Source organism: Plantactinospora sp. CA-290183 (genome assembly GCF_050936375.1).
Lineage (GTDB): Bacteria > Actinomycetota > Actinomycetes > Mycobacteriales > Micromonosporaceae > Plantactinospora.
The window spans coordinates 1-42148 of sequence record NZ_JBNJMX010000028.1 but is presented as its reverse complement, the minus strand read 5'-3'; the positions used below and the strand labels follow the sequence as shown (position 1 = coordinate 42148).

33 protein-coding genes, 3 pseudogenes and 1 riboswitch are annotated in these 42148 nt (G+C 72.4%); of the genes and pseudogenes, 14 read left to right on the top strand and 22 right to left on the bottom strand.

Annotated features, from left to right (window positions below; genetic code table 11):
- Both ACQEUR_RS23150 and ACQEUR_RS23145 read left to right on the top strand, forming a co-directional pair.
- On the top strand, positions 1–683 hold a 683-nt coding region (locus ACQEUR_RS23150; protein ID WP_433034743.1), incomplete at its 5' end, for a GntR family transcriptional regulator.
- Between the two features lie 188 nt (positions 684–871).
- Positions 872–1444 carry an acyltransferase gene (locus tag ACQEUR_RS23145; protein WP_433034741.1) on the top strand — a complete coding sequence of 191 codons (573 nt, stop codon included), beginning with the start codon at positions 872–874 and terminating at the stop codon, positions 1442–1444.
- Positions 1445–1515: 71 nt separating this feature from the next.
- On the opposite strand, the gene ACQEUR_RS23140 is transcribed toward ACQEUR_RS23145, so the two are convergent.
- The 9 genes and pseudogenes from ACQEUR_RS23140 to ACQEUR_RS23100 form a co-directional block, all read right to left on the bottom strand.
- A complete protein-coding gene (locus tag ACQEUR_RS23140) occupies positions 1516–2790 on the bottom strand; it encodes a nucleotide sugar dehydrogenase (protein WP_433034757.1) in 1275 nt (424 codons plus the stop codon).
- 39 nt (positions 2791–2829) lie between these two features.
- A pseudogene (locus tag ACQEUR_RS23135) lies at positions 2830–4380 on the bottom strand (glycosyltransferase family 2 protein); the annotation flags it as partial.
- Positions 4377–5936, bottom strand: a complete 1560-nt coding sequence (locus ACQEUR_RS23130) for a glycosyltransferase family 4 protein (protein WP_433034754.1) — start codon at positions 5934–5936, stop codon at positions 4377–4379. The gene ACQEUR_RS23130 and the pseudogene ACQEUR_RS23135, both read right to left, overlap by 4 nt.
- A gap of 175 nt (positions 5937–6111) precedes the next feature.
- A complete protein-coding gene (locus ACQEUR_RS23125) occupies positions 6112–7644 on the bottom strand; it encodes a glycosyltransferase family 4 protein (RefSeq protein ID WP_433034739.1) in 1533 nt (510 codons plus the stop codon).
- A 129-nt stretch (positions 7645–7773) separates the two neighbouring features.
- Positions 7774–8259: a hypothetical protein gene (locus tag ACQEUR_RS23120; protein WP_433034737.1), complete on the bottom strand. Its 486-nt coding sequence runs from the start codon at positions 8257–8259 to the stop codon at positions 7774–7776.
- Positions 8256–9629, bottom strand: coding sequence for a glycosyltransferase (locus ACQEUR_RS23115; protein WP_433034751.1), 1374 nt, complete (start codon positions 9627–9629; stop codon positions 8256–8258). Before ACQEUR_RS23115 ends, ACQEUR_RS23120 begins: the two co-directional genes overlap by 4 nt.
- A 41-nt stretch (positions 9630–9670) precedes the next feature.
- Positions 9671–10255, bottom strand: a complete 585-nt coding sequence (locus tag ACQEUR_RS23110; RefSeq protein ID WP_433034736.1) for a hypothetical protein — start codon at positions 10253–10255, stop codon at positions 9671–9673.
- 2 nt (positions 10256–10257) lie between these two features.
- On the bottom strand, positions 10258–11517 hold the full coding sequence (locus tag ACQEUR_RS23105; RefSeq protein WP_433034734.1) for a glycosyltransferase family 4 protein: 1260 nt from the start codon (positions 11515–11517) through the stop codon (positions 10258–10260).
- A 77-nt stretch (positions 11518–11594) separates the two neighbouring features.
- Positions 11595–13247 (bottom strand): glycosyltransferase family 4 protein, encoded by a 1653-nt coding sequence (locus ACQEUR_RS23100; RefSeq protein WP_433034732.1) that lies wholly within the window; start codon positions 13245–13247, stop codon positions 11595–11597.
- Between the two features lie 382 nt (positions 13248–13629).
- Between ACQEUR_RS23100 and wecB the strand changes: the two genes are divergently transcribed.
- From wecB to ACQEUR_RS23080, 4 genes are all read left to right on the top strand, one after another.
- Complete coding sequence (gene wecB / locus ACQEUR_RS23095; protein WP_433034730.1) at positions 13630–14733, top strand: non-hydrolyzing UDP-N-acetylglucosamine 2-epimerase; 1104 nt, start codon at positions 13630–13632, stop codon at positions 14731–14733.
- A 141-nt stretch (positions 14734–14874) separates the two neighbouring features.
- Positions 14875–16227, top strand: coding sequence for a glycosyltransferase (locus ACQEUR_RS23090; protein ID WP_433034728.1), 1353 nt, complete (start codon positions 14875–14877; stop codon positions 16225–16227).
- A 56-nt stretch (positions 16228–16283) separates the two neighbouring features.
- Positions 16284–16685: a hypothetical protein gene (locus ACQEUR_RS23085; RefSeq protein ID WP_433034726.1), complete on the top strand. Its 402-nt coding sequence runs from the start codon at positions 16284–16286 to the stop codon at positions 16683–16685.
- Positions 16682–16888, top strand: a complete 207-nt coding sequence (locus ACQEUR_RS23080) for a hypothetical protein (protein ID WP_433034724.1) — start codon at positions 16682–16684, stop codon at positions 16886–16888. The genes ACQEUR_RS23085 and ACQEUR_RS23080 overlap by 4 nt, the downstream gene beginning before the upstream one ends.
- A gap of 45 nt (positions 16889–16933) precedes the next feature.
- Here the strand turns inward: ACQEUR_RS23080 and ACQEUR_RS23075 are convergent, their stop codons facing one another.
- The 7 genes and pseudogenes from ACQEUR_RS23075 to ACQEUR_RS23045 form a co-directional block, all read right to left on the bottom strand.
- Positions 16934–17728, bottom strand: a complete 795-nt coding sequence (locus ACQEUR_RS23075; RefSeq protein ID WP_433034722.1) for a MerR family transcriptional regulator — start codon at positions 17726–17728, stop codon at positions 16934–16936.
- 43 nt (positions 17729–17771) lie between these two features.
- Positions 17772–18547, bottom strand: a pseudogene (locus tag ACQEUR_RS23070) (ABC transporter permease).
- A gap of 9 nt (positions 18548–18556) precedes the next feature.
- Positions 18557–19423 carry an ABC transporter ATP-binding protein gene (locus ACQEUR_RS23065; protein ID WP_433034720.1) on the bottom strand — a complete coding sequence of 289 codons (867 nt, stop codon included), beginning with the start codon at positions 19421–19423 and terminating at the stop codon, positions 18557–18559.
- A 74-nt stretch (positions 19424–19497) separates the two neighbouring features.
- Complete coding sequence (locus ACQEUR_RS23060; RefSeq protein ID WP_433034718.1) at positions 19498–20577, bottom strand: hypothetical protein; 1080 nt, start codon at positions 20575–20577, stop codon at positions 19498–19500.
- 76 nt (positions 20578–20653) lie between these two features.
- Positions 20654–21688: a Gfo/Idh/MocA family protein gene (locus tag ACQEUR_RS23055; protein ID WP_433034716.1), complete on the bottom strand. Its 1035-nt coding sequence runs from the start codon at positions 21686–21688 to the stop codon at positions 20654–20656.
- Complete coding sequence (locus tag ACQEUR_RS23050) at positions 21685–22794, bottom strand: DegT/DnrJ/EryC1/StrS family aminotransferase (RefSeq protein ID WP_433034714.1); 1110 nt, start codon at positions 22792–22794, stop codon at positions 21685–21687. The genes ACQEUR_RS23055 and ACQEUR_RS23050 overlap by 4 nt, the downstream gene beginning before the upstream one ends.
- A gap of 85 nt (positions 22795–22879) precedes the next feature.
- Positions 22880–23623 carry a TetR/AcrR family transcriptional regulator gene (locus ACQEUR_RS23045; protein WP_433034712.1) on the bottom strand — a complete coding sequence of 248 codons (744 nt, stop codon included), beginning with the start codon at positions 23621–23623 and terminating at the stop codon, positions 22880–22882.
- 155 nt (positions 23624–23778) lie between these two features.
- Between ACQEUR_RS23045 and ACQEUR_RS23040 the strand changes: the two genes are divergently transcribed.
- The 5 genes and pseudogenes from ACQEUR_RS23040 to ACQEUR_RS23020 all read left to right on the top strand — a co-directional run bounded on the left by ACQEUR_RS23040 (position 23779) and on the right by ACQEUR_RS23020 (position 30068).
- Positions 23779–24675, top strand: a complete 897-nt coding sequence (locus tag ACQEUR_RS23040; RefSeq protein ID WP_433034710.1) for an ABC transporter permease — start codon at positions 23779–23781, stop codon at positions 24673–24675.
- Between the two features lie 4 nt (positions 24676–24679).
- The gene (locus ACQEUR_RS23035) at positions 24680–25507 is read left to right on the top strand and encodes an ABC transporter ATP-binding protein (RefSeq protein ID WP_433034748.1); all 828 of its coding nucleotides are present in this window, start codon (positions 24680–24682) and stop codon (positions 25505–25507) included.
- 497 nt (positions 25508–26004) lie between these two features.
- A pseudogene (locus tag ACQEUR_RS23030) lies at positions 26005–27522 on the top strand (SDR family NAD(P)-dependent oxidoreductase).
- A 73-nt stretch (positions 27523–27595) separates the two neighbouring features.
- Positions 27596–29284, top strand: coding sequence for a CDP-glycerol glycerophosphotransferase family protein (locus ACQEUR_RS23025; protein ID WP_433034708.1), 1689 nt, complete (start codon positions 27596–27598; stop codon positions 29282–29284).
- A 7-nt stretch (positions 29285–29291) separates the two neighbouring features.
- Positions 29292–30068, top strand: coding sequence for a GNAT family N-acetyltransferase (locus ACQEUR_RS23020; RefSeq protein ID WP_433034706.1), 777 nt, complete (start codon positions 29292–29294; stop codon positions 30066–30068).
- 108 nt (positions 30069–30176) lie between these two features.
- On the opposite strand, the gene ACQEUR_RS23015 is transcribed toward ACQEUR_RS23020, so the two are convergent.
- Positions 30177–31016 (bottom strand): C39 family peptidase, encoded by an 840-nt coding sequence (locus ACQEUR_RS23015; RefSeq protein WP_433034745.1) that lies wholly within the window; start codon positions 31014–31016, stop codon positions 30177–30179.
- 408 nt (positions 31017–31424) lie between these two features.
- Positions 31425–31566, bottom strand: a riboswitch (cyclic di-AMP (ydaO/yuaA leader).
- 262 nt (positions 31567–31828) lie between these two features.
- Between ACQEUR_RS23015 and mdlC the strand changes: the two genes are divergently transcribed.
- The gene (gene mdlC / locus ACQEUR_RS23010) at positions 31829–33430 is read left to right on the top strand and encodes a benzoylformate decarboxylase (protein ID WP_433034704.1); all 1602 of its coding nucleotides are present in this window, start codon (positions 31829–31831) and stop codon (positions 33428–33430) included.
- A gap of 94 nt (positions 33431–33524) precedes the next feature.
- Entirely contained in the window at positions 33525–33995 is a 471-nt protein-coding gene (locus tag ACQEUR_RS23005) for an aminoacyl-tRNA deacylase (protein ID WP_433034702.1), read from the top strand.
- A gap of 81 nt (positions 33996–34076) precedes the next feature.
- On the opposite strand, the gene ACQEUR_RS23000 is transcribed toward ACQEUR_RS23005, so the two are convergent.
- The 4 genes from ACQEUR_RS23000 to ACQEUR_RS22985 all read right to left on the bottom strand — a co-directional run bounded on the left by ACQEUR_RS23000 (position 34077) and on the right by ACQEUR_RS22985 (position 38547).
- Positions 34077–35156: a tartrate dehydrogenase gene (locus tag ACQEUR_RS23000; RefSeq protein WP_433034700.1), complete on the bottom strand. Its 1080-nt coding sequence runs from the start codon at positions 35154–35156 to the stop codon at positions 34077–34079.
- Positions 35156–36808 (bottom strand): SLC13 family permease, encoded by a 1653-nt coding sequence (locus ACQEUR_RS22995; RefSeq protein ID WP_433034698.1) that lies wholly within the window; start codon positions 36806–36808, stop codon positions 35156–35158. Before ACQEUR_RS22995 ends, ACQEUR_RS23000 begins: the two co-directional genes overlap by 1 nt.
- Before the next feature lie 148 nt (positions 36809–36956).
- Entirely contained in the window at positions 36957–37856 is a 900-nt protein-coding gene (locus ACQEUR_RS22990; RefSeq protein ID WP_433034696.1) for a LysR family transcriptional regulator, read from the bottom strand.
- Between the two features lie 103 nt (positions 37857–37959).
- Positions 37960–38547, bottom strand: coding sequence for a hypothetical protein (locus ACQEUR_RS22985; protein ID WP_433034694.1), 588 nt, complete (start codon positions 38545–38547; stop codon positions 37960–37962).
- A 15-nt stretch (positions 38548–38562) separates the two neighbouring features.
- Here ACQEUR_RS22985 and ACQEUR_RS22980 point away from each other — a divergent pair, with 15 nt between their 5' ends.
- Positions 38563–38832, top strand: coding sequence for a hypothetical protein (locus ACQEUR_RS22980; protein ID WP_433034692.1), 270 nt, complete (start codon positions 38563–38565; stop codon positions 38830–38832).
- A gap of 101 nt (positions 38833–38933) precedes the next feature.
- Here the strand turns inward: ACQEUR_RS22980 and ACQEUR_RS22975 are convergent, their stop codons facing one another.
- Positions 38934–42104, bottom strand: coding sequence for a DNA topoisomerase (ATP-hydrolyzing) (locus ACQEUR_RS22975; RefSeq protein WP_433034690.1), 3171 nt, complete (start codon positions 42102–42104; stop codon positions 38934–38936).
- Positions 42105–42148 lie beyond the last annotated feature (44 nt).

The following is a 42148-nucleotide window of genomic DNA, read 5'->3' as shown; positions in this document are numbered from 1 at the left end:
GGAGCTGCAGACCTGCCACGCCGGGGCAGCGCGTCGGCGTCCTCCGGGAGGCGCTCATCCGGCTCGCCGGGCAGGGCCTGGTCCGCGCCGAGCCACAGCTCGGGTTCACCGTCACGCCGTTGAGCCGGGCGGCCCTGATCGACCTCACCGAGGCCCGGGTGGTGCTGGAGAGCACCGTCTTCGGCTACGCCATCGAACACGGGGACACCCGCTGGGAGGCGGACGTGGTGGCCGCGCACCACCTGCTGGCCCGCACCCCGGTACGGGACGGGGACGACCCGGAGACGATCAGTCCGCAGTGGAGCGAGGCACACCTCGCCTTCCACCGGGCCCTGCTCGCCGGCTGCCCCAACCGGAGGTTGCGCGAGCTCGCCGACTCGCTCCGGGTGGCGGCCGAGCTCTACCGGCACTGGTCCCTGACCATCGGGGCCGAGCCGGAGCGCGACGTGGCGGCCGAGCACGCCGAACTGCTCACCGCCGTACTCGAACGGGACCTGGCCGGCGGTGCCGACCGGCTGGCCGCGCACATCCGGCGTACCGCGGAGAACCTGCTCGACCTCGCCGAGGAGGGCGGCGGCGAACGCGGCGGCCGGGCCGGCCCCGGCGGAGCCGCCGGCCGCACCGAACCGGGCCGGCTCGGGCGACGCCGCCCACCGCCGCTCGGCGGGCTCGGCAGCGGCTGAGGACCTGTTCGCGCCGGCGCGGCACGCCCCGCGCGAACGGCCGCCACCCGCGCGCCCGCGCCGCCACCCCCGCGCCCCGAGAGCCGGGCGCGGCCGGCCGGTTGGCTATGCTTCCGCACAGCCGCGAGCCGGCCCGTACCGCGAGGACCGGACGCGTCTCCAGCCATCCGCCGACCGGAAATTGAGCGATGAACGAGACTTCCTCCCTGCCCGCCACGGTCTTCGTGCACCCCTCGGCCGAGGTCGACGAGGGCGCCCAGATCGGCGCCGGCACCAAGATCTGGCACCTCGCCCACGTCCGCTCCACGGCCCGGATCGGCGCCGACTGCGTGATCGGCCGCAACGTCTACGTGGACGCGAACGCCGTCGTCGGCGACCTGGTGAAGGTCCAGAACAACGTCTCCGTCTACCAGGGCGTGACGATCGAGGACGAGGTCTTCGTCGGCCCGTGCGTGGTCTTCACCAACGACCTGCGGCCCCGGGCCCAGAACGCGGACTGGGAGATCACCCCGACGCTGGTCCGCAAGGGCGCCTCGATCGGCGCCAACGCCACCATCGTCTGCGGGATCGAGATCGGGTCGTACGCGATGATCGCCGCCGGTTCGGTGGTGACCAGGGACGTGGCGCCGTACCAGTTGGTGGCCGGGAACCCGGCCCGGCCGAAGGGCTGGGTCAACGCCCGCGGTGAGGTGGTCTCGCGGGACCCGGAGCGGCCGCCGGCCGGCATCGGGACCGGGGGCGGGTCGGCGGAGAGCCGCTGACCAGAGTTCCTGAACGCACCGGGCCCCGGCCGACGCGAGTCGACCGGGGCCCGGGGAGTGTTCCGGGGTCGTCAGCCGCCGATGAGCACCCGGCGGACACCGCTCCAGCGGGACGGGTCGGTCACCCGGCGACCGTCGACCAGCACCCGTACGTCGGGCAGGTCGCTGGCGCCCAGCGTCCGGTACTCGGCGTGGTCGGCCTGGACCACCGCCGCCGTCACCGCCTCACCCGCGTACGCGGGCAGGCCGTGCGCGGTCAACTCCTCGCTGGTGTACATCGGGTCCGAGACGTACGGCCGGGCGCCCCGCCGGCGCAGCGCCTCCACGGTCGGGAAGACGCCGGAGAAGGCGGTCTCCTTGACGCCACCCCGGTAGGCGGCGCCCAGCACCAGCACCTCCACGCCGGTCAGGTCACCGACCGCCGCGGCGAGCAGGTCGACGGCGTACTCCGGCATCGCCGCGTTCGCCTCCCGGGCCGACCGTACGACGGTGGCCGCCGGGTCGTTCCAGAGGTACATCCGCGGGTAGATCGGGATGCAGTGCCCGCCGACGGCGATGCCCGGGGAGTGGATGTGGCTGTACGGCTGGGTGTTGCAGGCCTCGATGACCTTGATGACGTCCACCCCGACGCTGTCGGCGAACCGGGCGAACTGGTTCGCCAGGCCGATGTTGACGTCCCGGTAGGTCGTCTCGGCGAGTTTGGCCAGCTCGGACGCCTCGGCCGAGCCGAGGTCCCACACGCCGTTGGGCCGGGACAGGTCGGGACGCTCGTCGAAGTCGAGCACCGCCTCGTAGAACTCGACGCCGCGCCGCGCCGAGGCCTCGTCCACCCCGCCGACCAGCTTGGGGTAGCGGCGCAGGTCGGCGAAGACCCGGCCGGTCAGCACCCGCTCGGGGCTGAAGACCAGGGTGAAGTCGCGGCCGACGGTCAGCCCGGAGCCCTCCTGGAGCATCGGCGCCCACCGGCTGCGGGTGGTGCCCACCGGCAGGGTGGTCTCGTAGCTGACCAGGGTGCCCGGGCGGAGCCCGGCGGCGATGGACCGGGTCGCGTCGTCCATCCAGCCGAAGTCCGGCACGCCCTCGGCGTCGACGAAGAGCGGCACCACCACGACGACGGCCTCGGACTCGGCGACCGCGGCGGTGGTGTCGGTGGTGGCGGAGAGCCGGCCGGCCGCCACCGCCTCCTTGAGCTTGACGTCCAGGTCGGCCTCGCCCGGGAACGGCACGGCGCCGTCGTTGACGAGCTTCACGACCCGCTCGGACACGTCGGCGCCGATCACCGAGTGCCCCTTGTCGGCGAACTGCACGGCGAGCGGCAGGCCGATCTTCCCAGAGCCGGCTTGCATAAGGATTTTCTGCGTGCCTACTACTTCTCCTCGAAGCCGCCTGCGCCGCAACCGGGCGATGACCCGGCGAGGCGTGACAGGCGCGATGGCGATCACGAGTTGGCCTCGGTGACTCGTGGTGGGGGTCACGACGTAGAACCGGACTCCCCTGCGGAAGATCATGCGTGCCGCGGTCGGCCGGGTCGGTGCCCGCAGCGCAGCCGAGCCGGTGCCGCCGAACGCGGTCAGTTGCGACCGTACCGCGTACAGCACGGCGCCGGCACCGGCGCCGTCGAGCAGCTGGTCCACCCGGAACCGGGCCTGGACCGTGCTGCCCGTGCTGTCCCGGGTCGTTCCCAGCGTGGCCCCGACGATCTCGCCGGCGGTCAGGCCGATCGGGCCGGAGGTGAGGCTGGCCAGGTCCCGGCGCGGGGTCCAGGCGGTGACGGTCAACACCCGGCTGCCGTCCTCGGCGGTCTCCCAGACCAGGTCGGTGGCCTCCAGCCGGGCCAGCCAGTCGGCCGCGACGTCGGAGACGTCGAACCAGTGGTCCGGCATCTCCAGCCGGGGGTCGCGGAATCCCGGGTAGCCGGCGTACCACCGGTCGCCGTCCACGATCGTCGGCGGTACGCCCTCCTCGGCGTCCTGCCGGATCACCGCGAGGACGTCGTCGACGGTGCCCCGCTGGGCGGTGGAGATCCGCAACCGGGCCTCGATGGCGAGCTGCTCGCGGATCTCCTCGGTGAGGTAGCGGTCGGCCAGCTCCCGGATCCCGGCCACCACCTCCTCCTGGACCGCCCGGTCGAGCGTGCGGAAGTCGTCCTCGACGAGCCGGGCGACCTCCCAGGTGAAGTGCCGGACGAGTACGGCGTCGCGCTGCTTGCCCGGCTCGATCAGCTCGGCGACGAAGGACATGATCGCCTCGGCGCAGCGGAGCCGTTCGGAGTGCCGGGAGCGGTAGGTGATGTTGTGCGCGTTGAGCCGGCGCACCGCGTGGTAGAACTCGTAGTCCGCCAGCACCGAGATCCGCTTCGCCCGGAAGCAGGCCTCCAGGGTGAACGGCTGGTCGCTGCCGACCGGCATGTCCTCCGGGTAGCGCAGCCCGTGCCGCTCGACCAGCTCCCGGCGGAACAGCTTGGTGTTCGACAGCGACCAGGGCAGCGCCGAGTCGAAGAGGGTTATCTCGACCTCGTTGCGCGCGAAGACCGCCTGGTGGATGTTGCGGGTGTTCACCCCGACGGTCCTGCCGAGCACCACGTCCGAGCCGTACTCGTCGGCCGCCCGGACCAACCGCTCCAGCGCCTCGGGACCCAGGTAGTCGTCCGCGCCGACGAAGAAGACGTACCGGCCGGTGGCCTGGTCCAGGGCGCGGTTGCTGGGCGCGGCCGGGCCCCCCGAGTTGGCCTGGTGGATCACCTTGACGGTGTCCGGGTAGAGCCGGGCGAACCGGTCCAGCTCCCGGCCGCTGCCGTCGGTGGACCCGTCGTCGACGGCGATCACCTCGAGCCGGTCCCGGCCGATGCTCTGCCGCACCAGCGAGCTGAGGCACCGGGTGAGGTACGGCATGGTGTTGTAGACCGCCACCACCACGGTGACGTCGGGAGCGTTCACGCGCCGGTCCCCGCCGAACCGACCGGTGCCGGTGCGGCCACCGTCGACCCGGCGGGGTCGACGCGGTCCGGCAGGAGCCGGCGGTAGACCGCGTCCAGCACCTCAGCCTGCGCCGCCCAGGTCCACGAGTCCAACAGCCCCGGCTTGTCGTAGGCCGCCCGGTAACTCTCCGGATCGGCGAGTACGGCCCGGACCGCCCGCACGTAGTCCGCGACGTTTTCGGCCCGGAACACCTCGCCCTGGCCGGTCGCCCGCACCGTCTCCGCCATCGTGCGCACGTCGCTGACCACCAGCGGCAGCCGCGCGTGCGAATACTCGAAGAACTTCGTGATCAACGCGATCTCGTGGTTCGGGAAGTGCTGGATCGGGATCACCCCGACATCCGCCCCCGACAGGAACGGCACCACCTGCCAGTGCGGCACGTACGGCAGCACGTGCAACCGGTCCGCCACCCGCAACTGCCGGGCCCGGGACACCAGCCCCCGCACGTACGGGCCGTCCGGCTTGTTCACCACCAGGGCGACGTGCGCCTCGGACAGCTCGGGCATCGCCTCGACCACCAGGTCGAGACCCCGCTTCGCCGCCGCCACGCCGCTGTAGACCAGCAGCGGCGTCCCCGGGGCGACCCCGCAGCGCGCGCGCAGCTCCGGCACCGGAGCAGCGCCCGGGTCCGGTCCGGGCCGGATGTCGGGCGCGTTGAGCACCACCGCCGGCGCCTCGGCCAGGCCGTGCTCCCGGGTCAGCAGCTCGGCCAGGGCGGCGGAGACCGTGATGGCGGCATCCGCGAAGGGCACGTACTCCCGCTCGTGCAGGCGGTGTGCCGGCAGCCACCGGGCGTTGTCCTGCCACGGCTGGACGCCGGGCAGGAACTCGTGGGCGTCCCAGACCAGCTTGACCGACCGGCCGGCGGCCTCGGCCCGGAGCTTGGCCCGGGCGCCGACGCCGACCATCCGGAAGTCGTGCGCGTGGATCAGGTCGGGGGCCAGCTCGTCCAGCACCGGCCCGAAGGCCAGCTCGTAGTCCCACAGCCCCGGCTCCAGGCGACGCCAGGCCCGGTCGCCCTGTACCGTCCGCCAGAACACCGTGTAGAGACGGTCCCAGGGACCACCCAGCTTGCGGCCCGTGCGGGCCCGGGTGAGCTGCCAGTACCGGAACGACACCCAGCGCCGCAGCCACTGCGCGGCGATCCGCTCGACCCGCAGCCGACGCCGCAGGCCGGGGTCCGACCGGCCGGACCGGGCGGCCACGGTCAGGGCCGCCTCGCGCAGCCCGATGTCCGTCTGCCAGGCCTTCACCCACTGGGCGCGGTGCGCGGCGATCCCGCTCGGCGGGTACGCCAGCGGCCAGCGCAGCCAGGCCCGGCGGAACTCGTGCCGTCGACGGGCCAGCGGATCGGGCATCGGGACCAGGCGCACCTGCGCGGCACCGAGGTGCCAGGTCTGCGGTGCGCCGACCGGCGCCCGGCCCAGCAGGGTGACGTCCCAGCCGGCCTCGGCGGCGGATCGGGCGACCTTCTGCACCCGGGAGTCGCCGTGGACGCCGTTGTCGACGAGCATGACGACCCGGCCACGCGTGGCCCGTGGCCCGGCAGCCCGGTCCGAATCCATGATCTGTGTCTCTGCCTCTCCTGCAGGCCGTGTCACGGAGAACCCCGGCGAGTGTACGGCAACCCCCCACCAGCAGTCCTGACCGCTTGTCGCGGTCGTGCCCGGTCGCCGGCGGTGAGGTCGGTTACCCGGTCTGCGGGCCGGGACGCCCCGGCAGCAGCCGGGTGTAGACCTCGTCCAGCACCTCGGCCTGGGCCTCCCAGGTCCAGCGCTCCAGCAGGCCGGGCTCGTCGTACGCCGCCCGGTAGCGCTTCGGATCCGCCAGCACCGCCCGGACGGCCCGGACGTAGTCGGTCACGTCCTCGGCCCGGAACACCTCGCCCTGACCGGTCCGGCGGACCGTCTCGGCCATGGTCCTGACGTCGCTGACCACGATCGGCAGCCGGGCGTGCGAGTACTCGAAGAACTTCGTGATCAGCGCGATCTCGTGGTTGGGCCAGTGGTGGATCGGGATGACCCCGACGTCGGCACCGGACAGGAAGGGCACCACCTGCCAGAACCGGACGTACGGCAGCAGGTGCACCCGGTCGGCGACGCCGAGTTCGGCGGCCCGGGCCAGGAGCTGCTGCACGTACGGGTCGGTGGCGCTCGGCACCACGAAGCCGACGTGGACGTCGTCGAGCTGCGGCAGGGCCTCGACCATCGTGTCGAGCCCGCGCTGGACGGCGGCGCCACCGCTGTAGACCAGCAGGGGCACGTCCGGCCCGATGCCGCAGATGGCCCGGATGTCCGGGACCGGCAGGTCGAGCTCGTCGTCGTCCGGGGTGTGCGTGCCGTGCGGCGCGTTGAGGACCACGTACGGCCGCTGCTTCAACCCGTGCTCCTGCACGAGCAGGTCGCCGAGGCTCTCCGACACCGTGATCACCGCGTCCGCGTACCGCCCGTACTCCCGCTCCGCGGCGCGGAGCCCGGGCAGCCACTGGGCGGTGTTCCCACCCGGGTTGATACCGGGCAGGAACTCGTGCACGTCCCAGACCAGCTTCACGTCGCGACCGGCGGCCCGGCCCCGGATCGCGGCCCGGGCGGCGACGCCGACCATCCGGAAGTCGTGCGCGTGGATCAGGTCCGGCTTCAGCTTGTCGATCACCGGCCCGAACGCCAGCTCGAAGTCCCAGAGCCGGGGCTCCAGCTTGCGCCAGGCCCGGTCCCCCATCACCTTCTGCCAGACGAACGCCTGCGCCCGGTCCCACGGCCCGGTCAGCCGGCGCCGCGCCTCCTGGGCGCGGTTGAGCTGCCGGTAGCGCAGCCCCACCCAGCCGGCGACCAGCTTCGCGAGCACCTGCTGCGCGCGCAGCGCGGCCCTGCGCAACGGCAGCGCCGCCGGCGGCCTGCCGGAGCGCGCGGCCAGCACGAGCAGCGACTGGCGCACCCGCAGGTCCGCCCGCCACGCCTTCACCGACTGGTGCCGGTAGGCCGCGACGCCGGTGGGCGGGTAGGCCAGCGGCCCCCGCAGCCAGCGACGGCGGAAATCGTGCGGCCGCTTGGTCAGCGGCGAGGACATCGGGATCAGCCGGACCTCGGCAGCGCCCTCCTGCCAGGTGTGCGCCTGCCGGTCCTTGGAGCGCCCCAGCAGGATCACGTCCCAGCCGGCGTCCGCCGCCGAGCGCGCCGTCTTCTGCACCCGGGAGTCGCCCTTGACGGCGTTGTGGACCAGCATGACCACGCGTCCTCGGGTCTGGCCCGACCCCGGACCGTTCGGGACGTGCATGACGCTCCTACCTCTTTCCGCCGGCCGGCCCGGCCGGATCACAGTGAGATCTATCGGTGCCGACGGCGCCGGCTCCGGTCAGGCAGCCCGATCGGCCAGGAGTTCCAGCTTCAGCGCCGAGGTGGCGAGCACGCCCGGACGTCGTCGCGCCAACCTACATCCGAGGGCGACCGAGTCTATGTCCCCGGCGACGATCGCATCAATGTGGCCCAGTTCGTCCGGCCGCAGCCGGCGTACCCCACGGCGGGCCAGCAGTGCCGCCCGGAGCTGGCCGTAGAGCAGTCCCGGGACCCGCCGGGCCAGTCGCCCGACCCGGTTGGCCGGCGCCGGCCGCACGAGCAGGTTCTCCAGCGCGCGCAGCGGGGTGCGCTCCCCCGCGCCGAGCAGCCACCGCACCCGGACCCCGGGGTCGATGCCGGGCCCGGCCGCCGCCTCGGCGGCGACGACGAGAAGCACCTCGACCCGCCGCGCCGTCAGCTCGGCCGCGAACGCCAGCACCCGGTCCGACAACCGGGGGTCCAGCGCCAGCAGCAGGACCCGCCGCGTGCCGTCCGCCCCGCTCATCGGGCCGCCTCCCGGCCCGGGTCGCCACTCGGGTCGGCGCCCCGGTCGGCCGGGTGCGGCGCGAACCGGGGACCCGCCAGGGACCGCAGCCGCTCCTGGAGCGGGGCCAGGACCAGATCCCGGGCGTACCGGTCGGCGTGCCGTCGGGCCGCCGCGCGCTGCCCGGGATCGAGGCCGCGGGCCGCCTTCGCGGCGAGGAGCATCGCCTGGGCCACGTCCGCGGGTTCGAGACTGCGCGGTTTGAACCACAGTGGATAGTCGGCCAGGATCTCCTCGGCGGCGATGCCGGGCGCGTGCACCGAGACGATCGGACGTCCCGTCGTCATGTACTCGAAGATCTTTCCGGAGGTGACGTACTTCGAGCCACCGGCGAGGAAGACCAGCACGTCGCTGTCCTCGTACACCCCGGCGACCTCGGTCTTGGAGACCGGGCCGCAGTAGCGGACACCGCCGTCCGAACCGTCCGCCCCGGCCAGCCCGAGCCGCCCCAGCAGGTCGTTCGGGCTGCTCTGGAAGAAGCCGAGATGACCGTGGATCCGCAACTGCGCGTCGGCGAGCTCGCCGTGCGCCCGGGCCAACCGGAACCCGGCGACCAGTTCCTCGATCGGCTGGACCCGGGTGACGGTGCCGAGGTACGAGAACCGGAGCGGCCTGGTCCGGTCGGTCGGCGACGGCTCCGCCGCCGGGGTCAGGTCCGGGTCCCAGCCGTTCGGCACCACCATCATCCGGTCCGCGACGCCGGGGTACCGCCCCGCGTGCCACTCGCGCAGCGCCTCGTTGACGAAGACCGCCCCGGCCGACCGCTGAAGCACCCGGCGCTCCCACCGCCAGGCCGGATGGCCCTGCGGGAACGCGGGACCGTTGGTGAACAGGTCGAGCGTCCAGGAATCCCGGTAGTCCAGGACGTACGGCACCCCGGTCAACCGGCCGAAGAGCCAGGCCGCCGCGAACGAGGCGAACGGGTTGCCGGTGGCCAGTACGGCGTCGAACCGCCGGCGCCGGTGCAACCGGAGACCGCGGCCCACGGCCGCCAGTCCCCAGGAGGCGTAGTGCTCCGGAAACCCGACCCGCTGGCCGAGGTGGTACAGCTTCTGGGCCGTCCGGGGCAGGTTCCGGCGGAACCGGCCGTACCGGCGCAGGTCCTTCTCCCAGACGAACTGGTTCAGCGCCGGACGCTCCACCCGGATCCGGGGGTCCACGGTCGCGGCCAGTCCGGTGTCGACCGAGCCGAGCACGTCGTGGAGGAAGCTCAGCGGGGCGGCGCACACCGTCACGTCCCAGCCGCGCCCGGCGAAGTGGTTCGCGGTCGCGCGGGCCCGGTAGACCCCGCTGGCCCGGGACGGCGGGAAGTAGAAGGCCAGGTAGAGCAGGCGCGGCCGCCGGGACGCTCCCTCACCGCCGATCGGCTCCGTCACCGCCCGTCGGCTCGCTTCCCGGCCGTGCCACCCTCGGCGGACGCGCCCACCTGCCCGGCGTACTCCAGTCCGAACGACAGCCTCGGCACGGCGCCGCCGCGCGCCTCGTAGTCGGCGACCAGCCCGGCGGCGTACGGCATCGAGGCCGGGTCGGTGACCACGATCAGGTCGAACGCCGCGTCGTCCAGCAGGGTGCGCCGGATCAGCGAGTGGGACCCCTCGCCCCAGCCCGACCGGTACAGCGGCACCACCAGCCGCCGGTGCACCCGGTCGGCGAAGCGGGTCTCGTAGGTGCCGGAGACCCGCTTGGCCCCGCTGCGCAGGGGACCCCGACCGACCACCCGGAACAGCTTGCGGGGCGCCCGGTAGAGCACGAGCTGCTCGATCCGCACCGGCAACCGGGAGGACTCCAGCCGGGCCAGCTCGACCACCCGCACGGCCGGATCGAACTTCACCCGGCGCCAGGGCTTCTTCTGGTCGATCAGCACCACGGCCCGACCGCCGTCCGCGACGACCTGGGCGGACTCCTCGACCGCTGCCCGGGTCCGGCTCGCCCCGAGGGCGAGGAAAAGTACCTGCACGGTCACTCCATCGGATTGGTGGCCGCGAGCGGCGCCGTGGCGGCCGGCACCGCGCCGTCGGTGTCGGTCTCGGGGAACCAGACGCGGGAATGCGCCCGCGCCACGGCCTCGTACCCGTACCGGCTGGTCAGTACGGCGCGCGCGTGCGGCAGGTCCACGCCGTCCGGGAAGCGGTCGCGCAGCCGCCGGTAGCCGGCGACGATGGTGTCCGGATCGTCGGTGACGTCGATCAGCCCGCCGGCCGCGTCCTCGATCCCGGCGAGCGTCTCCTCCGGCCCGCCGCACCGGGTCACCAGCACCGGCATGCCGGCGGCGACGGCCTCCACCACGGTCATGCCGAAGGTCTCCAGCCGGCTGGGATGGATCAGCAGGTCGTGCTCGCGCATCAGCTCCAGCGCCCGGTCGGGCAGCACCGAGCCCACGAAGGTGACCGCCTCCGCCAGACCCAGCTCCTGGGCCCGCGACGTCAGGGCGGCGCGCAGCCGCCCCTCCCCCACGAAGGTCAGGCTCAACTCCGGATCCTCCGCCCGGCACCGGGCGAAGGCCTCCAGCAGCAGGCCCACGCCCTTGCGCTCGCTGAGCGTGCCGACGTAGAGCCAGCGCCGCAGCGCGGTGACCGGACGCTGGCGGGGCTCCCCGAAGGCGATCGGGTTGGGCATGAAGGTGATCCGGTCGGCGTGGTGCGGGAACGCCTCCACGAGCACGGAACGCACCGCCTCACCCACCGCGAAGACGCCGGTCGCCCGCCGGATCACCTCGTCGTACATGGCCCGGGAGTCCGGCTCCGCCAGCACCGACGGCAGGAACGTCGCGTGCTCCGTCACGAAGACCCGGGCGTCGGGGCGGGCGTTCTCCAACGCGGTCCACCCGCCGCGCAGCCCGACGTGCGCGTGCACCACCGACGCGTCGATCGGGCGTCCGCCGAGCGCGGTCCGGAGCGCGTCGGAGTGCCGCCGCGCCGACTGGGCGAAGCTCACCCCGACCCGTACCGGCACCGGCAGGTAGCACAGGCCGGCCCCGGCGACCGTGCCGGAGTGCCGGACGCCGCGAGTCAGCAGCCCCGGCAGCGAGCGCATGATCGCCTCGTCCTGCGGTACCGGGACCCGGGCACCCCAGCCGTCGACGTGGTAGACCGTGGCGCGGTCCCAGGCCGACGCCGTCGCCTCGACCATCGCCTGCACGAAGGCGCCGCCGAACGGCACCTGCCGGGTCGGGTACCAGGGCGTGACGACGGCCACGTCCCGGCCAGCGGGGACCCCCACGGACTCTCCTTCTCTGCTCGCCGGGTCGGCCGGCGGATCACCGGTCGGCCGCGGTCGTGGTCGGTGGTGCCGGACCGTCAGGAGCGAACGGCGGACACGACGGGATCCGGTTCGGCCACCGGCTCGACGGGGCCGGCGACCGCCGCTGCGGCGGGCGCCTCGTCCGGGCCCGGGAACTCGGGCAGCAACCGGGTGTACAGCGCGTCCAGGGTCGCGGCCTGCGCCTCCCAGCTCCACTCCTGGAGCATGCCGGGCCGCTCGTAGGCGGCGCGGTACCGCTGCGGGTCGGCCAGCACCAGCTTCACCGCGCGGATGAAGTCGGCCAGGTCCTGCGCCCGGAACACCTCGCCCTGGCCGGTCGACCGCACCATCTCGGCCATCGTCTTGACGTCGCTGACCACCAGCGGCAGCCGGGCGTGCGAGTACTCGAAGAACTTGTTGCTCAACGCGATCTCGTGGTTGGGCAGGTGGTGCAGCGGGCTGACCGCCGCGTCCGCGCTCGCCAGCACCCGGGACACCTGCCAGTGCGGCACGTACGGCAGCATGTGCACCCGGTCCGCCACGCCCAATTCGACCGTGCGGGCCCGCAACTGGTCCGCCGCCCGGTTCGCGCCGCTGGGATGCAGCGACAGCATCGCCAGGTGCACGTCGGGCAGGCTGACCAGTGCCTCGACGACGAGGTCGACGCCGCGCACCGGGGTGATGCCGCCGGAGTAGGCCAGCAGCGGGGTGTCCGCCGCGAGCCCGCAGAGCGAGCGCAGGCCCGGCACCGGGGCACCGTCGCCGGCCTCCTCGGCGGCCAGCACCGGGGCGTTCATCACCACGGTCGGCCGCTCGGTCAGCTTGTGGTCGTGCCGCAGCAGGTCGGCCAGGTCCTCCGAGACCGTCACCACCGCGTCGGCGTACGGGGCGTACTCCCGCTCGTAGGCGACCTGGGCGGGCAGCCAGCCGGGGGTGCGGGGGCGCAGGCCGGGCACGTACTCGTGGGCGTCCCAGACGAACCGGACCGACCGGCCCTTGGCCCGGGCCCGCGCCGCGGCCCGGGCGCCGACGCCCACCATCTTGAAGTCGTGCGCGTGGATGAGGTCCGGCCGCAGGTCGTCGATCACCTTGGCGAAGCCCAACTCCCACTGCCAGAGCGAGGGGTCGAGCCGACGCCAGCTCCGGTCGCCCATGGTCGCCTGCCAGAACCGGATGGTCAGCCGGTTCAGGGGCGAACGGGGGTTGATCCGCGCCTCGCGGAGCTTGCGGGTCTCCCGCGCCCGGAACCGCACCCACCGGCTGGTCACCGCGAGCCCGAGGCGGGGGAAGAGCAGCCGCGGCTCGTTGAGCAGCCCGGCACCGCGCCCGCCGACCGCGCCACGGGCGGCCCGGAGCTGGGCAATCCGGGCGACGATGTCCGCGCGCCACGCCTTCATCGAGTCCAGCCGCAGGACCACGTGCCGCCCGGGCGGGTAGGCGAGGGGGCGACGCAGCGAGCGGCCCCGCCGGTGCCAGGGCTCGACCAGGTCGCTCGGGACCGGGACCAGCCGTACCTCGGCGTCGCCGATCCGCCAGGACTCGACGGTCGTCGCGTCGGCCTTCCTGCCGATCAGGGTGACGTCCCAGCCGGCCTCCGCGGCCGAGCGGGCGGCCTTCTGTACCCGGGAGTCCCCGTTGACGCCGTTGTCCACCAGCATCACGACCCGGCCCCGAGTGCGCCGCGCCGAGGCGGTCCCGTCCACGCTCATAATGCCTGTCTCTGCCTCTCCCGCAGCACCGGTCTCCCGAGAACCCCGGCGAGTGTACGGCAAACGCCGCGCGAATCGTCCCGGCCCATCTGTTTGCCGGCACCGACATACCGGTCCCCTCGCGGACAACCGCGCCGACCTGGGACGGGGCGTCGACAACCGCCCGGGACGGGTGGTACGCCCCCGGACCTGGCGCCCCGGTGGGCACTCCGCCGGGGCGTACGGAGATCCGCTCCGGCCGAGAGCCCGGGTCGATATCGGAAGACATGACGTATTGTGTTGGCGCCAGGTGCGGTGGAACGGCGTCCGAGGCGGCGCCCCGGGACCGGTCGGCCCTGGCTGATCCCCCCGTTGAGGTTCACAACTATCCGGGAGACAAGCGGTGAAGGTAGTCAGTGTCGTCGGTGCCCGTCCGCAGTTGGTCAAGCTCGCACCGATAGCGGCGGCCTTCGCCCGCACAGACCACCAGCACGTCATCGTGCACACGGGTCAGCACTACGACGCCGACCTCTCCGACGTCTTCTTCTCCGGGCTCGGCATCCCCGACCCGGACGTGCACCTCGGCGTCGGATCCGGCAGCCACGGCACGCAGACCGGTCGCATCCTGGAGGCCATGGATCCGGTGCTGGCCCGGGAGAACCCCGACTGGGTACTGGTCTACGGCGACACCAACTCGACCCTGGCCGGCACCGTCTCGGCGGTGAAGCAGCACCTCAAGGTGGCGCACCTGGAGGCCGGGCTGCGCTCGTTCAACCGCCGGATGCCGGAGGAGCACAACCGGGTCCTCACCGACCACGCCGCCGACCTGCTGCTGGCGCCGACCGGGGAGGCGCTGCGGCACCTCGCCACCGAGGGACTGGCCAGCCGCTCGGTGCTCAGCGGCGACGTGATGGTCGACGTCTGCCTCCGCATCCGGGACGCGGTGCTCGCCGGCCAGCACCCCCGCCCCGCCCTGCCCGACGGGGTCGACCCGGACGCCCCGTACCTGCTCGCCACGCTGCACCGGGCCGAGAACACCGACGACCCGGCCCGGTTGGCCGGGCTGGTCGAGGCGCTCGCCGGCCTGCCGGTCCCGGTCGCGCTCCTCGCGCACCCCCGGCTGCTCGCCCGGGCCGAGGAGCAGGGCCTCAAGCTCGCCCAGGGTGCCCTGCACATCGGACGTCCGGTCGGCTACGCCGCGATGGTCTCCGCCGTCCTCGGCTCGGTCGGCGTGGTCACCGACTCCGGCGGCCTCCAGAAGGAGGCGTACCTGCTGGAGCGGCCCTGCACCACACTGCGCTCCGAGACCGAGTGGCTGGAGACGCTCGAGGGCGACTGGAACCGGCTCGTGCCGGACCCAGCGCTGCTCGGTCCGGCCGAGTGGACCCGGACGGCCACCCGTCCGGCGCCGGAGACCCCGCTCGGCACGCCCTTCGGCGACGGGCGGGCCGCCGAGCGCGTCGTCGCGATCCTCGAGGAGCGGGCTAGTCTGGAGACCCCGGCGTAACCGCCGGTGGGTGGAACCGGCCTGCCGGCGCGTCGCGCCCGCCACCCGGGGTGCCCGTCGTGGTGCCCAGCCGAACTCAAGGATCCTGCGAGTGAACGCCGTCACGTGTCCGGGTAGACCCGCCGCCGTCGGGAGCAGCTGATGACCACCGAGCCCAGGCGCCGGCCTCGGGTCCTGTACCTGTCGTTCTACTTCCCGCCCTCGCGGGCCAGTGGTGTCTACCGGGCCCGGGCCACCGCCAACCACCTGGCCGCCCGGGACTGGGACGTGACGGTCTTCGCCGCGCCGCTGCGGTTCCTGCACGAGGTGACGGGGTCCGTCGACGAGAAGCTCGCCGAGACGGTCGACCCGCGCATCCGGGTGGAGCGTCCCGACCTGAGCCACTTCAAGTGGGAACGGGACCTGCGTCGATTCAGCCGGTTCCGGCGCACCATGCCGATCCTGGCCCGCAACCTCTACGAGGCCGGGCAGCGGATCTTCCCCGAGCACTACGCGTCGTGGGGCTACCACGCGGTCCGGAAAGCGCTCCGGTTGCACGCCCGGCACCGCTTCGACGTCGTGGTCGCCACCGGCAACCCGTTCGCCTCCTTCGCCGCCGCGTGGCTGTTCCACCGCCTCACCCGGGTCCCGTACGTGGTCGACTACCGGGACTCCTGGACGCTGGACCTCTTCGCCGACAAGCCCGGCTTCCCGGACGGCCATCCGGCGTGGGGATGGGAGCGGCGGGTGCTCTCCCGCGCCTCGGCGGCGGTCTTCGTCAACGAGGCGCTGCGCGGCTGGCACGCCGAGCGGTACCCGGCCGCGGCGGACCGGATGATGGTGGTCCCGAACGGTTGGGACCCGGACCTGCTCACCGAGGTCGGGGACGCGGAGCCGGCGGTACGCCCGGACGCGCCGGCCCCGCTGCGCTTCTCCTACGTCGGCACGCTCACCGCCGCCCAGCCGGTGGAGGAGATGGCGTCGGCGTTCGAGATCGCCCGGCGGCATCCCGACCTCGCCGACGCCGAGCTGAACATCTACGGTCACCTCGGTTTCTTCCAGAGCAGCCAGTCCGCGCTGCTGGAGCGGCTCGGCCTGGACGGCGACCGGCGGGACACCGCGAATGTGCCGGACCGGGGCATCCGCTACCGGGGCCCGGTGGCGAAGACGCAGATCTCCCGGGCGTACGCCGACAGTGACGTGCTCGTCTTTCTCGCCGGCGGCGCGCGGTACGTGACCTCCGGCAAGATCTTCGAGTACATGGCCGCCGCCCGGCCGATCGTGTCGGTACACGCGCCCGGCATCGCGGCCACCGAGGTACTCCGTGGCTATCCACTGTGGTTCAACGCGGACAGCCTCGACCCGGAGCAGATCGCGCAGTCCATGATGGCCGCCGGGAAGATGGCCCGCGACCTGACTCCGGAACTCCGGGCCGCCGCGCGCCGCCACGCGGAGGCGTACACCCGGGAGACCGTGCTCGGGCCGCTCGAGGCGAAGCTGCGCACCCTGACCTGAGCGATGACGCCCTTGACCATCCCACGCCGTACCCGAGCCATGAACGGTGATCTCCGATGACAACGCAGGTGGACCCGGTGACGGGCGAGCGCCCGGCCACCACGGACCGGGTGGCCGGGGTGCCCGTCGTGATCGTGGTGACCATGGCACAGCGCCCGCCGGACCGGGTGGTGGAGTTCGTCCGCCACCTGATCGAGCGGGGCGACGACGTGCAGCTCTTCGCACCGGAGCCGGAGGCGTGGCTCGAACTGGACGTCGAGCGGCGGCCACCGATCCACCGGCCGGACCATCCGGAGATGCGGCACCCGGTCCGCTGGATCGAACGGCTGCTGGTGTTCTGGATCCCCGGCGTCGTATCGCAGGTCGGCGACTGGCTGGCCGGGCGCTGGCCGCAGGGGGTGCTCGGCCGACTGGGTACGAAGCTGGCCCACGGGCAGCGCCGGGTCTCCGGCGGGTGATCCACCACCGGCTCTTCTACCCGGCCTACCGGCTGATCCGTCCGCTCGTGCTGGACCGGATCTTCCGCCGGCAGGTCAGGACGCTGCGCCTCGACCGGGTGGACCGAATCGTGGCGTGCGACCTCTTCGCCATCCCGCTGGCGAGCCGGCTCGCCCGGCGCTACCCGTCCGCGAAGGCCACCACCTCGCTGGAGTTCGACTAGCCCGGTGATGCCCGGCACGACGTGCGGTCCCGGTGGCGTAGCCGCTCAGGGATCGTAGGGCGGCTCCGCCAGCCGCTGCGGCCGGGTCCGGGTCCAACTGGTCCAGCCACGCTCGCGCATCAGGTCCAGCATCCGCTGCGCCCGCGGGTCGGACTCGACGGCGAGTGCGTCCAGCAGGCCAAACGGAAGATCCTCGTGCGCTGCCTCGTCGTGCGCCGCCTCGGCGGAGGTGTACGCGTCCGCGAGATGGCCGGCCATGATGTCGGCGGCTTCCGCCAGGCGCGGGTCGTCGTCGCCGGCGTCGCTGTCGAGGATCTCCGACCCGAGACGATAGAGCCGGACGAGTTGCGGGTCATCCAGCTGCGCGAGTTTCCAGGGCATCACGTCGGAGATGTGATCGGGCCAGCGAGCCGCAACCAGGATCCACGCGTCCCGCTCACCCTCCATTACCCGCTCTGACACCCCGATCTCCCGAAGCCGATCGAGATAGAAGATCACCTCCGGCGGGAGCGTCAGATGGTCCCCGGCGGCGAGCTGCGCCAGCTGCTTGCGGCTGGTCTCGAGCCGGTCGATCTCGTCGCGTAGGTCGTTGTCGATCCTCTGGATCGCTTCGGCGAAGGCCGATGCGTCGGCGTCGAGCATCGGACCGATCTGGGACAGCGGCACGCCAGCGTTGGCGAGGGTGCGGATCTTGATGAGGGACACGACCGCCCGTGCGCCGTACCGCCGGTAGCCGGAAGCATCCCGCTCCGGCTCGGGCAGGAGTCCGACCTGGTGGTAGTGCCGCACCGCCCGCACCGTGACGCCGGCGTACGCCGCCAGTTGGCTGATCGTCAGCATGCTCTGATCCTGCCCTCAACTCGCCGGACCCGGTCGACGCCGCTCAGGAGATCCTGCGACGGTAGGAGATGGTGGCGCAGAGGTAGGCGACGACGAGGATGCCGACACACCAGGCGAGGGCGGTCCAGATGTCGGTGCCGACCGGTTGCTGGGTGAACAGGTCGCGGATGGTGTTGACGATGGAGGTCACCGGCTGGTGTTCGGCGAAGGCGCGCACCGGGCCGGGCATGGTGTCGGTGGGCACGAAGGCCGAGCTGACGAACGGTAGGAAGATGAGCGGGTAGGCGAACGCGCTCGCGCCGTCCACGCTCTTCGCGGTGAGGCCGGGGATGACCGCGACCCACGTCCTCATGCGCCGCCAGGGTGCAGCGTACGAGGATGCCGGCGACCAGGCGAGCAGCGGCCAGGCCGGTGCTCCCGCGCCCGAGCGGAAGCCCATCAGGAGGGCGACGCCGACGACGAGCACCAGCGAGATCACGTTGGCGACCATCGAGGTCAGCACATGCGCCCACAGCACGCCCGATCGAGCGATCGGCATGGAGTGGAACCGCTCGAAGATCCCGCCCTGCATGTCCGTGAAGAGCCGTAATGTGGTGTAGGCGATGCCCGACGCGATCGTGATGAGCAGGATGCCGGGAAGCATGAGTTCACATACGGGACCGACCCGGTGTCGATCGCACCGCCGAACACGTAGACGAACATCACCATGATGGCGATCGGTGTGATCGCGGTCGTGATGATGGTGTCCAGGCTGCGTGTGACGTGGCGCATGCTCCGCCCGGTGAGGACGGCGGTGTCGCCCAGGAAATGCGTGGCCATTGTTGTCCCCTACTTCTGGTTCGACATGGTCTTGCGGTCTCGGCTGCCCTCGTCGGCGCCGCTGCCCTTGTCGGCGCCGCCGTCCTTGTCGTCCTGGCCGGCGTCGCCGATGACCGCGAAGAAGACGTCTTCGAGGGAGGGCTGCTTCTCGACGTACTCGACCCGGGCGGGTGGGAGGAGCTGCTTGAGCTCGTCGAGGGTGCCGTTGACGATGATCCGACCCTGGTGGAGGATCGCGATCCGGTCGGCGAGCTGCTCCGCCTCGTCGAGGTACTGAGTGGTGAGCAGCACGGTCGTGCCGCCCTGGGCGAGCTCCTTGACGGCCTGCCACACCTCGATGCGCGCCTGCGGGTCCAGCCCGGACGTCGGCTCGTCGAGGAAGACGACCGGCGGATGCCCGATGAGGCTCATCGCGATGTCCAGACGGCGGCGCATGCCACCGGAGTACGTGGCCACCCTCCGGGCGCCCGCCTCGGTCAGCGAGAAGCGCCTCAGCAGGTCATCCGCGATCGTGCCCGGGTCCCTGAGGTGCCGCAGCCTGGCGACCAGGACGAGGTTCTCCCGTCCGGTGAGGATGTCGTCCACCGCCGCGAACTGGCCGGTGAGACTGATCGACTCGCGTACGTCGGCGGCCTGTGCCACGACATCGAAGCCGTTGACCCGGGCAGTTCCGGCGTCGGCCCTGAGCAGCGTGGACAGGATCTTCACGACCGTGGTCTTGCCCGCCCCGTTGGATCCGAGCAGGGCGAAGATGCTGCCCCGCGCCACGTCGAAGTCCACGCCGCGCAGCACCGTCAGCTGCTTGAACGACTTTTCCAGGCCTTGCACCTGTATCGCGGGCCGCTCGACCCGTTGGGTTGTTGCCGGGATGCTCATGCCGGCCAGCATGGAGGGTTGACGCAGCGTCAGGGTCAAGCCCGCGGGGGCGGATTCGACCGGCACCGGCCCGGTCAGCCGCGCAGGAAGGCCTCCAGGACCCGGGCGGTACGCCGGCCGTCGTGCCACTCCCGGGTGTACTCGACGGACTCGCGGCCGATCCGGGCGGCGCGCGGCGGGTCGGCGATGAGGGCGGTCAACTCCTCCCGCAGGGTCTCCGGGGTGGCGTTGACGATCGGCGGCGGCTCGGCCATCAGTTCCCGGGTCCGCTCGTCGAGATAGCCCAGCACCGGACGGCCGGCGGCCATCGCCTCGACCGCGAACGTGCCGTAGCTGCCGAGGGCGAACTGGTCGAGCACGACGTCGGCGGTGCGCACCAGCTCGCGTAGATCGGTCCAGGCCAGCTCCTCGGCCAGCCGAAGGTCGATCGTGCCCTCGTCGTGCAGTTCGGTCAGGACCGGCAGGATGCGGTCGGTCCCCTTCAGCCAGCGGGCCGACGGCGCGTGCAGCACCACCGGTCGCGGCCGGCCCAGCACGGGATGGGCGCTGGCCCAGGCGTCCACGTCGACCACCACCGGCGCCCAGCGGGCCTCGGGCAGGTCCGCCAGCAGGTCCGGGGTGGTGACGAAGAGGGGCAGTCCGCTCCGCTGCGCCACCCGGTGGTTGCGTTCGGCCCGGCTCGCCATCCGGGCCACCGCCTCCTCCGGCGCGTCCCGGAACGGCGAGTGCTCGTTGCGCTCCCGGTGCCGTACCGGGTGCCGTACCTCGCTGCCGTGGGCCAGGAGGGCGACCTGGACGCCCGCCTGCCGCAGCGCCGGCAGGTCGCCCTCCACGCTGGTGCCGTTGAGCCGGCCGAAGATCGGCAGAAAGGCGTCCGCGACCAGGTGGGTGTAGCGGCCGATGACCCGGCGGAGCTGCTCGATCTGCACGTCGAGGTCGCCGAGCCGGGCGGTCTCCAGGTAGACGTCGGCCGGGAAGCCGAAGCCGCCCTCGCCCCGGCGCATCACCACCTCGGCGGAGACGTCGGGGTCGTACCGGCAGACCGCCGCGGCGAACGCGGCGGCCTGTCCGGCGTAGTTGGCCGGCCCGAGACCGAGCCGGATCGGCGTGTCGCCCAACGGCCGCCAACCGGTGGCCGCGTCGAGGTCCGCCATCCGCGGATGCCCTTTCCGGAGCCGGACCCGTGCGCCCGACACCGACCGGCGTCGGGCGCACGGGTCCGGGACGGCCTCAGGAGGCGGTGGCGAGGTCCTCGGCGGGAGCCCGGCCCGGGACCGCGACGGTGCTGCCGTCCGCCGCCGACTGGAGCACGGCCGCGGCGACCTGGACGGTACGCAGACCCTGGCGCAGGGTCACGATGTCGCTCTCCTTGCCCTCGACCGCGTCCCGGAACCGCTCGTGCTCCACCAGCAGCGGCTCCCGCTTCGGGATGGCGAACCGGACCATGTCCCCCTCGGCGACGCCGCGGAACGCCCGCAGCGCCTCCCACTCGGTGTCGATGGCACCGTTGGCGTAGAAGGTCAGGTCGGCGGTGAGCGTGTCGGCGACGAAGCAGCCCCGGTCGCCGGTGATCACCGTGGACCGCTCCTTGAGCGGGCTGAGCCAGTTCACCAGGTGGTTGACCATCGTGCCGTCGGCGAGCTGGCCCACCGCGGCGACCATGTCCTCGTGCAGCCGGCCGCTGCGGGAGACCGTACGCGCCGAGATCGCCGCGTACTCCTGCCCGGTGACCCAGCTGGTCAGGTCGATGTCGTGGGTGGCGAGGTCCATCACCACGCCGACGTCGGCGATCCGGTGCGGGAACGGGCCCTGCCGGCGGGTGACGACCTGGAACACCTCGCCCAGCTCGCCCGCCTCCAGTCGGGTGCGCAGGCTCTGCAGGGCGGGGTTGTACCGCTCGATGTGCCCGACCCCGGCCACCAGGCCGCGCGACTCGAACGCCTCGACCAGCCGGGTGGCGGTGCCGACCGACTGGGCGAGCGGCTTCTCGATGAGCGCGCAGACGCCGTTCTCGGCCAGTTCCAGGCCGACCTGCTCGTGCAGCGCGGTCGGGCAGGCCACCACCGCGTAGTCGACACCGAGCGCCAGCAGCTCCGCCACCGTGGGCAGTACCGGCACCGAAAGCGAGCCGGTCGTGTCGCCGGCCGGGTCCACGACCGCGACCAGCTCCACACCGTCCAGGTTGGACAGAATCCGGGCGTGGTTGCGGCCCATCGCGCCGAGACCGACCAGTCCGGCGCGCAGCGGGCGGGCGTGGGCGCTCATCGGCCGGCCTCCAGGCTGTTCGCGGCGTCGGCGATCCGCTCCAGCTGGGACTGGGTCAGCGCCGGGTGGATCGGCAGTGACAGCACCTCGCGGGCGGCCCGCTCGGTCTCCGGCAGGTCCCACGGGCCGGGCTTGCCGTCCGCGTCGAGGAACGGCTTGAGCCGGTGGATCGGGGTCGGGTAGTAGATCGCGTTCCCGACGCCCTTCTCCAGCAGTTGCTGCTGGGCGGCGTCCCGGTCACCGGCCACCCGCACCGTGTACTGGTGGTAGACGTGCCGGGCCGCGTCGGCGACCGGCGGGATGACCACACCGGTGATCCGGGAGTCGAGGAACTTGGCGTTGGACCGGCGCTGCTCGGTCCACTCCGGGAGCTGGCGCAGCTGGACCCGGCCGATCGCGGCGGCCACGTCGGTCAGCCGCATGTTGGCGCCGACGATCTCGTTGGCGTACCGCTGCTCCATGCCCTGGTTGCGCAGCAACCGCAGGGTACGGGCGATCTCGGGGTCCGGCGTGGTGATCATGCCGCCCTCGAGGGCGTGCATGTTCTTCGTGGGGTAGAAGCTGAAGCTGTTCGCGATGCCGAAGGAGCCGACCGGCTGCCCGTTCAGCGCGGCGCCGTGCGCCTGGCAGGCGTCCTCGACCACGGCGAGGCCGTGCCGCTCGGCGATCGGCATCAGCCGGTCCATCGCGGCGGGGTGCCCGTAGAGGTGCACCGGCATGATCGCCGCCGTGCGCGGGGTGATCGCCGCCTCGACCGCGTCCGGGTCCAGGCAGAAGCTGCCGGGCTCGATGTCCACGAAGACCGGGTCGGCACCGACGAGCCGGACCACGTTCGCGCTGGCCGCGAAGGAGAAGGACGGCACCACGACCTCGTCGCCGGGGCCGATGCCCAGCGCCATCAGGCTCAGGTGCAGCGCCGAGGTGCCCGAGTTGACCGCGACGCAGTGCCGGCCGGCCACCAGCTCGGAGAACTCCTCCTCGAACGCGGCCACCTCCGGTCCCTGCACCACCCGGCCGCTACGGAGCACCCGTACGGCGGCCTCGATCTCGGCGTCTCCGATGACTGGTTTGGCGGGTGGGATCAGGTCTGCGTGCTGCCCGGCCATGGGCATCCTCCTTCAGTGGGGGATCGCAATTGGCATGCGATGCTAGCTCGTGTTTCGGTCGGCGGATCGGGTGGTGCGGGGTACGTCACGACCGGTGAGCGGGGCCGGACGCGGCGGAGCCGGCCCCCTCGGTCTGCTGGTGGTTGTCGACGGCGGCGGGTGGTGGCGCGGCGACCGGCAGGGGAACGTCGAGACCCGCCACGAGGATGTCGGGGTCGCCGGTCGTGCCGGCATCGGCACGGAGTCCGGCCGCGATCGCGGCGGCCATTCGTGGCAGGTACGCCTCCGGCAGGGTGGTACGGGCAACGGCGAGCCGCCAGTAGAGGGGTCCGACGATCAGATCGACCGCGGCATCCGGATCCGCTCCCGCGGGTAGCTCGCCCCGGTCGATCGCCCGGCCGATCAACAGTATGCCGACGTCCCGTTGGTTGGCGCGCAGGGCCTCCTGCAGGGTCTGCGCGATCTGCGGGTTGCGGGCCGCCTCGGCGAGCAGGTCCGGGATGATCTGCGAGGCCAGTGGGTGTCGCAGCGCACGGGCCACGATCCGCAACAGGACTTCGAGGTCTCCGGTTAGGGTGCCGGTGTCCGGTAACGGTAGGCTCTGTCCGGCGACCCGGGAGACGATCTCCAGGACCAGTTCCAGCTTCGAGCCCCACCGGCGATAGATCGCCGTCTTGCCGACGCCGGCCCGACGTGCGACCGCCTCGATCGAGAGGCGTCCGTAGCCGACCGCGGCGAGTTCCTGCATGACGGCCCGGCGGATAGCGGCGGTTATCTCCCCTCGGAGTACCGCCGCTCCCGCGGGAGCTCGTCGGTTGTCGGTCGCCACGTCGGCCAATATAGCGCGACGACGGTACGGTTGCGTCCCGACGTAGGATGGACTACCTTCCTCGCAGCGACGACCGACTGGCGTTCCACCGCTCTGGCCACGGTCACCACGTCGCGCGCCTCTTAGCAGCCCGCACAGATCGGAGCGCCAACGCTATGGCCAGCACGGCGGTAGCCAACCCCGATGCAGAGCTAACCCAGGCAGAACTGGCCGCCCGCTACGGTCTGTCCGTAGCCGGCGAGCGGCCCAGTCTCGGCGCCTACATCCGGCAGCTCTGGTCCTACCGGCACTTCATCTCCGCCTACGCCAACGCGAAGCTGGTGGCCTCGTTCAGCACGGCCCGACTGGGCCGGCTCTGGCAGGTGCTCAACCCGCTGACCAACGCGGCGGTCTACTTCGTGATCTTCGGCGTGGTGCTCGGCACCAGCGGTCAGGTCGACAACTTCATCGCCTACCTCTGCACCGGGCTGTTCGTCTTCACCTTCACCCAGTCGGTGGTGAGCGGCGGGGTGACGGCGATCACCGGCAACCTCGGCCTGATCCGGGCGCTGCACTTCCCCCGGGCCAGCCTGCCGATCGCGATCACCCTGACCCAGTTCCAGCACCTGCTCGCCTCGATCGTCGTACTGGCCGGCATCGTGCTGGTCACCGGTGAGCCGCTGACCCTGGAATGGCTGCTGCTGGTGCCGGCGGTGCTGTTGCAGGCGATCTTCAACGCCGGGATGGCGATGGGGATGGCCCGGCTCGGCTCCAAGGTCACCGACCTGAAGCAGCTCGTGCCGTTCGTGATGCGCACCTGGATGTACGGCTCCGGCGTGCTCTACAGCGTGGAGAACTTCGAGGCCCACCTGCCGGGCTGGGCGGCGGACCTGGTGCAGCTCAACCCGCTGCTGGTCTACATCGAGCTGATGCGGCACGCCCTGATGGAGTCGGCGCCGGTGACCGCGTCGCAGACCCAGTCCTGGCTCCTCGGCATCGGCTGGGCGCTGGTCGCCGGGGTGCTCGGGTTCATCTACTTCTGGCGTGGTGAGAAGGAGTACGGCCGTGGCTGAGCCGATGGATGCCCGATTCGAGTCGCCGACCCAGGTCGAGTCCTCGCCGTCGACCACCACCGTCGCGCCGCGGATCCCCACCGTGGTGGTCGACGACGTGCACGTGGTCTACCGGGTGCACGGCGCCGGCGCCGGCGGGAACGGCAACCCGGTCGCCACCCTGAAGCGGATGGTCACCGGCGGCAAGTCGGCCGCGGTCCGCGAGGTGCACGCGGTCAAGGGCGTGACCTTCACCGCGTACCGGGGCGAGGCGATCGGGCTGCTCGGCAGCAACGGGTCGGGCAAGTCGACCCTGCTGCGGGCGATCGCCGGACTGCTCCCGGTCAACCGGGGCGCGATCTACACCCAGGGCCAGCCCTCGCTGCTCGGGGTGAACGCCGCGCTGCTCAACGACCTCTCCGGCGAGCGCAACGTCGCCCTCGGCTGCCTGGCCATGGGGATGACCCCGGCCCAGGTCCGCCAGCTCACGCCCGAGATCATCGAGTTCTCCGGCATCAACGAGCGCGGGGACTTCGGCTCGCTGCCCATGCGGACGTACTCCTCCGGCATGGCCGCCCGGCTGCGGTTCTCCATCGCGGCGGCCAAGAAGCACGACGTACTGCTGGTCGACGAGGCGCTGGCCACCGGCGACTCGCGGTTCCGGCGGCGCAGCGAGCGCCGGGTGCGGCAGTTGCGGGCCGAGGCCGGCACCGTGTTCCTGGTGAGCCACAGCCTCGGCACGATCCGGACGACCTGCGAACGGTCGATCTGGCTGGAGTCCGGGGTAATCCGGGCGGACGGCCCGACCGACGAGGTGGTCAGCGAGTACGAGACCTTCATGAACCGGAAGTGACCCCGGGCCGGGTGGCTGGTGGCCGTGACCGCCGCCGTCGGCCTGTCCGGTGCACGGGCTCGCTCGCCGCCGGACCAGGCGGCGCCGCACCCGGCGGCAAGCGCACGCGTGGCCAGGGAGATCCGACCGGCGGTGCTCCCGGGGCCCCACGGGGAGCTTCCGGCGGATCCGGCCGGCCAGCGCTATAGGGCCCAGGGGACAGCCGGCACCGGTCAGGGCGCGGACGACCGAGCGCCGGGCCCGGCCCGTCGGGCGGCCCGGGCCCTCCGGTGACGCGGAGGAGACGCCGCGGCGGAAAGATCGGTCGGCGTGTGGCCGGGACGGACACGTGATCAGTGCGGACGCGTGATCAGTGAGGATGGGTAATGGCGCATGACCTGGCGGCGGGCGGGCCGGACGACCGAGCGGGCGGCCCGGCGCGACCGGAGGACGGAGCCCGATCAGCCGCGTCCGCCGGCGTCGACGCGCCGTGGCGGCCCACCCGTACGGTCGCGGTCGTGCTGGCCGGCGGCACCGGCACCCGGGTCGGGCTCGGCATCCCGAAGCAGCTGTTGAAGATCGCCGGGAAGCCGATCCTCGAACACACCATCGCGGTCTTCGAGGCGGCCCCGGAGATCGACGAGATCATCGTGCTGATGGCCCCCGGCCACCTCGACGCGGCACGGCAGATCATCGCGAAGGCGGGCTTCCGCAAGGTCACCCAGGTGTTCGAGGGCGGCGAGACCCGCAACGCGACCACCCGGTTGGCGCTGGACGCCATCGGGCCGGACGACTGCAACGTCCTCTTCCACGACGCGGTCCGGCCCCTGCTGAGCGGGCGGATCGTCCGGGAGTGCGTGAACGCGCTCTGGCGGCACGCCGCCGTCGACGTGGCGATCCCGTCCGCGGACACGATCATCCAGGTGGACGCCGACGACTGCATCACGGACATCCCGGTCCGGGCCCGGCTGCGCCGTGGCCAGACCCCCCAGGCGTTCCGCTCCGGGACCATCCGGGAGGCGTACCGGCTGGCCGCGGACGACCCGGACTTCAGCGCGACCGACGACTGTGGCGTCGTGCTCCGCTACCTGCCCTGCCCCACGTGCCGATCAAGGTGATCGAGGGTTCGGACGAGAACATCAAGGTCACCCACCCGGTCGACGTGCACCTGGCGGACAAGCTGTTCCAGCTCGCCGCCGCCCAGGTCCCCCGGCTGCACCGACGACCGGGCGTACGCCGAGGAGCTGAGCGGCCGGACGATCGTGGTCTTCGGCGGCAGCCACGGGATCGGGCACCGGCTGACCGAGGTCGCCCGGGAGTACGGCGCGGACGTCTTCCCGGTCAGCCGGTCGACGACCGGCACCCACGTGGAGCGGGTCGAGGACGTCGCCGAGGCGCTGCGGACGGCGTTCGAGGCGACCGGCCGGATCGATTACGTGGTGGTGACGGCGGGTGTGCTGCGGATGGGTGCCCTCGCGGAGATGGACGACGAGACCATCGACCAGGTGCTGCGGGTCAACCTGCTCGCCCCGGTCACCGTCGCCCGGCAGGCCCTGCCCTACCTGCGGCAGACCCGTGGCCAGCTCCTGCTCTACACGTCGAGTTCCTACACCCGGGGACGCGCCCGGTACGCGCTCTACTCCTCCACCAAGGCCGCCGTGGTGAACCTGACCCAGGCGCTCGCCGACGAGTGGTCCGAGCTGGGCGTACGGGTCAACTGCGTCAACCCGGAGCGGACCGCGACGCCGATGCGTACCCGGGCGTTCGGCGCGGAGCCGGAGCACACCCTGCTGGCCGCCGACACCGTCGCCCGCGCCTCGCTGGACATCCTGCTCTCCGGGCTGACCGGTCAGGTGGTGGACGTGCGCCGCTCCCCCGGCGACCCGGCGTCCGCCCCCGCCGAGCCCGACGCCGACCCGCCACCCGCCTCCGGCACCGGGGCACCGGCGGAGCCGACGGACCTCCGGGCCGGCGGGGGGATCGTCCGGCAGCGTTCCACCGAACTGGTGCCCCCGCCCCGGGTCGGCACGCCCTAGCCCGCCGTCGTCCCGTCGGCACCGTCGGCCGGCATCCGCCGCCGGAAAGCCGGCCACCGTCCCAGGAGTGAGCATGCGTGGTGATCTGGTCAGGAAGCTGGCCATCCGGTGCCTCAGCGCCGGCCTGGCTGTCCTGTCCTTCCTCACCCTCGCCCTGACCTCGGCCGAGCTGGTCGGCCTGGCGCTGGCCGTCCTCGCCGTCGGCTCGGCCTGGGCGGAACGGCGGATCAACCCCCGGGCCGAACTCGTCGCCGAACCGATCCTGCTCACCGCCGGCCTCCTCGTCGGCTACGCCGCGCGGGCACCCGGGGCCCGCTGGACCCTCGCGGTCACCGGCCTGGCCCTGCTCGGGCTGATCCTCGTCGAGCGGCCGCTGCGCGACGCGGTCGGGCTGGAGACCCGGTCGGCCAACCTCGGCGTACGGTCGTCGCCGCTGCTGGTCGCCGGACGGCTCGGCGCGGCCGTGCTGGCCCTGCTGCTCCTGCTTGCCGGCAGCGCCGCCGCGTCCCTGCCGGCCTGGCCGGTCCTGCTCGCCACCCTGCTGGTCGGCGCGGCCGGTGCCGGTGCGCTGGCCCCGATCGCCCGGCGACGGCTGCGGCCCTCGTCGGCCGAGAGCCCGGTCACCCGGGCACTGCGCCGGCACCAGCCGGAGTTCCTGCTCTACTTCTCCGCACCGCCCGGCTCGGAATACCAGGTCAAGATGTGGTTGCCGTACCTGGAGCGGATCGGGCGGCCGTTCCTGGTGCTGCTGCGCGAACCGGACTTCCTGGCGTCGGTCTCGGCCGCCACCAGCGCGCCCGTGGTGGTCTGCCCGACGCCGCGCTCGATCGACGAGGCGATGGTGCCGAGCCTGCGGGTGGCGTTCTACGTCAACCACGGCGCCAAGAACAGCCACTGCATCCGGTTCGGGCACCTGACCCACATCCAGCTGCACCACGGCGACAGCGACAAGGCGCCGAGCGCGAACCCGGTCTCCGCGATCTTCGACAAGATCTTCGTGGCCGGACAGGCCGCGATCGACCGGTACGCCCGCAACGGCGTGGTGATCCCGCAGGAGAAGTTCGCCATCGTCGGCCGCCCGCAGGTGGAGTCGATCGTGGTGGACCGGACCCCGGTGCGGGAGCGGGCCGAGAAGGTGGTGCTCTACACCCCCACCTGGACCGGACACCACGCGGACGTCGACTACTGCTCGCTGCCGGTGGGCGAGAAGCTGGTCCGGCGGCTGCTGGACCGGGGCGCGACGGTCATCCTGCGCGCCCACCCGTACACGTCGCAGAACCCGGCGTCGGCGCGGCAGCTCGCCCGGATCGAGCAGGTGCTCGCCGACGACCGGGCCCGGACCGGGCGGCGGCACGTCTTCGGCGCCGAGGCGGCCCGGCGGATGACCCTGGTCGAGTGCGTCAACGCCTCGCACGCACTGGTCTCGGACGTCTCGGCGGTGATCTCCGACTACCTCTACTCGGGGAAGCCGTACGCGGTGACGGACCGGGTCGGCGAGGGCGAGCGGTTCACCGAGACCTTCCCGCTGGCCGGTTCGGGCTACGTGCTGGGCGCCGACATGTCCAATCTGGACGAGGTGCTGGACCGGTTGCTCGACACCGATCCGCTGGCGGAGGCGCGGTGGCGGACCCGGACCCGGTACCTCGGCGACTTCCCGGCGGAGGCGTACGCCGACGGCTTCCTGGACGAGGCCCGTCGGCAGCTCGACGGCACCACGGTCCGGCCGCCCGCGCCGGCACCCCGTCCGGCGCCCGTGCCATGATCGACTCGTGAACCTGGTCAGGATCGAGCACGACCGGCGGGCGCTGGCCGGTCTGCTGCGCCGGGACCCGCACCTGCACGCGTACGAGCTCGGCGACCTCGACGACTTCTACTGGCCCTATACGAGCTGGTACCGCCTGGCCGACCTGGTGGCGCTGGTCTACCACGGCGGCGGCACCCCGACCCTGCTGGCGCTCGACCGGTCGGGACCGCCGGCCGCGCTGGGCGAGCTGCTGACCGCGCTGGTACCGCTGCTGCCCCGCCGGTTCTACGCGCACCTCTCCCCGGGCGGCGAGGCGGTGCTGGCCCGACACTTTCCGGTGCAGGAGCACGGGCCGCACCTGAAGATGGCGCTCACCGACCCGGGCCGGCTGGACCGGGTGGCGGCCGAGGGCGAGGTGCTGACCGGTGCCGACCTGCCGGAGCTGGCGGCGCTCTACGACGTCGCGTACCCGGGCAACTGGTTCGACCGGCGGATGCTGGAGACCGGCCACTACGTCGGGGTGCGCCGGGACGGCGAACTGCTCGCGGTGGCCGGGGTGCACGTCTGGTCCCGCGAATACCGGGTCAGCGCGCTGGGCAACGTGACCACCCATCCCCGGGCCCGGGGCCGGGGACTGGCGAGCGCGGCGGTGGCCACCCTCTGCCGGCGGTTGTCGAAGACCGTGGACCACGTGACCCTGAACGTCAAGGCGGACAACCTCGCCGCGCTCGCCGTCTACCGTCGGCTCGGCTTCACCCCGGCGGCGGAGTACGCCGAGTTCACCTTCGGAGCCCCGGCGTAGTCCCGGAGCCCTGTCGCGCGGAGCCTCGTGGCGGGTCGCGGCGCCAGACCGCCCGCGTCCGGCAGCGCCGGTACGCGGGCGGTCCGGCTGGGGCCGGGGAGGGCGGGGTCAGGACGAGTAACCCCGGGTGGCCGCCCAGTTGGCCAGGTCGATGGTGCTCATCCAGTAGGTGCTGTCCGAGCCGGGGATCGCCGGGTCGGCGATCTTGACCGTCCGTCCGTCGTCGCGGTAGCCGACCACGGTCAGGTAGTGGCCGCCGGGGTAGCTGTGCCAGCCACCGTCGGTGTCCGTGGTCGAGCCGGCGATGTTGGCCACCACCGGGTAGCCGTTGCTCACGGCGTGCACCACGTCGGCCTGGAGCTGATCCATCTGGGCCGGGCTCGCGGCGCCGCCCCGGATCATGGTGGTCCGGTAGAAGTCCGTCCTGCCGGCGCTGTTCAGCACCCGGGTGGTGTCCTCGGCGGAGTTCGTACCGCTCGTCGTGGTGCCCAGCCGGCCGGCGACCTCGTCCTGGCTCAGGTGCACGTCCCGGGCGGTCAGGGCGATGCGGGTCGCGGCCGGACCGCAGTAGTAGTAGGTGGTCTGGGCCTCGAAGTCGTAGTCCAGGACCTTGGACTCGGGCGCGGCCGGCCTGCCGGTCGCGCTCGGCGCCGCCTTCGGGGCGCTCGTCGTCGGTTCGGCCGTCGCCGGCGATGTCGGGTCGGCCGGTGCGCTCTGCTGCCCCCCGGCCCCGGCACCCGGGGCCTGGTTGACGGAGCCACCGAGTTCCGCCACGGCGACGGTCGAGCCGCCCTCGGACGGCGCGGGCGGCTGGACCGAGGTCAGCACGATTCCGATGGTCGCCGCCGCGGCCGCGAGCACGGCCGCCGAACCGAGCGCGAGGCGGTTACGCCGGCCGGTCGTGATGTTCCTGATCCGCTGTGGGACATCTGCCAACGGCCGGGCCATGTCGCTGGCCGACCGGGAAAAGACATACTTCAACTGATCCTCCAGGGAAATGCTCATTGCCATTCGAGTTCGTCAATTGGCAATGGGACGTTTCTGTCCGCTGGTGGGAACGCGAGACGACACCGCCGGAGGCGGCGACAAGGACCCTGCCCCGAATACGCCGGGGCCGGGGGGGCAACAGCGACCACCGCATCCGGGCGGCGGGGCCGTTCGGGCTGCGCCCGCGCCGGGCGGGGCCGGCGCTCGCCGGCGGTCGCGCTCGCGTCCCGGAGCGCTAGCGAACCGGGGCCATGAACCCGTCTCGGGCTCCGATGGCCCGGGCCGGGTGCGCGGCGACCCGGGGCCGGCGCGCGGTGGAGCGGATGGATCGGGGGGATGGGCCGGAGCCCGGGTGGTGCGGCACGAATGGTCTCCTTCCGTGACCGCCTACCGGGTTAGCTGACGGATTCGGGCGCAGAAGGCCGCCCTACCGCGAACGACGGTTCGCGGATTCACCCCAGATAACTGTGGGTCCCCGGCTCGTTACACAACGACTCGGCGGGTCCGCTCCGGTGTCACCCGCGTGGCGACCAAGGGGCCGGACCGGACGGGCCGACATTACTGGCCGACTTCTGTCATTGCCAACCCCTCTCAGCAGGGAAAACAGTGACCAAGACCGCGATTGGACCGGATCCCGGCCCGGCTGCCGGGCCGACAGGGCCATGCGGATAAACCGGCATGATCATGTACGGGTGCGGTATGACGGAAATGACCGACTTGATGGAAGCCGGTCCGCCCGGTCGAACGCGAGGACTTTCAGGAGGCTCCCCCACATGACGACGGTGCACGAAGCCACCTACGACCTGCTCCGTTCGCTCGGCATGACCACGATGTTCGGCAACCCCGGCTCCACCGAGGAACCCTTCCTGAAGAACTTCCCGGCCGACTTCCGCTACGTACTGGCCCTCCAGGAGGCCTCGGCGGTGGCGATGGCCGACGGCTACGCCCAGGTCACCGGCAAACCGGTGCACGTCAATCTGCATACCGCCCCGGGTACCGGAAACGGAATGGGCAGCCTCGTCACCGCCTGGCACAACAGGACCCCGCTGATCGTCACCGCCGGGCAGCAGACCCGGACGATGAACCTGTACGAGCCGATGCTGACAAACGTACGGGCGACCCGGCTGCCGGAGCCGTACGTCAAGTGGAGTCACGAGCCGATGCGCGCCCAGGACGTACCGGACGCCTTCATGCGCGCGTACGCGACCGCCGTACAGCCTCCGGCCGGGCCGGTCTACCTCTCGCTGCCGCTCGACGACTGGGACCAGCCCGCCGAGGGAACCGCGGTGGTACGCCGGGTGAGCACCCGGGTGGCGCCCGACCCCGAGGGGCTGGACCGGTTCGCCGAGATCCTGGCGGGCAGCCGCAACCCCGCCCTGGTGATCGGTTCGGCCGTGGACCGCAGCGACGCCTGGCCCGCCGCGATCGCCCTCGCCGAGCGGCTCAGGGCCCCGGTGTGGCAGCCGCCCTTCTCCGACAGGGTCGGTTTCCCGCAGGACCATCCGCAGTTCCAGGGGCTGCTGCCACCGGCCATCGGCCCGCTGGCGAAGAAACTGACCGGGTACGACACCGTGCTGGTGATCGGCGCCTCGGTCTTCCGCTACTACCCGTACATCCCCGGCGAACAGGGCTTCCTGCCGGCGGGTACCCGCCTGCTGCACGTGACGGAGGACCCGGACGAAGCCGCCCGGGCACCCGTCGGCGACAGCCTGCTCGGCGACGTCGGACTGGCCTGTGCCGCCCTGACCGACCGGCTGCCCAGCACCGACCGTCCGGCCCCGCCCACCCAGGCCGCCGTACCGAGGTCGGAACCGGGCATCCCGCTCTCCCCGGAGGCGCTCTTCGGCATCCTCGCCCGGCTCTGGCCCCAGGACGGCATCCTGGTCCCGGAGACCCCCTCCAACCTGCGCATCCTGCACCGGCAGCTGACCATCCGGCGCCCCGCGTCGTACTTCAAGATGGCCAGCGGCGGGCTGGGGTTCGCGCTGCCCGCCGCGGTCGGCATCGCGCTCGCGCAGCGGGACACCGGGCAGCGCCGGCCGGTCGTCGCGGTGATCGGGGACGGCTCGTTCCAGTACTCGCCCCAGGCGCTCTGGACCGCCGCGCAGCAGCGGGTACCGGTGGTGTTCGTGGTCCCGGTCAACGAGGAGTACGCGGTCCTGAAGTCCTTCGCCGAACTGGAGGAGACACCCGGGGTGCCGGGGCTGGACCTGCCGGGCCTGGACATCCCGGGCATCGCCCGCGGCTACGGCTGCGCCGCCCACCGGATCGCCTCGGCCGACGAGTTCGGGGACGCGTTCCGGGCCGCGCTCGGAGCCGAGGGCCCCACCGTGCTGGCCGTACCGATCACCCGCGACGTCCCCACCCTGCTCTGAGGGGTAAGGAAGGGCCCCTTCTTATCGCTTTTTGCATAGGAAGGGCCCCCTCCTAACACCTCGGAGCCGGGCGGCAGCGCGGTACGGTGCAGCCATGTCGGGTGCCGCGCTGGAGGCTCTCAGCTCGGCCGGGATCCCCTTCCGGGTGATCCGGCACGGGTCCGTGCGCAGCCTCGCCGAGGCCGCCGCGGCGCGCGGCGTCGCGGTCGGAGACGTGGTGAAGACCATCGTGGTACGCCGGGGCGAGCGCGACTTCGTCTTCGTGCTCGTGCCGGGTGACCGGGTCATCTCCTGGCCGAAGCTGCGAGCGCTGCTCGGGGTCAACCGGCTCTCCCTGCCCGACGCGAACGAGGCCAGGTCGGCGACCGGCTACGAGCGGGGCACCGTCACCCCGTTCGGCGCCAGCACCGCCTGGCCGGTCGTCGCCGACGAGCGGGTCCGGGGCCGGACGATCACGCTCGGCGCCGGCCGGCGGGACATCGCCGTCGCCGTGGACGCCGACGCGGCACTGCGCGCCCTCGACGCCACCGTCGCGGACCTCACCGAACCGGAACGCCCGCGCTGACCCGCATGCCCCGGCAGCGGCGCGGTTAGGAGGGGGCCCTTCCTATGCAGAAAGCGATAAGAAGGGGCCCTTCCTTACCCCTCAGCCGAGTTGGGCGAGGAGGGCGTCGGTCACCTCCCGGGTGCCGGCGGCGCCGCCCAGGTCCCTGGTCCGGGTGGCCGGGTCGGCGAGGCAGGCCTCCATTGCCGCAACCACGTCGGCCGCCGCGTCCGGATGGCCCAGGTGCTCCAGCATCATCGCGGCCGACCAGACCGCGCCGAGCGGGTTCGCCACGCCCTGGCCGGCGATGTCCGGGGCCGAGCCGTGCACCGGCTCGAACATCGACGGGTGGGTGCGGGTCGGGTCCAGGTTCGCCGAGGGCGCGATGCCGATGCTGCCGGCCACGGCGGCGGCCAGGTCGCTGAGGATGTCCCCGAACAGGTTGGAGCCGACGATCACGTCGAAGCGGTCGGGTTGCAGCACCAGCTTGGCGGCGAGGGCGTCGATGTGCTCGGCGTCCCAGCGCACGTCGGGGAAGCCGGCGGCCCGCTCCGCGACCACCTGGTCCCAGAACGGCATGGTGTGCACGATCCCGTTCGACTTCGTCGCCGAGGTCAGGTACGAGCGGCGGGTCCGGGCCAGCGAGAAGGCGTAGTCGACGATCCTGCTGACCCCGACCCTGGTGAAGACCGCCTCCTGCACGGCCTGCTCGTCCGGGAAGCCCCGGTTGAACCGCCCGCCGATCTCGCTGTACTCGCCCTCCACGTTCTCCCGGACCACGACGAAGTCCACCTCGCCCGGCCTGGCCCCGCGCACCGGGCTGGCCACCCCCTCGAAGACCCGGATCGGACGCAGGTTGACGTACTGCCGGAAACTGCGGCGGATCGGGATCAGCAGCCCCCAGAGCGAGATGTGGTCGGGCACTCCGGGCCAGCCCACCGCGCCGAGCAGGATCGCGTCCGCCGGGCGCAGCCGGTCGAGCCCGTCGGCCGGCATCATCGCGCCCTCGGCCAGGTAGCGCTGGCAGGACCAGTCGAACTCCTCGTACTCCAGCACGATGCCGTGCCGCTCGGTGACCGCGTCCAGCACCTGCCGGGCGGCGGCGATGACCTCGGTGCCGATGCCGTCGCCGGGGATCACCGCGATCCGGTGCACCTCCGGCTCGCCGATCGCCGACGCCATCAGCTGCCCAGCCCGACGAGCGCGACCATCAGCGGCAGCAGCAGGAGGATCAGGACCGCTCCGAGGATGTCGAAGGAGAACCCGGAACGGATCATCTTCGTGATCGGCACGACGCCGGAGCCGTACACGACGGCGTTCTGCGGGGTGGAGACCGGCAGCATGAAGCCGAACGAGGCGGCGAAGGTGGCGGCCAGCGCGGGCACGAACGGGTTGATCCCGGCGGCCACGGCCACCGGGATGATGATCGGTACGACCACGGCGGCCGACGCCGTGTTGCTGGTCGTCTCGGAGATGATGATCGCGAGCACCACGGCGAAGGCGGTGATGGCGAAGACGCTGGTGAGCCCGAGCAGGTTGGCGCTGCCCTCGCCGATCGTCTTGGCCAGGCCACTTTCCTGGAGCAGTGCGCCGAAGATGATGCCGGTGCCGAAGAGCAGCACCGTGCCCCAGTCGATCCGGGCCGCGTCGCTCCAGTTCAGGGTGTACTCCCGCTTGCCCCAGTCGGTGGGGAGCAGGAAGAGCAGCGAGGCCCCGAGCACGGCCACGATCCCCTCGTTGAGGCGACCGCTGATCCAGTCGTAGGTGCTGGAGTCGCTGCCCCAGATGATCGCCACCACGCCGGGGGTGATCCACAGCGTCACGGTCACCACGAAGGCGATCAGCGTGTTCCGCTCGGCCCGGGAGAACCGGCCGAGCTTGGCCCGCTCGCTGGCCACGTACTCCGTGACGCCCTCGATCCGACGGATCTCCGGCTTGTTGAGCAGCAGCAGGACGGTCGCCAGGGCGAGGAACATCAGCGCGCAGATCGGGAACGCCACGGCCATCCACTCGGCGAACGAGATGCGCTCCCCCGTTGCCTGTGCGATCAGGTCCCGGCCGATCAGGTTGGGTGGGCTGCCGACCGGGGTGAGCAGGCCGCCGACGCTGGCCCCGTAGGCGAGCATGAGCATCAGCGCGACCCCGACCCGCAGCCGGGTCGGGTCGAAGGTGCTCGTGGCGATGCCCCGGTCCTGCATCAGCTTGGCGATCACCGTGAGGATGCCGAGCGCGGTCGGCAGCAGCATCGCCACCGTGGCGGTGTTGGAGACGAAGGCGGAGAGCGCGCAGGTGATCAGTCCGAAGGTGATGATCACGCGACTGGTGGACCTGCCGACTCCCGGCAGGGAGAGCATCCGGAACGCGAACCGGCGGGCCAGTCCGTGCTTGAGCATCGCCTGGGCCAGGATGAACGCCCCGATGAAGGTGAAGACCGTGGAGGAGCCGAACGGCCCGAGCACGTCGGCGGCCGGCGCCACCCCCAGGACGACGATGGCGCTGACGCCGATCAGGCCACCGATCGGGATGGGCACCGGCTCGGTCACCCAGAGCACGATGACCCCGAGCAGGATGCCGGCGAGGGTCTGCTGGTCGCCGGCCATGTCCAGGGGGAGGGCCAGGAAGATGATCGAGACCAGCGGGGCGAGCCAGAGCCCGGTGGTCCGGCGCCCCCGCTCGAACCGTTCCTCCGCCGGGGAGAGCACCTGCTCTCCGAGGCTGCGGTAGGTGCTGCCGCCGAGCAGCGCCTTCTCCACGTCGGTCCGGGCCGGGGCATCGCCGGAGCCGCCGGTGGCGCCGCCGCCCTCGGTGGCACCGGTATCGCTGGTGATGGCCATGTCGCGCCCTCCATCGGAGTTCCACTGTGCCGGGACGGGCATCGCAGTGACGAATCTAACAGTCTGACTTCATCAGCCCAGGCCGGAGCGGTCCAAGACGAGATCACGACAACTCTTATAGGCAGCCCCTATAAGGACTGGTGATCGCTTACCCGGCCGGGGCGGCGGATGTGGTGCAGACGCGCGCGGAGGCCAGGAAGGCGCCCGCCGCAGGGGTGAGCGGAGCGCGCCGCGTCACGAACGTGACGTTGAGGTACGCCGCCGGATCGATCTCCAGCACCAGTGCGCCGGCCCGCCGGGCGAGCTGTGACCAGGAGTCGGCCACCACGGCCAGGCCGGCACCGCCGAGCACCAGCGGCAGGAACGCCTCCCGGTTCTCCGACTCCACCGCGATCGTCACCGCCACCCCGGACGCCCGGATCTCCTCCACCAGCTCCCGCATCCCGGTGCCGTGCTCCCCGACGATCAGGCGGTGCCCGGCGAGTTGGTGGTGCCGTACCGGCACCCCCGCCGGGAAGGGACCGTCGCCGGGGGTGACCAGCACCAGCCGGTGCCGCCCGGCCGGATACAGCGCCACGGTCTCGGTGGCCAGTCGCTCCCGGCTGGCCAGCAGCCCGATCTCGGCGACGCCGGTCCGGACCATCTCCAGCACGGTGTGCGCCCGGGGCGCCGCCCGGATCCGTACCGAGACCCCGGGGTGGCGGGCGGTGAACTCCCGGACGGCGCTGGAGAGCGGTTCCACCGTGGCCGAGGGCATCGCGGCGATCTCCACCCGGCCGGAGGTCAAATCGCCGACCGACTCGACGCTCGCCCGGGCCAGTTCGAGCCCGCGGACCACCTGCCGGGCCGGTTCGATCAACGCCCGGCCGGCCCCGGTGAGCACGACCCGGCGGCCGATCCGATGGAACAGTTCGCTGCCGAGATCCCGTTCCAGGGCCCGGATCGCCTGGGACAGCGACGGCTGGGCCACGAACATCGCCTTGGCCGCACGGCTGATCCCGCCGTGGTCGACGACCGCGAGGAAGTACTCCAACTGTCGGGCGTCCACCGCTCCACCATCCCGTACGCCACCGCCGACCTGTGCCCGAAGTGTGCCAGCGATCCGGTGCCGGAGGGTCCCTACCCCGGCCGACAGGGGTTCGAGAATCCGGTCACAGCCCGCCGAGCACCGCGAACGGGTCGGCCGCGCCGCCGTTGTCCACCGCGACGATTCGCCGCCGCAGCCCGAACGTCTCCCCCGGGGCCACCGTCACCTGGCGCTGGCTCATCACCCAGTTGTACGCGGCGTACGCCACGAAACCGGGCTCGTCGTAGAGCAGCCCGTACGTCTGCCGGTCGGAGCCGGTCATCCCGATCCACGGCGTGGTCGGCGGGTAGTCGGCCGGGGTGCCACTGGTGATGGTGCCGTGTCCGGCCACGCCGCTGCGCTGCCCGGCACCGTCGTGGTCGAGGGCGTCGCCGGTCCAGAAGCTGCGCGGCACCGTCCCCCGGTTGGTGAAGAGACTCTCCGCGGTCACCCACGGCTCACCCGGCCGGATCGTGTACGTGGTGACCACCTCGATCTCCGGCACCGCCGTGCTCACCCCGGTGGCCCGTACGCTCGCGGACCCGCCACCGGCGCTGAGCACCTCCACTCCGGTGGACCGGACGGTGAGCTGCTGCCAGGCGTTGCCGCCGCGCGGCTGGGTCGCCGAGGCGTACGGCAGGTTGATCCAGTCGTCCGGGGCACTGCGCGGCACGAGACCGCGCCCGAGGTGCACTCGGCGTACGCGCGCCGGGTCGCGGACACCCTGGGCTGGCGGCCGGAGCCGGGGCACTTCCACCTGTTCGCCGTGCGGATCGGCTCGGTCAGCTACCTGCGTTACGACGGCGGCGACCAGTACCTGACCATCTGGCCCCCGGGCCGGGAGACGGTACGCCGGCGCACCACAGCGACCAGCGTCGGCCCGCCTGAACCGACCCGGCAACTGCTCGTCGGCCCCGGTGACGACGCGGTCGCCTCCAGCACCGGCCGAAACGCCTGACGGTCCGGTTCCCGGGACGGCACGCGGCGGCCCGGACCAGCCCGGTGCGGCACCGTCCAGGGCCGGTACCGCGCCGCGGAGGACCGGTCGCGGACCCGCTCTCAGCCGCGTTCGATCAGGTGGCCGACGAGGTCCGGGCCGAAGACGGCAGTGCCCGAACCGTCCCGGCGCTCGTCCGGGGCGGGCAGCGACAGCGGCTCTCCGCGCTTGGAGACCCCGACCGGCCGCGGCCCGACCCAGGCGACGACCAACCGGGACTCGCCCTTGAGGAAACGCTGCGCGCGTACCCCTCCGGTGGCCCGGCCCTTCGCCGGATAGAGCGCGAACGGTGTCACCTTCACACCGCTGCCGGTCGAGGTGACCACCATCGGCTCGCCCTGTGCCGGATCGTCGGTGCGGACCGCGCCGAAGAAGACCACCTCGGCGCCGGGCGGGAGACTGATCCCGGCCATGCCGCCGCCCTTGGCGCCCTGCGGGCGTACCAGCCGGGCGGGGAAGCGCAGCAGCGACGCCTCGGAGGAGACGAAGGCGAGCGTCTCCGCGCCGTCGACCAGCCAGGTGGCGCCGACGACCTCGTCACCGTCGCGGAGGCCGATCACCTCGAACTCGTCGGCCCGGACCGGCCAGTCCGGCGCGCAGACCTTCACCACGCCCTGCCGGGTGCCCAGGGCGAGCCCGAGCGAACCGGCGCCGCGCTCACCGAGCGGCGCCAGGCCGACCACGGTCTCCCCGGACTCCAGCGGCACCAGTTCGGAGGCGGACATGCCGCCGCTGAGCGACACCGTGCCGGCCTGCTCCGGCAGCACCGGCAGCGGCAGCACGTCGGTCTTGAACGCCCGGCCCGCGCTGGTCACCAGGAGCACCTGACCGCGCGCCGTGGTGTGCACGACGGCACGTACCGCGTCGTGCTTGGTCCGGCCGTTGCGGCGCCGCCCCTCGGAGGTCTCCTCCGACTCGGCCGCGGTCCGGGCGACCAGGCCGGTCACCGAGAGGATGACCTGGCACGGGTCGTCGGCGACCTCCAGCGGCCCGGCCGGCGCGGAGGCCGCCAGCACCTCCTTGAGGTCACCGTCGATCAGGGTGGTCCGCCGTGGCCGGGCGAACTGGTCGACGACCGCGGCCAGTTCGTCGGAGACCACCCGGCGAAGCACCCGGTCGTCGTCCAGGATCGCCGACAGCTCGGCGATCTCCTCGCGCAGCCGCTCCCGCTCGACCTCCAGCTCGATCCGGTCGAACCTGGTCAGCCGGCGCAGCGGGGTGTCCAGGATGTAGCCGGCCTGGATCTCGGAGAGGCCGAACTGGGCCATCAGGGCGTCCCGGGCGGCCTGGGCATTGTCGCTGGCCCGGATCAGCCGGACCACCTCGTCGATGTCGAGCAGCGCCATCAGCAGGCCGTCGACCAGGTGCAGCCGGTCCTGCCGCTTCTGCCGGCGGAACGTGGTGCGTCGGGTCATCACCTCGTAGCGGTGGGCGAGGAAGACCTCCAGCAGGGCCTTGAGCCCGAGCGTCCGGGGCTGGCCGTCCACCAGGACGAGGTTGTTGACCCCGAACGACTGCTCCAGCGGGGTGAGCCGGTAGAGGTCGGCCAGCAGCGCCTGCGGGTTGACCCCCACCTTGCACTCGATCACCAGCCGGGTGCCGTTCTCCCGGTCGGTGAGGTCCTTGACGTCGGCGATGCCCTGCAACCGGGCCGCCTGCCGTTGGCCCTTGCGCGGACCGGACGTGATCAGCTTGCCGCGTACCTCGTCGGTGATCGCCTCGATGACCTTCTCGGCGCCGACCCCGTACGGGAGCTCGACGACGGTGATCGCCTGCCGGCCACGGCTGCCCTCCAGGGGCCCGGTCTCCACCCGGGCCCGCATCCGGACCACCCCGCGACCCGTCTCGTACGCCTTGCGCACCTCGTCCAGGCCGAGCAGCAGGCCGCCGGTCGGCAGGTCCGGACCGGGGACGAACTCCATCAGCCGGTCGAGTGACGCCTCCGGCTGGTCGATCAGCCACCGGGCCGCCGCCACCACCTCGCCGAGGTTGTGCGGGATCATGTTGGTGGCCATCCCGACCGCGATGCCCGAGGTGCCGTTGACCAGCAGGTTCGGGAACGCCGCCGGCAGTACGCCCGGTTCGAGCAGCGAGCCGTCGTAGTTGGGCCGGAAGTCGACGGTGGCCTCGCCGAGTTCCCCGACCAGCAGCATCGCCTCCCGGGACATCCGAGCTTCGGTGTAACGCGCGGCAGCTGGTCCGTCGTCTGGAGATCCAAAGTTGCCATGCCCGTCGATCAGCGGCGCGTTGAGCGAGAAGCCCTGGGCGAGCCGGACCATCGCGTCGTAGATCGCGGTATCGCCGTGCGGATGGTACTTACCCATGCAGTTGTGCACGACGTAACCCTCGGCGACAAAGGCATGGTCATCGGTACCGACCTGGATGTCGTACGTCGTGTCGGCGTCCACCGGCTCGACCGACTCCACCCGGAGGAAGGATGACCCGGAGAGCGCGTCAAGCCGATCGGCGAGCGGTGACCCGATGCGGCGCAACCGTCGCACCCAGCCGTCTCTCTCCGCGCGCCAGAGCGGGAAGTAACGATCGGCAAGCAGGGTCCCCGCCCGGTCCCTGCCATAGCGCACCGTCGTGCCGCCACCCGCCGACAGCGAAGAACGGAACGCCTTCCCGTCCCTGTCCCGGAACCAACCACCGCCGACGTGTGCGGCGGAGAACTCGGCCATGACGGGCCGGACGGGCAGGCGGTCGTTCCCCTGTTTGCCGCCGTAGGCGTAGGTGATCCCGGTGAGCCGATGAAGAGCGTCCTGCTTGTATCCGATCCGGACCCACCGCAGGAGTGACGATGCGAGCGTCGCGGCATCGCGCCCGGATATGAACAGGGCTGACAGAGTCTTGTGTCCGCGGTCAGGCGAGGAGGACCAGCGGTGTGCATGGATTCCCAGGTCGGCGAGCATCGAGTAGACCTGTCGCAACATCAACTGGCTGGTGCTGACCAGCACGATCTCCCGGTGCCGTTTGCGTACGTAACCGTCGCCGTCGAACAGGCCCGCGAGGAACGGGATCCAGGAGGAACGCTCACGGAGGACGTCCGCGGGGACGTACTTCTCGGCACTGAGTGGCGTGCCGACTTCGAGCAGTCCCTCGTGGCGGCTGAAGGTCAGGACGTGCTGGTCGCGGTGCTTGGGGTTCTTGGCCTCACGCTTGCCGCGCGAGACGCCGAGTCCACTCTCGATCGCCCAGCCGTGAGCGGCGTCGAGTGGCTCGACATCGCACATGTGCATCCGGACCCGACCGTCCGCGGATCTGGACCGGTCGACGG

What these genes read in the sequence shown, in the direction of transcription:
- ACQEUR_RS23100 (WP_433034732.1), bottom strand. Translation starts at nt 13,247, where the DNA reads ATGAGCGTGGACGGGACCGCCTCGGCGCGGCGCACTCGGGGCCGGGTC.
- ACQEUR_RS23140 (WP_433034757.1), bottom strand. Translation starts at nt 2,790, where the DNA reads ATGCAAGCCGGCTCTGGGAAGATCGGCCTGCCGCTCGCCGTGCAGTTC.
- ACQEUR_RS23090 (WP_433034728.1), top strand. Translation starts at nt 14,875, where the DNA reads ATGACCACCGAGCCCAGGCGCCGGCCTCGGGTCCTGTACCTGTCGTTC.
- ACQEUR_RS23005 (WP_433034702.1), top strand. Translation starts at nt 33,525, where the DNA reads ATGTCGGGTGCCGCGCTGGAGGCTCTCAGCTCGGCCGGGATCCCCTTC.
- ACQEUR_RS23015 (WP_433034745.1), bottom strand. Translation starts at nt 31,016, where the DNA reads ATGGCCCGGCCGTTGGCAGATGTCCCACAGCGGATCAGGAACATCACG.
- ACQEUR_RS23025 (WP_433034708.1), top strand. Translation starts at nt 27,596, where the DNA reads ATGCGTGGTGATCTGGTCAGGAAGCTGGCCATCCGGTGCCTCAGCGCC.
- ACQEUR_RS23130 (WP_433034754.1), bottom strand. Translation starts at nt 5,936, where the DNA reads ATGCTCGTCGACAACGGCGTCCACGGCGACTCCCGGGTGCAGAAGGTC.
- mdlC (WP_433034704.1), top strand. Translation starts at nt 31,829, where the DNA reads ATGACGACGGTGCACGAAGCCACCTACGACCTGCTCCGTTCGCTCGGC.
- ACQEUR_RS23060 (WP_433034718.1), bottom strand. Translation starts at nt 20,577, where the DNA reads ATGGCGGACCTCGACGCGGCCACCGGTTGGCGGCCGTTGGGCGACACG.
- ACQEUR_RS23120 (WP_433034737.1), bottom strand. Translation starts at nt 8,259, where the DNA reads ATGAGCGGGGCGGACGGCACGCGGCGGGTCCTGCTGCTGGCGCTGGAC.
- ACQEUR_RS23085 (WP_433034726.1), top strand. Translation starts at nt 16,284, where the DNA reads ATGACAACGCAGGTGGACCCGGTGACGGGCGAGCGCCCGGCCACCACG.
- ACQEUR_RS22995 (WP_433034698.1), bottom strand. Translation starts at nt 36,808, where the DNA reads ATGGCCATCACCAGCGATACCGGTGCCACCGAGGGCGGCGGCGCCACC.
- ACQEUR_RS23035 (WP_433034748.1), top strand. Translation starts at nt 24,680, where the DNA reads ATGGATGCCCGATTCGAGTCGCCGACCCAGGTCGAGTCCTCGCCGTCG.
- ACQEUR_RS23075 (WP_433034722.1), bottom strand. Translation starts at nt 17,728, where the DNA reads ATGCTGACGATCAGCCAACTGGCGGCGTACGCCGGCGTCACGGTGCGG.
- ACQEUR_RS23065 (WP_433034720.1), bottom strand. Translation starts at nt 19,423, where the DNA reads ATGAGCATCCCGGCAACAACCCAACGGGTCGAGCGGCCCGCGATACAG.
- ACQEUR_RS23040 (WP_433034710.1), top strand. Translation starts at nt 23,779, where the DNA reads ATGGCCAGCACGGCGGTAGCCAACCCCGATGCAGAGCTAACCCAGGCA.
- ACQEUR_RS22975 (WP_433034690.1), bottom strand. Translation starts at nt 42,104, where the DNA reads ATGTGCGATGTCGAGCCACTCGACGCCGCTCACGGCTGGGCGATCGAG.
- ACQEUR_RS23050 (WP_433034714.1), bottom strand. Translation starts at nt 22,794, where the DNA reads ATGGCCGGGCAGCACGCAGACCTGATCCCACCCGCCAAACCAGTCATC.
- ACQEUR_RS23125 (WP_433034739.1), bottom strand. Translation starts at nt 7,644, where the DNA reads ATGCTGGTCCACAACGCCGTCAAGGGCGACTCCCGGGTGCAGAAGACG.
- ACQEUR_RS23000 (WP_433034700.1), bottom strand. Translation starts at nt 35,156, where the DNA reads ATGGCGTCGGCGATCGGCGAGCCGGAGGTGCACCGGATCGCGGTGATC.
- ACQEUR_RS23145 (WP_433034741.1), top strand. Translation starts at nt 872, where the DNA reads ATGAACGAGACTTCCTCCCTGCCCGCCACGGTCTTCGTGCACCCCTCG.
- ACQEUR_RS23055 (WP_433034716.1), bottom strand. Translation starts at nt 21,688, where the DNA reads ATGAGCGCCCACGCCCGCCCGCTGCGCGCCGGACTGGTCGGTCTCGGC.